This is a genomic window from Ferdinandcohnia sp. GQ5 (assembly GCF_059759275.1).
In genome coordinates this window covers 115,343-173,013 of record NZ_JCAXEW010000007.1, presented here as the reverse complement: position 1 = coordinate 173,013, position 57,671 = coordinate 115,343, and the positions used below count along the sequence as shown (strand labels likewise).

Annotated in this window: 62 protein-coding genes and 1 pseudogene (2 of these 63 running past the window's edge); 52 read left to right on the top strand and 11 right to left on the bottom strand. The window is 37.7% G+C overall.

The features are described 5' to 3' along the window. The 39 genes from metK to AC6CHV_RS10600 form a co-directional block, all read left to right on the top strand. On the top strand, positions 1–955 hold the 3' portion of the coding sequence (metK, locus tag AC6CHV_RS10790) for a methionine adenosyltransferase (protein WP_498078888.1). It extends 221 nt beyond the left edge of the window; only the last 955 of its 1,176 coding nucleotides appear in the window; the start codon falls outside the window, past its left edge; its stop codon occupies positions 953–955. After that, the gene (locus AC6CHV_RS10785; RefSeq protein ID WP_276105245.1) at positions 936–2,192 is read left to right on the top strand and encodes a site-specific DNA-methyltransferase; all 1,257 of its coding nucleotides are present in this window, start codon (positions 936–938) and stop codon (positions 2,190–2,192) included. The genes metK and AC6CHV_RS10785 overlap by 20 nt, the downstream gene beginning before the upstream one ends. A 100-nt stretch (positions 2,193–2,292) precedes the next feature. Next, the gene (locus tag AC6CHV_RS10780; RefSeq protein ID WP_498078887.1) at positions 2,293–2,481 is read left to right on the top strand and encodes a hypothetical protein; all 189 of its coding nucleotides are present in this window, start codon (positions 2,293–2,295) and stop codon (positions 2,479–2,481) included. Positions 2,482–2,579: 98 nt separating this feature from the next. Continuing rightward, positions 2,580–2,984 (top strand): hypothetical protein, encoded by a 405-nt coding sequence (locus AC6CHV_RS10775; protein WP_498078886.1) that lies wholly within the window; start codon positions 2,580–2,582, stop codon positions 2,982–2,984. After that, positions 2,981–3,208, top strand: coding sequence for a DUF4314 domain-containing protein (locus AC6CHV_RS10770; protein WP_498078885.1), 228 nt, complete (start codon positions 2,981–2,983; stop codon positions 3,206–3,208). Before AC6CHV_RS10775 ends, AC6CHV_RS10770 begins: the two co-directional genes overlap by 4 nt. A gap of 134 nt (positions 3,209–3,342) precedes the next feature. Continuing rightward, complete coding sequence (locus tag AC6CHV_RS10765; RefSeq protein ID WP_498078884.1) at positions 3,343–4,242, top strand: amidoligase family protein; 900 nt, start codon at positions 3,343–3,345, stop codon at positions 4,240–4,242. A gap of 38 nt (positions 4,243–4,280) precedes the next feature. Beyond that, entirely contained in the window at positions 4,281–4,739 is a 459-nt protein-coding gene (locus AC6CHV_RS10760; RefSeq protein WP_274338070.1) for a gamma-glutamylcyclotransferase family protein, read from the top strand. Next, positions 4,732–4,920 (top strand): DUF5049 domain-containing protein, encoded by a 189-nt coding sequence (locus AC6CHV_RS10755; protein WP_415537528.1) that lies wholly within the window; start codon positions 4,732–4,734, stop codon positions 4,918–4,920. The genes AC6CHV_RS10760 and AC6CHV_RS10755 overlap by 8 nt, the downstream gene beginning before the upstream one ends. 84 nt (positions 4,921–5,004) lie before the next feature. Beyond that, positions 5,005–6,609, top strand: coding sequence for a terminase TerL endonuclease subunit (locus AC6CHV_RS10750; protein ID WP_498078883.1), 1,605 nt, complete (start codon positions 5,005–5,007; stop codon positions 6,607–6,609). Positions 6,610–6,660: 51 nt separating this feature from the next. Continuing rightward, positions 6,661–7,905, top strand: coding sequence for a phage portal protein (locus AC6CHV_RS10745; protein ID WP_015926201.1), 1,245 nt, complete (start codon positions 6,661–6,663; stop codon positions 7,903–7,905). Next, positions 7,906–8,595 carry a head maturation protease, ClpP-related gene (locus AC6CHV_RS10740; protein WP_028988116.1) on the top strand — a complete coding sequence of 230 codons (690 nt, stop codon included), beginning with the start codon at positions 7,906–7,908 and terminating at the stop codon, positions 8,593–8,595. 19 nt (positions 8,596–8,614) lie between these two features. After that, positions 8,615–9,808, top strand: coding sequence for a phage major capsid protein (locus AC6CHV_RS10735; protein WP_028988115.1), 1,194 nt, complete (start codon positions 8,615–8,617; stop codon positions 9,806–9,808). Between the two features lie 12 nt (positions 9,809–9,820). Further along, positions 9,821–10,033, top strand: coding sequence for a head fiber protein (locus AC6CHV_RS10730; protein ID WP_028988114.1), 213 nt, complete (start codon positions 9,821–9,823; stop codon positions 10,031–10,033). 26 nt (positions 10,034–10,059) lie between these two features. Continuing rightward, a complete protein-coding gene (locus AC6CHV_RS10725; protein ID WP_028988113.1) occupies positions 10,060–10,380 on the top strand; it encodes a head-tail connector protein in 321 nt (106 codons plus the stop codon). 1 nt (position 10,381) lies between these two features. Further along, on the top strand, positions 10,382–10,717 hold the full coding sequence (locus AC6CHV_RS10720; RefSeq protein WP_019155112.1) for a head-tail adaptor protein: 336 nt from the start codon (positions 10,382–10,384) through the stop codon (positions 10,715–10,717). A gap of 5 nt (positions 10,718–10,722) precedes the next feature. Next, entirely contained in the window at positions 10,723–11,154 is a 432-nt protein-coding gene (locus AC6CHV_RS10715; RefSeq protein ID WP_136832100.1) for an HK97-gp10 family putative phage morphogenesis protein, read from the top strand. After that, positions 11,151–11,492 (top strand): hypothetical protein, encoded by a 342-nt coding sequence (locus tag AC6CHV_RS10710; protein ID WP_001022899.1) that lies wholly within the window; start codon positions 11,151–11,153, stop codon positions 11,490–11,492. Before AC6CHV_RS10715 ends, AC6CHV_RS10710 begins: the two co-directional genes overlap by 4 nt. 3 nt (positions 11,493–11,495) lie before the next feature. Further along, positions 11,496–12,086, top strand: coding sequence for a major tail protein (locus AC6CHV_RS10705; protein WP_018664396.1), 591 nt, complete (start codon positions 11,496–11,498; stop codon positions 12,084–12,086). A gap of 11 nt (positions 12,087–12,097) precedes the next feature. Then, positions 12,098–12,484: a hypothetical protein gene (locus AC6CHV_RS10700; RefSeq protein ID WP_018664397.1), complete on the top strand. Its 387-nt coding sequence runs from the start codon at positions 12,098–12,100 to the stop codon at positions 12,482–12,484. A gap of 47 nt (positions 12,485–12,531) precedes the next feature. Continuing rightward, entirely contained in the window at positions 12,532–12,672 is a 141-nt protein-coding gene (locus AC6CHV_RS10695) for a hypothetical protein (protein ID WP_018664398.1), read from the top strand. 14 nt (positions 12,673–12,686) lie between these two features. Continuing rightward, the gene (locus AC6CHV_RS10690; RefSeq protein WP_498078882.1) at positions 12,687–15,107 is read left to right on the top strand and encodes a phage tail protein; all 2,421 of its coding nucleotides are present in this window, start codon (positions 12,687–12,689) and stop codon (positions 15,105–15,107) included. Beyond that, positions 15,097–15,972 (top strand): phage tail domain-containing protein, encoded by an 876-nt coding sequence (locus AC6CHV_RS10685; RefSeq protein ID WP_498078881.1) that lies wholly within the window; start codon positions 15,097–15,099, stop codon positions 15,970–15,972. Before AC6CHV_RS10690 ends, AC6CHV_RS10685 begins: the two co-directional genes overlap by 11 nt. 2 nt (positions 15,973–15,974) lie before the next feature. Further along, positions 15,975–17,891, top strand: a complete 1,917-nt coding sequence (locus AC6CHV_RS10680) for a Gp37-like protein (protein ID WP_498078880.1) — start codon at positions 15,975–15,977, stop codon at positions 17,889–17,891. A 15-nt stretch (positions 17,892–17,906) separates the two neighbouring features. Further along, positions 17,907–18,410, top strand: a complete 504-nt coding sequence (locus AC6CHV_RS10675; protein ID WP_498078879.1) for a hypothetical protein — start codon at positions 17,907–17,909, stop codon at positions 18,408–18,410. A gap of 13 nt (positions 18,411–18,423) precedes the next feature. Beyond that, complete coding sequence (locus AC6CHV_RS10670; RefSeq protein WP_498078878.1) at positions 18,424–20,778, top strand: hypothetical protein; 2,355 nt, start codon at positions 18,424–18,426, stop codon at positions 20,776–20,778. Between the two features lie 75 nt (positions 20,779–20,853). Beyond that, positions 20,854–21,294 carry a phage holin family protein gene (locus tag AC6CHV_RS10665; protein WP_274338082.1) on the top strand — a complete coding sequence of 147 codons (441 nt, stop codon included), beginning with the start codon at positions 20,854–20,856 and terminating at the stop codon, positions 21,292–21,294. 31 nt (positions 21,295–21,325) lie between these two features. Continuing rightward, a complete protein-coding gene (locus tag AC6CHV_RS10660; protein ID WP_498078877.1) occupies positions 21,326–22,027 on the top strand; it encodes an N-acetylmuramoyl-L-alanine amidase in 702 nt (233 codons plus the stop codon). A 195-nt stretch (positions 22,028–22,222) separates the two neighbouring features. Then, positions 22,223–22,459 (top strand): SHOCT domain-containing protein, encoded by a 237-nt coding sequence (locus tag AC6CHV_RS10655; protein ID WP_124763839.1) that lies wholly within the window; start codon positions 22,223–22,225, stop codon positions 22,457–22,459. 61 nt (positions 22,460–22,520) lie between these two features. After that, positions 22,521–24,083 carry a recombinase family protein gene (locus AC6CHV_RS10650; RefSeq protein WP_124763840.1) on the top strand — a complete coding sequence of 521 codons (1,563 nt, stop codon included), beginning with the start codon at positions 22,521–22,523 and terminating at the stop codon, positions 24,081–24,083. Continuing rightward, positions 24,084–24,497, top strand: a complete 414-nt coding sequence (locus AC6CHV_RS10645; protein ID WP_124763841.1) for a recombinase family protein — start codon at positions 24,084–24,086, stop codon at positions 24,495–24,497. A gap of 3 nt (positions 24,498–24,500) precedes the next feature. Next, positions 24,501–26,072, top strand: a complete 1,572-nt coding sequence (locus AC6CHV_RS10640; RefSeq protein ID WP_147716709.1) for a recombinase family protein — start codon at positions 24,501–24,503, stop codon at positions 26,070–26,072. 430 nt (positions 26,073–26,502) lie between these two features. After that, positions 26,503–27,729: a macrolide efflux MFS transporter Mef(A) gene (gene mef(A), locus AC6CHV_RS10635; protein ID WP_042357457.1), complete on the top strand. Its 1,227-nt coding sequence runs from the start codon at positions 26,503–26,505 to the stop codon at positions 27,727–27,729. Positions 27,730–27,842: 113 nt separating this feature from the next. Next, the gene (gene msr(D) / locus AC6CHV_RS10630; protein ID WP_042357455.1) at positions 27,843–29,306 is read left to right on the top strand and encodes an ABC-F type ribosomal protection protein Msr(D); all 1,464 of its coding nucleotides are present in this window, start codon (positions 27,843–27,845) and stop codon (positions 29,304–29,306) included. A gap of 231 nt (positions 29,307–29,537) precedes the next feature. Then, on the top strand, positions 29,538–30,377 hold the full coding sequence (locus AC6CHV_RS10625) for a nucleotidyltransferase domain-containing protein (RefSeq protein WP_007750460.1): 840 nt from the start codon (positions 29,538–29,540) through the stop codon (positions 30,375–30,377). Beyond that, on the top strand, positions 30,374–31,015 hold the full coding sequence (locus tag AC6CHV_RS10620) for a Vat family streptogramin A O-acetyltransferase (protein WP_018664418.1): 642 nt from the start codon (positions 30,374–30,376) through the stop codon (positions 31,013–31,015). The genes AC6CHV_RS10625 and AC6CHV_RS10620 overlap by 4 nt, the downstream gene beginning before the upstream one ends. 104 nt (positions 31,016–31,119) lie before the next feature. After that, a complete protein-coding gene (locus AC6CHV_RS10615; protein WP_039236463.1) occupies positions 31,120–31,998 on the top strand; it encodes an AraC family transcriptional regulator in 879 nt (292 codons plus the stop codon). Positions 31,999–32,722: 724 nt separating this feature from the next. Beyond that, the gene (gene arr, locus AC6CHV_RS10610) at positions 32,723–33,136 is read left to right on the top strand and encodes an NAD(+)--rifampin ADP-ribosyltransferase (protein WP_069955805.1); all 414 of its coding nucleotides are present in this window, start codon (positions 32,723–32,725) and stop codon (positions 33,134–33,136) included. 770 nt (positions 33,137–33,906) lie between these two features. Then, a complete protein-coding gene (locus tag AC6CHV_RS10605) occupies positions 33,907–34,230 on the top strand; it encodes a hypothetical protein (RefSeq protein WP_498078876.1) in 324 nt (107 codons plus the stop codon). 99 nt (positions 34,231–34,329) lie between these two features. Then, positions 34,330–35,034 carry a toxin regulator gene (locus tag AC6CHV_RS10600; protein WP_498078875.1) on the top strand — a complete coding sequence of 235 codons (705 nt, stop codon included), beginning with the start codon at positions 34,330–34,332 and terminating at the stop codon, positions 35,032–35,034. 881 nt (positions 35,035–35,915) lie between these two features. Here the strand turns inward: AC6CHV_RS10600 and AC6CHV_RS10595 are convergent. After that, entirely contained in the window at positions 35,916–36,248 is a 333-nt protein-coding gene (locus tag AC6CHV_RS10595; RefSeq protein ID WP_498078874.1) for a hypothetical protein, read from the bottom strand. A gap of 82 nt (positions 36,249–36,330) precedes the next feature. After that, the gene (locus AC6CHV_RS10590) at positions 36,331–36,522 is read right to left on the bottom strand and encodes a DUF6366 family protein (RefSeq protein WP_498078873.1); all 192 of its coding nucleotides are present in this window, start codon (positions 36,520–36,522) and stop codon (positions 36,331–36,333) included. Between the two features lie 313 nt (positions 36,523–36,835). Between AC6CHV_RS10590 and AC6CHV_RS10585 the strand changes: the two genes are divergently transcribed. After that, on the top strand, positions 36,836–37,279 hold the full coding sequence (locus AC6CHV_RS10585; protein ID WP_498078872.1) for a hypothetical protein: 444 nt from the start codon (positions 36,836–36,838) through the stop codon (positions 37,277–37,279). 141 nt (positions 37,280–37,420) lie between these two features. On the opposite strand, the gene AC6CHV_RS10580 is transcribed toward AC6CHV_RS10585, so the two are convergent. Continuing rightward, positions 37,421–37,603 (bottom strand): hypothetical protein, encoded by a 183-nt coding sequence (locus AC6CHV_RS10580; protein ID WP_498078871.1) that lies wholly within the window; start codon positions 37,601–37,603, stop codon positions 37,421–37,423. A gap of 412 nt (positions 37,604–38,015) precedes the next feature. On the opposite strand from AC6CHV_RS10580, the gene AC6CHV_RS10575 reads away from it, so the two are divergent. From AC6CHV_RS10575 to AC6CHV_RS10565, 3 genes are all read left to right on the top strand, one after another. Continuing rightward, positions 38,016–38,411, top strand: a complete 396-nt coding sequence (locus AC6CHV_RS10575; RefSeq protein ID WP_498078870.1) for a DUF3888 domain-containing protein — start codon at positions 38,016–38,018, stop codon at positions 38,409–38,411. A 343-nt stretch (positions 38,412–38,754) separates the two neighbouring features. Then, positions 38,755–39,516, top strand: a complete 762-nt coding sequence (locus AC6CHV_RS10570) for a hypothetical protein (RefSeq protein WP_498078869.1) — start codon at positions 38,755–38,757, stop codon at positions 39,514–39,516. Positions 39,517–39,573: 57 nt separating this feature from the next. Beyond that, positions 39,574–39,864 (top strand): hypothetical protein, encoded by a 291-nt coding sequence (locus AC6CHV_RS10565; RefSeq protein WP_498078868.1) that lies wholly within the window; start codon positions 39,574–39,576, stop codon positions 39,862–39,864. A 241-nt stretch (positions 39,865–40,105) separates the two neighbouring features. Here the strand turns inward: AC6CHV_RS10565 and AC6CHV_RS10560 are convergent, their stop codons facing one another. From AC6CHV_RS10560 to AC6CHV_RS10540, 5 genes are all read right to left on the bottom strand, one after another. Continuing rightward, positions 40,106–41,089 (bottom strand): sigma-E factor regulatory protein RseB domain-containing protein, encoded by a 984-nt coding sequence (locus tag AC6CHV_RS10560; protein WP_498078867.1) that lies wholly within the window; start codon positions 41,087–41,089, stop codon positions 40,106–40,108. Further along, positions 41,079–41,636 (bottom strand): sigma-70 family RNA polymerase sigma factor, encoded by a 558-nt coding sequence (locus AC6CHV_RS10555; protein WP_498078866.1) that lies wholly within the window; start codon positions 41,634–41,636, stop codon positions 41,079–41,081. The genes AC6CHV_RS10560 and AC6CHV_RS10555 overlap by 11 nt, the downstream gene beginning before the upstream one ends. Positions 41,637–42,815: 1,179 nt before the next feature. Next, positions 42,816–45,515 carry an AAA family ATPase gene (locus tag AC6CHV_RS10550; protein ID WP_498078865.1) on the bottom strand — a complete coding sequence of 900 codons (2,700 nt, stop codon included), beginning with the start codon at positions 45,513–45,515 and terminating at the stop codon, positions 42,816–42,818. Beyond that, the gene (locus AC6CHV_RS10545; protein ID WP_498078864.1) at positions 45,505–46,044 is read right to left on the bottom strand and encodes an ABC-three component system middle component 1; all 540 of its coding nucleotides are present in this window, start codon (positions 46,042–46,044) and stop codon (positions 45,505–45,507) included. Before AC6CHV_RS10545 ends, AC6CHV_RS10550 begins: the two co-directional genes overlap by 11 nt. Before the next feature lie 15 nt (positions 46,045–46,059). Next, the gene (locus AC6CHV_RS10540) at positions 46,060–47,679 is read right to left on the bottom strand and encodes a dsDNA nuclease domain-containing protein (RefSeq protein WP_498078863.1); all 1,620 of its coding nucleotides are present in this window, start codon (positions 47,677–47,679) and stop codon (positions 46,060–46,062) included. A gap of 200 nt (positions 47,680–47,879) precedes the next feature. On the opposite strand from AC6CHV_RS10540, the gene AC6CHV_RS10535 reads away from it, so the two are divergent. After that, positions 47,880–48,044 (top strand): HAD-IA family hydrolase, encoded by a 165-nt coding sequence (locus AC6CHV_RS10535; protein ID WP_498078862.1) that lies wholly within the window; start codon positions 47,880–47,882, stop codon positions 48,042–48,044. 452 nt (positions 48,045–48,496) lie between these two features. On the opposite strand, the gene AC6CHV_RS10530 is transcribed toward AC6CHV_RS10535, so the two are convergent. Continuing rightward, positions 48,497–48,886, bottom strand: coding sequence for a TetR/AcrR family transcriptional regulator C-terminal domain-containing protein (locus tag AC6CHV_RS10530; RefSeq protein ID WP_498078919.1), 390 nt, complete (start codon positions 48,884–48,886; stop codon positions 48,497–48,499). 48 nt (positions 48,887–48,934) lie between these two features. Beyond that, a pseudogene (locus AC6CHV_RS10525) lies at positions 48,935–49,018 on the bottom strand (TetR/AcrR family transcriptional regulator); the annotation flags it as partial. A gap of 389 nt (positions 49,019–49,407) precedes the next feature. Between AC6CHV_RS10525 and AC6CHV_RS10520 the strand changes: the two are divergent. From AC6CHV_RS10520 to AC6CHV_RS10495, 6 genes are all read left to right on the top strand, one after another. Next, on the top strand, positions 49,408–50,274 hold the full coding sequence (locus AC6CHV_RS10520; RefSeq protein ID WP_498078861.1) for a hypothetical protein: 867 nt from the start codon (positions 49,408–49,410) through the stop codon (positions 50,272–50,274). A 314-nt stretch (positions 50,275–50,588) separates the two neighbouring features. Then, complete coding sequence (locus AC6CHV_RS10515; protein ID WP_498078860.1) at positions 50,589–51,506, top strand: alpha/beta fold hydrolase; 918 nt, start codon at positions 50,589–50,591, stop codon at positions 51,504–51,506. Between the two features lie 392 nt (positions 51,507–51,898). After that, positions 51,899–53,323, top strand: coding sequence for an ATP-binding protein (locus AC6CHV_RS10510; RefSeq protein ID WP_498078859.1), 1,425 nt, complete (start codon positions 51,899–51,901; stop codon positions 53,321–53,323). Beyond that, complete coding sequence (locus AC6CHV_RS10505) at positions 53,316–54,005, top strand: response regulator (protein ID WP_498078858.1); 690 nt, start codon at positions 53,316–53,318, stop codon at positions 54,003–54,005. Before AC6CHV_RS10510 ends, AC6CHV_RS10505 begins: the two co-directional genes overlap by 8 nt. Before the next feature lie 147 nt (positions 54,006–54,152). Next, complete coding sequence (locus AC6CHV_RS10500) at positions 54,153–54,656, top strand: hypothetical protein (RefSeq protein ID WP_498078857.1); 504 nt, start codon at positions 54,153–54,155, stop codon at positions 54,654–54,656. Between the two features lie 2 nt (positions 54,657–54,658). Then, positions 54,659–54,865 carry an SHOCT domain-containing protein gene (locus AC6CHV_RS10495; protein ID WP_498078856.1) on the top strand — a complete coding sequence of 69 codons (207 nt, stop codon included), beginning with the start codon at positions 54,659–54,661 and terminating at the stop codon, positions 54,863–54,865. A gap of 152 nt (positions 54,866–55,017) precedes the next feature. Here the strand turns inward: AC6CHV_RS10495 and AC6CHV_RS10490 are convergent, their stop codons facing one another. After that, positions 55,018–55,614 (bottom strand): TetR/AcrR family transcriptional regulator C-terminal domain-containing protein, encoded by a 597-nt coding sequence (locus tag AC6CHV_RS10490; RefSeq protein WP_498078855.1) that lies wholly within the window; start codon positions 55,612–55,614, stop codon positions 55,018–55,020. A 165-nt stretch (positions 55,615–55,779) separates the two neighbouring features. On the opposite strand from AC6CHV_RS10490, the gene AC6CHV_RS10485 reads away from it, so the two are divergent. Both AC6CHV_RS10485 and AC6CHV_RS10480 read left to right on the top strand, forming a co-directional pair. Further along, on the top strand, positions 55,780–56,733 hold the full coding sequence (locus tag AC6CHV_RS10485; protein WP_498078854.1) for a zinc-binding dehydrogenase: 954 nt from the start codon (positions 55,780–55,782) through the stop codon (positions 56,731–56,733). 300 nt (positions 56,734–57,033) lie between these two features. Continuing rightward, positions 57,034–57,671: the 5' portion of an SRPBCC domain-containing protein gene (locus AC6CHV_RS10480; RefSeq protein ID WP_498078853.1), read on the top strand. The gene runs 139 nt beyond the window's last position; only the first 638 of its 777 coding nucleotides appear in the window; its start codon is at positions 57,034–57,036; its stop codon lies off the right edge, out of view.

The window sequence follows — 57,671 nt, the reverse complement described above, 5'->3', positions numbered from 1 at the left end:
AGAGATTGGATACAACCCTCTAAAATTTTTGATTTATGTATATGTACATAGTCAAAGTGTAGATATTGCAGCTGGTGTGAATACCGCACTGGAAGTACGAAATGGAATAAACGAACAGTACGGTTCCATAGGTGCTGGAGACCAGGGAACTATGTATGGCTATGCTACAAAGGAAACAAGGGAAATGCTTCCCTTACCACTTGTACTATCCCACAGAATCGTAAAAAGACTGGATGATTGTCGCAAAGGAAAATTAATAAAAGGCATTCTTCCCGATGGTAAAGCACAGGTGACGGTGGAATATGATGATGACACTCCAGTAAGAATAAAGACAATCGTAATTTCGGTACAGCATGATAAGAATAAAACACAGGAAGAACTTGAGGCAGACATCCTTAACAATGTCTTATGGCAGTGTTTTGAGGACTTCCCTTTTGATGATGAAACAGAACTTCTCGTCAATCCATCTGGTCAGTTCGTTCTTGGTGGCCCCGCTGCCGATACGGGTTTGACCGGAAGAAAAATCATGGTCGACACCTATGGAGGGCTTGCATCTCATGGAGGTGGTGCTCTTTGTGGTAAAGACCCAACCAAAGTTGACCGAAGCGGTGCTTACATGGCTCGGTATATTGCCAAGCATATTGTTTGGTGTGGTTATGCAAAGAAGTGTGAAGTGAGTATTTCCTATGCCATTGGTAAGGCAAATCCGGTAGCCTTTACTGTAAATACCCTTGGAACTGGAACTGTTTCTGATGAAATATTAACTATTGCAGCTCAGGAGACTTTCAACTTAAGACCTGCAGCCATCATTGAAAAGCTCCGTCTCAGAAATGTGATTTACTCTGACACCGCGGCTTATGGTCACTTTAATAGTTGTCTGTTCCCGTGGGAGGATGTAAATAAATACAGTGAATTTAGAAAGGCGGTGGAAAAGTATGTTGATAGAGAAGATTAAAACGAAACAACTCAACCCCGCTGAGTATAACCCAAGGAAGGATTTGAAACCGGGTGATTCAGAATATGAGAAACTTAAACGTTCCCTTGAGGAGTTTGGGTATGTAGAACCCGTTATATGGAATAAGACTACAGGCAGAGTCATCGGAGGTCATCAGCGTTTGAAAGTCCTGCTGAGTATGGGTATGGATGAAATAGAATGCGTAGTAGTTGAAATGGATGAGCAAAAGGAAAAGGCTCTGAATATTGCACTAAATAAAATAAGTGGCGATTGGGATAAAGATAAATTGGCACTTCTTATCACAGACCTAAATGCTTCTGATTTTGATGTATCTCTAACAGGATTTGATCCAGGAGAGTTGGAGGATCTTTTCAAAGATTCCCTTAAGGATAATATAAAAGAAGATGATTTTGATGTAGACAGCGAGCTGAAAAAGCCCGCTGTTTCGCATTTAGGGGATGTTTGGATACTTGGACAGCATCGATTAGTCTGCGGAGACAGTACAAAGAAAGACACCTTTGATGTCTTAATGGATGGGAAAGCTGCCAATCTGGTAGTTACGGACCCTCCATATAACGTCAACTATGAAGGCACTGCTGGAAAAATCAAAAATGACAATATGGCGAATGAAGCGTTCTATGATTTCCTGCTTGCGGCATTTCAAAACACCGAGGCAGCGATGGCAAAGGACGCTTCTATTTATGTATTCCATGCTGATACGGAAGGACTCAATTTTAGAAGAGCATTCTCCGATGCAGGATTTTATCTTTCTGGTACTTGTATATGGAAAAAGCAGTCCCTTGTTCTCGGTCGCTCTCCTTATCAGTGGCAACATGAACCTGTACTCTTTGGATGGAAAAGGAAAGGCAAGCATCTCTGGTATTCAGACCGTAAGCAGACCACCATCTGGGAGTTTGAGAAACCGAAGAAAAACGGCGACCACCCAACCATGAAACCAGTGGCACTTGTGGCATACCCCATTATGAATTCGAGCCTTAGTAACTGTATCGTGCTTGATCCCTTTGGAGGTTCAGGAAGTACACTGATTGCCTGTGAGCAGACAGATAGAATTTGTTACACCATTGAACTGGATGAAAAGTACTGCGATGTCATCGTGAAAAGGTATATTGAGCAGGTGGGAAATTCTGATGGTGTGTTTCTTTTAAGAGATGGTTCAAAATTTAGATATGGTGACCTGCCAAATGTTGATTTATCTACACAAAATACCGCCGATTAATAGAACAGTATTTTCTACAGAAAGATGCTCTAAATGACTTGATAATAACAGCTTTTAGAGTGATATATGTACGTACCGAAAATAGAAAGGCGGTATGAAAATGAAGATTAACTATAATGTTACAGGACCAAAAAGAAAAGCACTGGTTAACGCGATCAGCCAAGAACTGAATGTTCCTGTTAAATACCTCGGTGCACCTACATTTGCATATGAGGTGGCTGACTACAATATTGACAAAAACGGAGTACTCAGTGGGCCAGATAATTCTGAACTGGTTGGTGACTACTGAGACTTCACGACTTCAGGTCAATTTCAGAAGAATTTGAGACACCATTTCAGAAAACAGAAGCTACTGAAACTGAAGAAGCTATCAATCTGGTAATTCAAATGCCACGGGCAGATTTTACTGACACGGCCCTTGAGAACTTAAAAGGATTGGTAGAGAGTAAAGAAGCTCTTATAAAGACAGCACTTGATACGGACTCCATTCCAATCAATGTAACTGAAGAATTTGTCGCCTTCCCTTGGTTTCAAGGTGAGTGCTCAGCAGAAGAAGTTAAGGCATACACCCATTTTATAACAGCACTTTGCGAAATGGCGAAAAAACAGACCCGCGTCAACTCCACCGAGAAATCAGTAGAGAATGAAAAGTACGCTTTCCGTTGCTTCCTTCTCAGGCTTGGCTTCATCGGCTCAGAATATAAAACGGAACGAAAGATTCTCCTCTCTAAGCTATCAGGTAGCTCTGCTTTCAAAAGCGGGGCAGCCAAGCAGGAGGTGAGTGAACAATGAATATCATTCACCCAGAAATGTTAAAGCAACTTAGAAGCTATTACACTCCAGGAACCCGTGTCATGCTACTTAGAATGAACGACCCATATACAAAACTTCAACCCGGAGATAAAGGTACGGTTACTAGTGTTGATGACATCGGAACGATTCACGTCAGTTGGGATTCCGGTGGTTCCCTTGGAGTGGCCTTTGGTGAGGATTTATGCAAGAAAATCGAAGAGTAACCATACACATTTTGAGCCAAATATGGCAGCAAATATGTAGATTTATATTGCGAAATTGTCTTGCTATAAAAGCCTTTTAGAGTGATATATGTACATGCCGAAAGGACACACACACTTTAGAAGGAGCAAGAAAAATGTTAAACGCAAAATTTGGAATCGAAATCGAGTTCACAGGAATCACAAGGGAAAGAGCAGCAAAGGTTGTTACTGAATTTCTACAAGGCAATTACAGTGAAGGCGGTACTTACTACGACACCAAGAAGGTAAAAACACCGGACGGTCGGGTATGGAAGTTCATGAGCGACGGGAGCATCCACTGCCAACGAAAAGAAGGCGGAAGAAAGGTAGCCGCTGGCAGAGAGTACAGCGTCGAGTTGGTCAGCCCCATCCTCACCTACCAAGAGGACATTGAAACATTACAAGAACTGGTGAGAAAGCTACGCAAAGCTGGAGCCTTTACAAATACATCTTGCGGCATTCACATTCATCTAGACGGTGCTAAGCATACACCGAGAAGTATTCGAAACTTTGTAAATATCATCGCAAGCAAGAACGACTTATTTTACAAAGCACTTCAAATTGCACCGCAGAGAATGAACTACTGCAAAAGGATGGACAGCATTCTGGTTGAGAAGATGAACCTCAGGAAGCCTAAAACTTTGAGAGAAATTGAGGATATTTGGTACGAGGGCTACAGCGAAAGTAGAAGCACCCACTATCATAATAGCCGCTACCACTTCCTCAACCTTCACAGCTTTTTTACTCGAAACCATACAGTTGAACTTCGAGGGTTTAACAGCGAGCTTCATGCTGGAAAGATAAGAAGCTACATTGTTCTGGCACTCGCCATTAACCACCAAGCCCTAACACAAAAGTGTGCATCGTCAAAGAAACCTCAGGTGGAGAACGAGAAATTTGCCATGAGAACTTACCTAAACCGTATTGGTTTTATCGGCGACGAATTTGCAAACTGCAGAGAGCATTTAACCGCAGCACTTTCGGGTTCAGCTGCATGGCGGTTTCGGGCGGCCTGAACTGCCCCTAACCCCCAAAGCTAAGAAGGAGGATGACAATGAACAGTAAATTATATCTTGCCTATGGCTCCAACCTTAATCTGGAGCAAATGGCCAACAGATGCCCCACAGCGAAGGTGGTTGGCGCAAGTCAAATCAATGACCATCGCTTGTTATTTAGAGGGGCACACGCGGGCGCTGTGGCGACCATCGAGCCTTGTAAGGGTGACAACGTACCCGTATTGGTGTGGGAAATCACACCCACTGATGAGGCGGCACTTGACCGCTACGAGGGATGGCCGTTCCTTTATCGCAAGGAAACTGTAAAAGTGAAATTAGACGGCAAAACCGTCAAAGCGATGGTCTACATCATGAATGATGGGAGACCGCTTGGACAGCCAAGCTGTTATTATTACAGTACAATTTTAGAAGGTTATAAGAGTGCGGGCTTCGATGTGGAAATCCTGCGCAAAGCGACAACCGATTCAGTAGAATCGGAGGAGGAAATCAATGAATGAGATAATCAAAGAACAAATCCTTTCCATCAGAGAAAGTGGAGTCACAAATATGTTTGATGTGAACCGAGTCCAATATGAAGCAAATGAACGAGGGTTTTATGAATTGGTCGTCTATTTAATAGACCATAAAGCGGAATATGCTCATTTCATACTGACGGGGGAAGTGGATGAAAATAAGTAAATAAAAACAGGATAAGTAGAAGGGCTTCATCTATAGGATTGAGGCTCTTTTCTTTTGTCCTTTTTCATAAAAGGGGCGGTGTTTATGCGGAAACTGAAGAAATATAAGCCGACCGCCTTTATAGCTGATGGGTCATATTACGATAAGGATGCTGCTGATTACGCTGTAGCTTTTATCGAAGCACTCTCCCATACGAAAGGTTTATGGGCAGGTAAGCCTTTTGAACTTATCGATTGGCAGGAACAAATAATCCGTGATTTATTCGGAATTTTAAAGCCAGATGGATATCGGCAGTTTAACACTGCTTATGTAGAGATACCTAAAAAGATGGGAAAAAGCGAACTTGCCGCAGCAATTGCACTTCTCCTCACTTGCGGTGATGGGGAAGAACGGGCAGAGGTGTACGGTTGTGCCGCTGACCGCCAGCAGGCATCAATTGTATTTGAGGTAGCAGCCGATATGGTGCGGATGTGTCCAGCACTGAATAAACGTGTAAAGTTGCTGGCTTCAACTAAGCGATTGGTGTACCTGCCGACCAACAGCTTCTATCAGGTATTGTCGGCTGAAGCCTACTCCAAACACGGCTTCAATATACATGGTGTTGTTTTCGATGAACTTCATACTCAGCCAAACCGGAAATTATTTGATGTTATGACGAAAGGATCTGGGGATGCAAGGACTCAACCGCTGTATTTTCTTATCACCACTGCGGGAACGGATACTCAAAGTATTTGCTACGAAACACACCAAAAAGCAGTTGATATTATTGAGGGCAGAAAATACGATCCTACCTTTTACCCCGTAATCTATGGTGCCAAAGAAGAGGATGATTGGACAGATCCAAAAGTGTGGAAGAAAGCAAATCCAAGCTTGGGAATTACGGTGGGGATTGACAAGGTAAGGGCTGCTTGTGAAAGTGCAAAGCAGAACCCAGCTGAAGAGAACAGCTTCAGGCAATTAAGATTGAATCAGTGGGTTAAACAATCTGTCCGTTGGATGCCAATGGCAAAATGGGATGCCTGTGCATTTCAAGTTATTCCAGAAAGTCTTGAAGGGCGGGTATGTTATGGAGGTCTTGACCTATCTTCTACAACAGACATTACAGCCTTTGTGTTGGTGTTCCCACCGGAGGATGAAACAGATAAATACATTGTTCTTCCGTATTTTTGGATGCCAGAGGACAATATTGACCTCCGAGTCCGAAGAGACCATGTGCAATACGATCTTTGGGAGAAGCAAGGGTATATTCTAACCACAGAAGGCAATGTAGTGCATTACGGCTACATTGAGCGGTTTATTGAGGAACTTGGAGAAAAGTATAACATTCGAGAAATAGCTTTTGACCGTTGGGGAGCTGTTCAAATGGTTCAGAACCTTGAAGGGTTAGGCTTTACTGTAGTTCCATTCGGTCAAGGCTTTAAGGATATGTCACCACCAACCAAAGAACTGATGAAATTGACATTAGAAGAAAAAATAGCACACGGTGGGCATCCAGTACTTCGATGGATGATGGACAACATCTTTATAAAAACTGATCCGGCGGGCAACGTGAAGCCGGATAAAGAAAAAAGTACAGAAAAAATAGATGGCACGGTGGCGACTATCATGGCACTTGACCGTGCCATCCGTTGCGGCTCAGGTAATAGTGGAGATTCTGTATATGATGAGAGAGGTTTAATAATCTTTTAAATTTAAATAGTTAACACAATATTGCCAGTTTTTTATTTGGAGGTGACGCCTATGAATCTAATAAAAGGACTGTTTCGGTCAAGAGACAAACCGCAAAACCGTGTGGGTAGTGCATTTTCCTTCCTATTCGGCGGTACATCATCTGGCAAAACAGTGAATGAGCGTACTGCAATGCAGGCAACAGCAGTGTATGCCTGCGTAAGGATACTGGCTGAAGCGATTGCAGGACTGCCACTACATGTATATAGATATCGTTCTGATGGAGGTAAAGAAAAGATTCCTTTCCACCCGCTGTATTACCTTCTTCATGATGAACCAAATCCAGAGATGACTTCGTTCGTGTTTCGAGAAACACTGATGAGTCATCTTTTGCTTTGGGGAAATGCCTATGCACAGGTTGTCAGAAACGGTCGTGGGCAGGCAGTTGCACTTTATCCCCTGCTCCCCAACAAAATGGAAGTTAGCCGAGCAACAAATGGTGAGCTGGTCTACACATATTACCGTGATACTGACGAAAGTGGCCTAAACCCAAAAGGTGGCTATGTCACACTCCGTAAAGATGAAGTTCTACACATACCTGGCTTAGGTTTTGATGGGCTCATTGGCTATAGCCCTATCGCTATGGCGAAAAATGCAATCGGTATGTCACTTGCTACTGAAGAGTACGGTGCGGCATTCTTTGCCAATGGTGCTAATCCGGGAGGTGTGCTGGAACACCCAGGAGTAATCAAAGATATACAGAGGGTCAAGGATAGTTGGAATAGCGCCTACCAAGGCACAGGAAATGCTCACAAAATTGCTGTGTTGGAAGAAGGCATGAAGTTTCAAGCCATTGGTATCCCGCCGGAACAGGCGCAATTTCTTGAAACACGGAAATTCCAAATTAATGAGATTGCGAGGATTTTCCGAGTACCGCCTCATATGGTGGGTGATCTTGAGAAGTCTAGTTTTTCCAATATTGAGCAGCAATCGTTGGAGTTTGTAAAATACACCCTCGATCCGTGGGTGGTGCGATGGGAACAAAGTCTCCAGCAATCGCTTATTTTGCCTTCTGAGAAAACTTCACTGTTTATCAAGTTCAATTTGGACGGTCTGCTTCGTGGTGATTACCAAAGTCGTATGAATGGCTACGCTACAGGTCGACAAAATGGCTGGATGTCAGCCAACGATATCCGTGAATTGGAGGATATGAACCGGATACCGGCTGAGGAAGGTGGCGATTTATATCTGGTTAACGGAAATATGACAAAACTGGCTGACGCAGGTGCGTTTGCCAAAACCGAAGGAGGTCAGTAAATGAGGAAGTTCTGGAACTGGGTGCGAGATTCAGATGAAGTACGTACCCTCTATTTAAATGGAGTGATATCCGAAGAAACGTGGTGGGGCGATGAGGTCACACCTAAGATGTTTAAGGATGAACTGCTGGCAGGCACTGGCGATATTACGGTGTGGATTAATTCCCCTGGTGGTGATGTGTTCGCAGCAGCTCAGATTTATAACATGCTGATGGAGTATACCGGAAAAGTCACTGTAAAGATTGATGGGCTTGCGGCAAGTGCGGCATCCGTTATTGCAATGGCTGGTGGAGATGTATATATGTCTCCTGTATCTATGCTTATGATTCATAACCCCTCAACAATTGCTATCGGTGACAGTGAGGAAATGTTGCGGGCAAAGGCTCTATTGGATGAGGTCAAGGAAAGCATTATTAATGCCTATGAGTTAAAAACGGGTCTTTCTCGAACAAAACTCTCCCATCTAATGGATGCAGAGTCATGGATGAATGCAAACAAAGCGATTGAACTTGGTTTTGCAGACAAAATCATGTTCATGGAAAGTGAAACACCGGATTTGACGGATAGTCTTATTTTTAGCAGGATGGCGGTTACTAACTCGCTCATCAGCAAACTGCCAAAACAACCAAAACAGAAAACAGGTACACCCATTGAGTCGCTGGATAAGCGGCTTTCTTTAATTTCGCACTAATTTAAAGGAGGAAATAACAATGAGTAAAATTCTTGAATTGCGTGAGAAACGCGCTAAAGCTTGGGACGCAGCAAAGGCATTCCTTGATTCAAAACGTGGCGGTGATGGACTGTTATCCGCTGAGGACACGACAACCTATGAAAAAATGGAAGCCGATGTGGTGGCTCTTGGCAAGGAAATTGAGCGTTTAGAACGTCAAGCATCTATCGACTTGGAACTGTCGAAAGCAACCAGTAACCCAATTACGAACGAACCTACTAGAACTGGAGAGGAAAAGACTGGTCGTGCAAGTGCTGAATACAAAAAAGCTTTCTGGAATGCGATGCGTGATAATGTCAGCTATGAAGTAAGGAACGCTTTAAAGATTGGCACTGATTCCGAAGGCGGATTCCTCGTGCCAGATGAGTTTGAGCGTACGCTTGTAGAAGCCCTAGAGGAAGAAAATATCTTCCGTAGGTTGGCCAATGTAATCACGACATCTTCTGGTGACCGCAAGATTCCTGTTGTTGCAAGCAAAGGCACTGCAAGCTGGATCGATGAAGAAGGAGCCATTCCCGAAAGTGATGACAGTTTCGGTCAAGTATCCATCGGTGCTTATAAACTAGCAACGATGATTAAAGTCTCTGAGGAATTGCTAAATGATTCCGTATTTAATCTCGAAAGCTACATCACAAGAGAATTCGCCCGTCGCATTGGTAACAAGGAAGAGGAAGCCTTCTTTGTAGGTGATGGCACAGGTAAGCCAACAGGGATTTTAAATGCCACAGGCGGTGGTCAAGTTGGTGTTACTGCGGCAAGTGCAACTGCCATCACTTTGGATGAGGTTTTAGATTTATTCTATAGCTTGAAAGCACCTTATCGAAACAAGGCAGTTTTCGTAATGAATGATGCAACTATAAAAGCTATCCGCAAATTAAAAGACGGTAATGGACAGTACCTATGGCAACCTTCCATCCAAGCGGGAACACCTGATACGATTCTTAACCGCCCGCTGTATACCTCATCCTATGTACCTACTGCTGAAGCAGGTGCAAAGACAGTGGTATTCGGTGATTTTAGTTATTACTGGGTGGCAGACCGTCAAGGACGAGTATTCAAACGACTAAATGAACTCTATGCTGTCACAGGTCAAGTAGGATTTATTGCGACTCAACGAGTTGACGGAAAGCTTATCTTACCGGAGGCCGTTAAGGTACTCCAACAGAAAGCCTAACGGAGGTGCTTTATGAGTTATAACACGAAGAATTATACCGAACAAGGCGGAGAAAAAACTGTCATCGGTGGTGTTTTAGAAATCAAAGAGGGGGCCTCGGTTACGGGGCTTCCTGTTCTTGAAAACCAAGAAGACAGCACAGCCACCGATGTTGCTGGTCTAGTTACGGACTTCAATGCTCTGCTTGCCAAACTAAAGGCAGCGGGGCTTATGGAGACTGACTAAGGTGGAATGTAAAGGAGGTTGGTGGTATGGCAGTGGCAGATAATCTCTTGCCAAAAGTTAAAGCGAACTTAATTTTAACGCATGATCAGGATGATGCCCTCCTAATTGGATTTATTACTGCTGCAATTTCATATGCACAGAGCTATCAACACGTTCCTGAAAACTATTATGAAACACATGCCATGCCTCCAACAACAGAACAAGCAGTGATTATGTTGTCGAGTCATTTCTATGAAAGCAGGGATGGCTCAACGGCAGGTTTCTTTGCTGATAGCGTACAGGCAGGGCAACAAGTATGGAATACAGTGAACTTGCTTTTACGACTTGATCGAGAGTGGGGTGTTTAGTGTGAGCTTTGGGAAGATGAACACCTTCATCGATATCATTTGCACGATACCCACAAAGGATAAGGAAGGCTTCGCCACAAAAGATGACAACATACTCGCAAGTGTACTTGCTTACAAGGAAGATCGGCATGGCAGTGAGCGATGGACGAATATGGCATCATTTTCATCTGCAACTTCCCTATTCAGGTTTAGAAAAATCTTCGGACTTAAGGTGACCAATGAAATGGTTATCGTCTGCGATGATGGCAGATATCAAATTTTAAGTGTTGAGGATGTAAGAAATCGAGGTATGTATGTCGAGGTTTTAGCCGAAAAGCTAGAACCAACTGTGAGGTGATTGATATGGCAAAAGCGAATATAAAGATGCCAGAAGAATTCCTTTTAAAGGTATCCCGATTAGCTGACCAAACCGATGTGATTCTTCCTAAGGTTTTAGAAGTTGGCGGTGAAGTGGTGCTAGATAAAGTCAAGGGAAATCTAAGTAAGGTGGTTGGCAAGGACACGAAATATCCATCCAAAAGTACTGGAGAATTGCTATCTTCACTGGGCCTTTCTGGTGCAAAGCAGGATAGAAACGGTAACTTCAATGTAAAAGTCGGCTTTGCAGAGCCACGTTCTGATGGTGAGAGCAATGCTAAACTTGCCAGCATCATTGAATATGGGAAGCATGGTCAGCCTGCAAAACCCTTCCTAAAGCCTGCGAGGAATGCATCTAGGAAACCCTGCATCAACGCAATGGTTGCCAAGCTGGAGGAGGAGATCGACAAAATATGAATATCTTAGAGGAACTTAATACACTTGTGACCGCCATACCGCTCCCCGTGGAAACCGGGGTTTTTTCAGGTTTGGCACCAGATGAGTATGTCGTGATTCTCCCACTTTCGGATATTTTTGAAGTTCATGCGGATAATCGTCCAGGCTTTGATGTGCAGGAAGCGAGGATATCACTGTTTTCAAAAAATAATTACCTAGAGCGGAAACGGCAGCTCACAACTGCTTTAATAAATGCGGATTTTACTGTGACTGAACGAAGATATATCGGTCACGAGGATGATACTGGATATCACCATTATGCCATCGATGTGGCGAAAAACTATAGATTGGAGGAATAACACATGGCGACTATCGGTCTTGATAGACTGTACTATTCAAAAATAACCGAGGACGCTAACGGTGAGGAAACTTATGCCCAACCTTCTGTACTTGCAAAAGCCATCACTGCTGAACTTTCGGTAGAACTAGTGGAAGCCATTCTGTACGCTGACGACGGTGCGGCGGAGGTTGTGAAAGACTTTAACAGTGGTACTCTCACCCTCGGTGTAGACGACATTGGTCCGACGGTCGCAGCGGATTTAACTGGCGCTTCTACTGATGACAACGGAGTACTAATCTCTGCTAGTGAAAACGTGGGTACACCCGTTGCAGTGGGGTTTCGTGCGCAAAGGGCTAATGGAACATACCGCTATTTTTGGCTGTATCGTGTTAAGTTTGGACTACCAGCTACCAACTTACAGACAAAGGCTGATTCCATTACCTTTTCTACACCCACCATTGAAGGAACCGTTATGCGCAGGAATAAGCTGGATGGATTGGGCAAGCACCCATGGAAAGCGGAAGTTACAGAAGGTGATCCTGGTGTTTCATCGACCACCATAACAGGCTGGTTCACTGAGGTTTATGAACCTGTCTATACACCTGAACCATAGGAGGAGAAATAATGGATAATGATAGAAGTGCCACAATCAACATAGGTGACAAAGAGTATGAACTGGTTTTAACTACACGAGCTACAAAGGCCATTGCCGGTCGTTACGGTGGTCTTGAAAACCTTGGAGAAAAACTGATGAAATCAGAAAACTTCGAGATGGCACTGGATGAGATTGTTTGGCTCATCACGCTGCTTGCAAACCAGTCCATTTTGATTCGAAATCTAAAGAATAAGAATGCACCAGAAGAATTACTGACAGAGGAAGAAGTAGAGCTTCTTACCTCACCGCTTGATTTATCGGCATATAAAACTGCAATTACCGAGGCGATGTTCAAAGGTACAAAGCGAAATGTAGAAAGTGAGGAGGAAACTCCAAAAAACGTGGAGGTCGGGTAACGGACGATGAGGTCTTTACCCGGCTTCTTTATTATGGAACAGTTCAGATGGGCATGGAGACAGAGGAATTCTGGCTTATGCCAATTGGGCTGTTTTTTGATTTATGGACTTGTCATAAACAATGGCATGGTATTGAAAAGCCAAAGAAAACACGGACCATTGACGATATTATCCCACCAGGTATTTAGGAGGAGGTGAAGGCATGGCAGACAATTTTGGTTTAAAAATAGGTGTTGAAGGCGAGCGTGAATTCAAGAACGCACTGCGAGAAATCAATCAATCATTTAAAGTATTGGGCAGTGAAATGGCCCTTGTAACGAGTCAGTTTGATAAAAACGATAAATCCATTCAGTCAGTTACCGCTCGTAATGCCGTTTTGAATAAAGAAATTGACGCACAGAAAGAAAAGATTTCTACCCTTAAGGCTGCCCTTGATAATGCCTCCTCCTCTTTTGGTGAAAATGACCGCCGCACTCAGAACTGGCAGATTCAGCTGAACAGGGCACAAGCAGAACTGAACGGTATGGAGCGTGAACTTGAGGAGTCCACAGTTGAAGCCGAGAATCTTGGTGAAGAGTTAGAGGATTCCGGTAAAAGTGCAGAAGACGCAGGTGGCAGGTTTGAAAAGCTTGGCGGTGTACTAAAGGGAAATGGTGTGGCTATGGGTGCAGTTGCCGTTGCAGCTGGAGCCGCTGCTATTAAGTTAGGTAAAGAAGTAGTCACACAATTTGGGGAGCTGGAACAAAACTTAGGTGGATCGGAGGCGGTTTTTGGAGCATACGCTGCATCGATTCAGAAAACCGGTGAGGAAGCCTATAAAAACCTCGGTATTTCCCAAAGTGAGTATCTTGCTACTGCCAATAAAATGGGTGCGTTGTTCCAAGGCTCTGGCATCCAGCAACAGAAAAGTCTTGAACTAACCGAAAAGGCCATGCAACGTGCAGCGGACATGGCATCTGTTATGGGTATAGATATGTCTTCTGCTATGGAAGCTGTCACAGGTGCAGCAAAGGGTAACTTCACCATGATGGATAACCTCGGTGTTGCCATGAATGCCACCAATATCGAAGCCTATGCACTTGCAAAGGGTCTGGATTTCACTTGGAATACCGCAACGCAAGCAGAAAAAGCCGAAGTCGCAATGCAGATGTTCTTTGAGAACACCGAGCAGTATGCTGGAAACTTTGCAAGAGAGTCAACCGAGACAATATCGGGTTCTATTGGATTGTTACAGGCCGCACTTGGTTCATTTACAGCTGGACTCGGTAATGCCAATGCCGATATGACAAATCTGACTGAGAATCTTGTGGATGCCTTCGAAGCGGTTGTCACTAATATCGTACCTGTTTTAGAAAATATCGTAGCCGCCTTACCAACAGCGACAGGCGCAATATTAGCGGCGGTTGCAGACTTGCTTCCAATGCTTCTTGAATTAGTTACAAATATATTCACGCAAGTACTGGAGACCATTTTAAATCTTTTACCTGAACTTATCCCGGCTGCGGTAAGTGCTTTAATGACGATTGTTGGAGCACTGATTGAAAACCTTCCCTTGCTCATAAATGCAGCAATCGAATTAGTAACAGCGCTTGTGGAGGGTATCGGCGTAGCTTTACCACAGCTTATCCCTGCGGCTGTTTCTGCTGTTACGCAGATTGTCAAAGGATTGATGGATAACCTACCACTTATTTTAGATGCCGCTTTGCAGTTGATTATAGGATTGGCAAAGGGATTGGTGGATGCAATACCTCAGCTTACTTCAGCCTTGCCTGTCATTATCAAAGCAATAGTGGATTTTATCATTGAATCCATTCCACAGATTATTGAAGCAGGTATTCAATTATTGACCTCACTGGTCACAGCTTTGCCTACTATAATTACAGCAGTTGTGGAAGCAATCCCACAGATCATCGACAGCATTATCAGTGCAGTCATTGGGTCGATTCCTTTGATTATTGATGCAGGTATCCGGCTTCTAGTTTCACTAATTCAGGCATTACCACAGATTATTACTACTGTTGTAGGTGCTATTCCTAAGATTGTTAGCTCTCTGGTCAATGCCATTATTGGTAACATCGATAAGATCATTTTAGCGGGTGTTCAACTGTTTGTTGCACTGATTGCATATCTGCCAAGGATAATCGTGGAGATCGTTAAAGCAGTACCACAGATTATATCTGGACTGGTCAAAGCCTTTACGGGTTATATCGGTCAAATGTCTCAGGTGGGTGGCAATCTGATTAAAGGGTTGTGGAAGGGGATCTCAGACGCTGGGGCATGGTTATGGAGTAAAATTTCTGGATTTTTTGGAAATGTTGTATCAAGGATTAAAGACTTCTTCGGTATTCGCTCCCCATCAACTCTATTTGCTGGAATTGGCCACAACATGGGTGAAGGTATAGGTGTAGGTTTTGAGGATGCAATGACAGCAGTTTCAAGGGATATGCAAAATGCAGTACCAACCAGCTTTGATTTTAATTATAGAGGTGTATCTGGGCAAGGTAATGCTACAGGTGCAAGTATCACTCAAAATATTTCAGTTGTGACACCTAAGGCTCTATCTGAAAAAGAACAAGCAAGGGAGTTTAAGAACCTATCCCGTAAACTGGCACTTGAATTGTAAGGGAGGTACGGCAATGGAACTAACATATACAAATAGAGATGGAGAGAGCATTACGCTTAAGCAAAGCCGACCGTACTTTCTAACGAAGGTAGACGGCACTGGCAATATGCGTCAAACCGTCAACACTTTCAAGGCGCCAGATCAGGATGGCGCTTTTTATATTTCTTCCACGCTAGATATGCGGAACATAACGATTGAAGGTACGGTTGTTGCTGATACTCCCGATGAGGCGTATAAAAGGAGACAACGCTTCCTTCAAATATTTAGTCCAAAGCTATTAGGGACGCTTCAATACCGCGAGCGACAGATATCCTGTGTTGTGGAGGAGGCAGGTTTTAGTGTTTCTAATCGGCAACGATTACCAAACTTCTTTGTCAGTCTACTCTGCCCGTCCCCTTTCTTCGAAACATTAAACGAGGTGCGGGAAGAACTAGCATCATGGATACCGCTATTTGAGTTTGAATTAGAAATCCCAATGAGCGGGATGGAGTTTGGAAGGCGTCAGCCCAGCCAGATCATTACGGTGGAAAATATCGGGGATGTATCTTGCGGATGTGAGATTGTGTTCCGAGCTTTAGGTACTGTGTCGAACGCTGAACTTTTAAATATAGACACAGGAGAATATATCAGGCTTCTCACTACAATGAACGCTGGGGATGAACTTCGTGTATATACCCATTTCGCTGGTAAGCGTGTAGTCCAGATTGATGGGTCAACGGTTACAAATGCATTTTCACTGTTAGATACGAATTCGGTGTTCTTTCAACTAGCGGCGGGTCTTAATACACTGCGTTACGATGCTTCTGTCAATATGGAACTGTTAGAGGTTAGTATTTACTTTCGTCCGCAGTTTCTGGGGGTGTGAAAATGGAACTGTATATCTACAATTCAAACCGAGAGCTTGCGGGCATTGTGGAATCTTTCGAGTACTTGCGCTGGACGAGACGCTACTCCCAGTGTGGCTCATTTGAGTTAAAGGCGATAGCAACTCCGAAGAATACAGAACTCTTAAAGGAAGGGAATATCATCTGGAAAAATGATGATGAGGAAGCCGGGATCATTGAGCATTTGGAACTTTCTCAAACCGAACATGAAATTATTACTGCAAGTGGTCGTTTTGCAACTTCCTTCCTCTCCCGCCGCATTGTTTGGCAAACGGAGAAACTGTCTGGTGATATCTCTGCCTGTGTGGAGCAGCTGATAAATAATAATCTTATCAATCCTTCTGATACAGCAAGGAAGATTGCGAACATATCCTTTTCCGCTCCAAAGTTAAATGCTTCCATCAGCACACAGGTATCGTATCGAAATTTGATGGATGCTGTGACAGGACTATGTGGTGCTTCAGATATTGGTATTAAGACTGTGTTCACTCCTGCGACAGGCTATTTTACCGTATCGTTGTATAGAGGAACGGAATCACAAGCAGTATTTTCTAAGGAATATGAAAACCTCACGGAACAGATTTATACAATAAGTGCTGGAGATTATGCCAACACTGCCCTTGTTGCTGGCGAAGGAGAAGGTACAGAGCGTACCTTTGTTGCCATTACAAGTGGCTCAGGTGAGACAAGACATGAGATTTTTGTGGATGCTAAGGACTTGCGGGCAGAAGACTTTGGTTCAGAATACATTGATACACTAATCTTTCGAGGTCAAAGTAAGCTGAGTGAGCAAGCCATACGATATTCATTTGATACATCTATCAATCCACACGGCAATTTAACATATAAAGTAGACTTCGATCTTGGGCAGACTGTCAAAGTCATTTCCAAAGCCTGGGGTGTATCCATGACGACGCGCATCACCGAAGTCGAAGAAACCTATGACGCAGATGGACAGAGCATCAGCGTAGTGTTCGGAAAAGCGGAGTTGACAATCGCCCAAAAAGTCCGCTCTGAGTTAAGTGAGGTAAAAACAGCAATATCCGCTCCAACGGGCATATCTGAAATTGCACAGGCTTTGGGAACTGTGGAAGAAACCTTGGGTGACTTGACGGAGGTAGATTCAGAGATTCAAGGAGACAACGTTGCATCTACTATTAACAATCTATATGGAAAATTACCTGCACTGGAGATTAATGTGGGCGGAGGTACTATATCGATTGGCCAATATGCGTTGTACCATATGAAGCCTGGAGATGCCTTTTATTTCACTTCATGGAGCGGGAATAAGTTTAGTGACCAGCCAAGTGACGATGGGCATGTCTTTTTGGTAAAGCATAACGGAGACGATACGGGAAATGGCTATCAGCGGGCAATGGGTTTCTTCATTTCTCGCAATACCATGACATTCTATGTGATTTCCGTTTTCGTATTTAATAACCCTTCTGGTCAAGCAAACTGGCTTAATATCAATAATGAACCCGTAACTACTGCAAGAATTGCAAATGGAGCAGTTACAGGTTTAAAAATTGCAGACCGTACAATTACAGCTTCTAAAATGGTTTCTTCCTTTAGCGACTATTCAACTACAGAACAAAACACAGGGCGACTGTGGATAGATGGCAAGACGATTTATCGTAAACAGATAAATCTCGGTTCCCTTACGGATACAATACCAAAACATGTGCCTCATGGTATAGCGAACCTCAGCACGGTTGTCAGTTTATCTGGTTTTGTCACGAACGGGAGTGTTTTCTTGCCACTTCCCCTTGCTCGGTACAATAATTTCGAATCGCAAATCGGACTCTTTGCGAATATGACGGACATTGTCGTCGAACCAGGCAATGATAGAACAGCATATACAGGCTATGTAGTTATCGAGTATACAAAAACGGTATAGAAGGAGGAGTGATTTATGGAGAAAAGTGGATTTTTCAACTCATCCGATGGAGATAGAGTCTATGATGCAACAGATTTCGCTGCATATTTTGGAAGTCTTGTCTCGAATGGAGTATTTTATTCTACACCAACAAACCTTTTGGTATCTCCTGGGATTGGATTGGCAGTAAGCATTGCGGCGGGAAGTGCATGGATTAATGGATATAGATATGAAAATACAGATGATTTAAACAAGCCTCTCGCTACAGCAGACGGAAGCAATCCTCGCATAGACCGGGTTGTGGTTCGTTTAAGCCAAATTAACAGAAGTATTCAGCTTGCGATTGTTTCTGGAACTCCAACAGCATCGCCCATAGCTCCAGAACTGATAAGAACAAGCGACGTCTATGAACTTGGTATTGCTGATGTTCTAGTACCTTCGGCTGCTACATCGATTTCAGCAAATAACATTATAGATACCCGGTTGAATACTAGTCTTTGTGGGTTGGTAAACTCGTTAGTTTCGGCGGTTTATGAATAGGAGGTGAATGTAAGTGGCGGATATTAACGGAATAACTCTGCAGGCGGGTTCTAGCCCAGCTGTTTATTACACGATTACCTATACTAAAAGCCGACTTAATAATAGCCAGATGAGATACAACTTCACGATATCAGCTGCGTTGGGTTCATCAGGTTCTTTTATCCATAGTGGTTATGCACTGCTTTGTACCATAACTGTAAATGGGTCTTCCTCGCAGGTACGCATTAAAGCAGCGGACGGTGATAACTGGGATGGGACTACACCAAGGCTTAGGTATGTTTCGGTGACCTGTGCTTCTACTACAGGTAATGCAACCCAGCCAGTCACATTCAAAGTGGTATCCGATGGACGTTTGCCACTATCCTCTGGGGTAATTACCAATTCGAGCTACACGGTATTAAGCGCTCCGTTGCTTACTACAGCTTGTGGAGCACCAACAGCTTGTACGGTTTCTCCGCTACTTGCGGAAGGCAGTGTGACCCTTTCTTGGAGTGGGGCTTCTGGAGGCATCAATAATACGATTTCCAGTTACGAAATTCAATATAGTGACTCTGCAGATAACGTCACATGGGGAGCATGGACTGCTCTGACCACAGTGACCACCACAGCGACAAGTGGTAGTGTATCGGTTGCATCACCTCCTACCCGAGGTAATTACCGTAGATTTCGGGTACGAACCCGTGGTACAGCAGGCGCTAGTTATTACTCTAGCTGGAAAGTGTCCACAAACAGCGTCCGTAGAAATACTGTGCCAAAGCCAGCAACGACAGCTGTTGCCTCCCCGGCAGCATATAGTGATGAGACGATCACACTTTCTTGGAGCGGGGCGTCAAGTGGTACGAGTCCAATTAAGGGATATCAAATTGCCAGCCGCACATCCACAGATAACAGCACATGGAGTATATGGAATGTGTTAACCATACTGACATTGGCGGCAAGCGGTGGTAGTTATAACCCAACTGTATCGAGGACTCCAGGAACATACACACAATTTGGTATTTGGACAATCGACACATTGGATGTTTATTCAATAGAGAAAGTCAGCAATAGTATCTATTGTAATGTCACAGCTTGTGCGGCACCGACCGTTTGTACGGTAAGCGCAACATTATCTGAAGGAAATGTTACTCTTTCTTGGAGCGGAGCATCTGGCGGCGCAGGCAATGCCATTACATCCTACGAAATACAATATAGTGATTCGCCTGATAATAGCAATTGGGGTGCCTGGTTGGCATTGGCGATAGTCAATACTTCTGCAACAAGCAGTATTTTAAATGTCAGTCCACCTGCTACACGTGGTCACTATCGTCGATTCCGAATAAGAACCCGTGGTACAGCTGGAGAGGATTTTTACTCAGGCTGGACTATTACCAGTAATACTGTTCGTAAAAACATACTACCAATACCGCCGACCTCTTTTACCGCAAACCCTCCTATCTATGAAGCAAATACAATAAACCTTTCGTGGAGTGGGACGGTACCTGGAACAAGCTCCATCAAGCAATATGTCATTCAACAGGCTACTTCGATAGATGGATTAAATTGGTCTGCATATGAAGCACTGACGACAGTTATTTCCAATGTGACTTCAGGCACTCTTCAGGTAAATGCCTCACAGGTTGCCGGTAGATATACTCGTTATCGAATCAGCGTCACAGATGCACTTGATGCAGTGTCTGCCTATGTTGTTAGTAACGCAGTAAAGAAAAACAGTCCGCCTGTAGCACCGATAGTGGACTGTCCAATGTCTGGCAATTTTACTTATAATGCTACACCACGTTTTATGATCACAACAGGAATTGAACCAGATGGACAAACACAAATAGTCGAGGTAAAGATTGACTCTGGTCCATGGCAAAACAGCGTAGACAATCCTGAGCGGTTTTCTGTAAGCGGCTATCTTGGTAATGGGGTCAAGACAATTTACCAAGCTGAGCCGCTTTCTGCAGGTAATCATACGGTTACCTTCCGTTGTCTTGACAGTGATATCGAATCAGCAAGTATAGAAGTTGTTCGTACTTTTACGATATTGGCATTACCTTTTGAAATCATCACTCCAAATGTGACGCATGTAAAGGCAGCACATATTCAGACGCTTCGAACTGCTATAAACAGGATTCGTAGCTATTACAATCTGTCCCCTGCAACTTGGAAAGAGGATATCATCGCAGGAAAGACAGCTGTTAAGAATTGGCCATTTCATATCGTTGAAATACGCAAAGCTATTGATGCGATTATTATAATGGTTAATAGTTTTGATTCCTCCCAGGCATTCGATATACCACCTGTCACATGGCTACCTATTGGTACAGGAAGACCAAGGGCAGATGTAATGCAACAAATTCATGACCTAATTCAAATAATATAAAGATAAAATTCAGCGCTCTTGCAATTTGCAGGGGTGCTTTTCTATATACAAATACTCGAAACGGAGGTGTTTTTAATGAAAGAGATTTGGAATTGGATACAGCTGACTTTTGCCGCTGCCGGTGGATTTTTCGGATGGTTTCTCGGCGGTTATGATGGATTTCTTTATGCACTGGTAGCCTTCGTGGTCATCGATTATCTGACAGGTGTCCTTTGTGCAATTGCGAATAAAAAACTGTGTAGCGAAATCGGTGCTAAGGGAATTTTCAAAAAGGTGCTCATCTTTATAATGGTAGGAATCGCTCATATTATCGATACACAAATTTTGGTTAGTATTGGAGAAAATAGTGGCATTTTACGAACTGCAGTAATCTTTTTCTACCTAAGTAATGAAGGAGTATCCATTTTGGAGAATGCTGGACATATTGGACTGCCTATCCCAGAAAACCTAAAATCGGTTCTACAGCAACTACATGGACGTGATAAGGAACCGCCTAAGCCTGGTGATGGAAGATGATTGAATTAATATTTGATTAGAGGTGATTTTAATGAAGTTACGCAAACTAATACTTACGAACAATGCCTGCTATAAAGCAGGTAAAACAATAAAACCGAAGGGTATCATGGTTCACTCGACTGGGGCCAACAACCCGTTGCTTAAGCGATATGTTGGACCAGATGACGGTTTGTTAGGAAAGAACCAGTACAACAACCATTGGAATCAAGATAAACCTGGGGGTCGTCAAGTTTGTGTTCATGCCTTTATTGGTAAATTAGCAGATGGCTCTATTGCTACCTATCAAACATTGCCTTGGAATCACCGGGGTTGGCATGCTGGAGGAGATGCGAATAACACGCATATAGGATTTGAGATTTGCGAGGACGGTCTAACCGATACCTCGTATTTTTCTGCTGTTTATAAGGAAGCAGTGGAGCTTTGTGTACATCTTTGCAAACTCTATGGACTTAGTGAGAAGGATATCATCTGTCATAGTGAAGGCTATAAGCAAGGTATAGCCAGTAACCATGCGGATGTGATGCACTGGTTTCCTAAGCATGGCAAGACCATGGATACCTTTAGAGCGGATGTTAAGAAACTTCTAAGCGAAGAAGAAAAATCAGCAGAACCAGTGAAAAAGAAATATTACCGTGTACAAATAGGTGCATACACTGTCAAAGCAAATGCTGAGGCAGAGCTTGCCAAAGCTAAAAAGGCAGGCTTTACGGATGCATTTATTAAGTATGATTAATCAAAAGGGCGAGTTTAAAACGGTGTTTCTTGATTTTCACAAAGTCTCTCAAATAAATTATTAAACAATTAATTTATCTAGCCTGTGGGGGTTCTTCCCTTGCAGGCTCTTTTTTTATGCTCTGATTCAAATTAATTCTTACAAATCCTCAACTTCGACCTGTTCCCACGGCTATTAGGTAGGAGGTGATTCCTAGTGAATCAGCACGAGGATAAAAAAATTACAAAGATTTCAGATGAGATTATAGACAAAAGCGTTGAATTAAAGAAAGTATCACAGGAACAGCTACAGCGTGAGTTTGATTATATCCAGGCAGAAAAGATGCTGAGAAAGATGCTCGGAAAAGGCTTAATAACTGAAATAGAATTCCACAAGATAGACGCACTAAATCGCCAAACTTTCTCCCCTTTTTTAGCAGAGATAATGCCCTGAAATCGTTGATATATAAGGGTTTCAGAGGTAATATGAGACCTACCAAGAAGGAGGTGAGAGGATGAAAAAGATAACGAAAATAGAAGGAAATCTAGCCAACTCTTTTATTAAGCCAAAAACACGAGTAGTTGCCTACTGCCGAGTTTCAACAGATAGTAATGAACAGCTAGTCAGCTTGCAAGCACAAAAGGCCCATTATGAGACCTACATAAAGGCGAATCCAGAATGGGTATATGCAGGCCTATATTATGATGAGGGAATCAGCGGTACGAAAAAGGAAAACCGCTCTGACCTGCTTAGGATGTTATCAGACTGTGAAACTGGGAGAATTGACTTAATCATTACAAAGTCCATCAGCCGATTTGCGAGAAATACTACAGACTGCTTGGAGATGGTTCGAAAACTGATCGACCTTGGGGTTCATATCTATTTTGAGAAGGAAAACATCAATACAGGTTCAATGGAAAGTGAATTGATGCTCTCCATTTTAAGTGGGCTTGCAGAAAGTGAGTCAATTTCCATTTCTGAAAATACTAAATGGGCAATTCAAAGACGATTTCAAAACGGGACCTTTAAAATTTCCTACCCACCATATGGGTATCAAAACATTGACGGTCAGATGATAGTAAACCTCAAGCAGGCTGAAGTTGTGAAGTATATTTTTGCAGAGGTATTATTGGGCAAAGGCACACAGAAAGTTGCAAATGATCTTAATCAAAAGGGTATCCCTTCAAAAAGAGGTGGTCGTTGGACAGCTACTACAATTCGAGGAATTCTGACCAATGAAAAATATACTGGCGATGTTATTTTGCAAAAGACTTATACTGACAGCCATTTTAACAGGCACACCAATTACGGTGAGAAAAATATGTACCTAGTAGAAAACCATCATGAGGCAATTATCAGCCATGAAGATTTTGAAGCTGTGGATGCCGTTCTCAATCAAAGAGCAAAGGAAAAAGGCATCGAAAAGCGCAACTGCAAATATCTAAACCGATATGCTTTCTCTAGCAAAATTATCTGCTCGGAATGTGGCAGTACCTTTAAAAGACGGATTCATTCATCTGGAAGAAAATACATCGCTTGGTGCTGTAGTAAGCATATAAGCAATATAACGGAATGTTCTATGCAGTTCATTCGAGATGAAGATATAAAGACTGCATTTGTCACGATGATGAATAAGCTCATTTTCGGTCAGAAATTCATATTAAGACCACTTTTGAATGGGTTACGTAACCAGAACAATGTAGCAAGTTTTCGCAGAATTGAAGAGTTGGAAACTAAGATTGAAAACAACATGGAGCAGAGTCAGATGCTGACGGGTTTAATGGCCAAAGGGTATCTGGAACCTGCTTTATTTAATAAAGAAAAGAATTCACTGGAAGCAGAAAGAGAAAATCTTCTTGCTGAAAAAGAGCAACTTACTTATTCCGTCAACGGCAATTTTGCAAAAGTTGAAGAAGTTGAGTGTTTGCTTAAGTTTGCCACTAAGTCCAAAATGCTCACAGCCTATGAGGATGAGTTGTTTGAAAGTTATGTAGAGAAGATTATTGTTTTTTCACGAGAGGAAGTTGGATTTGAATTAAAATGTGGCATCACATTGAAGGAAAGGTTGGTGAATTAGATGGGTCACACACCCTATGGATATAGAATTGAAGATGGAAAGGCTGTTGTAGATGATATAGCAGCGGAAAAAGTAAGGGAATTATTTTCAGGGTACTTGGCAGGACTTTCTTTGAAGGATGTTGCTAAAAAAGCTGGGATAGACTGCTACCACGCCACAGCAAGTAAGATGTTGCAAAACAAGCACTACCTTGGCGATGAATTCTACCCTCCAATTATTGATGAGGAGACATTTGAAAAAGCAAGAGTAGAAAAACGAAAACGAGCAGAAAAGCTAGGAAGGATATGGGAACCTAAAGATGAACCGGAAACGGATTATCCTATAAAGTTCAAAGCAAAACCTCTAGTGCAAAAATATGACGATCCATACAAGCAGGCGGAATATGCCTACAGTTTGATAGAAAGCGAGGTGTAAAAAGTGGCAGTGAGTAGGAATGTAACAGTCATTCCGGCAATTCAACGAATCGGAAATAATAAAAATGGTGAAAGCAAACCCAAAATACGAGTGGCTGCTTACTGCCGTGTTTCAACGGATAGTGAGGAGCAAGCTTCAAGTTATGACATTCAGATTGAACATTATACAAATTATATTAAGAAAAACAAGAAATGGGAATTGGCAGGGATTTTTGCGGATGATGGCATCACAGGTACAAATACCAAAAAGCGAGATGAATTCAACCGCATGATTGAAGAGTGTATGGCAGGCAATATCGATATGATCATCACAAAATCTATCAGCCGATTTGCCAGAAATACGTTAGACTGCCTTAAATACATCCGTCAGTTAAAGGATAAAAACATTGCTGTGTTCTTCGAGAAAGAGAATATCAACACCATGGATTCCAAGGGTGAAGTCTTGTTGACCATTATGGCATCCCTTGCCCAACAGGAAAGCCAATCCTTAAGCCAAAACGTAAAGCTAGGTATTCAGTATCGATATCAACAAGGTGAAGTTCAGGTCAACCACAAGCGTTTCCTTGGATACACCAAGGATGAAAACAAGCAGCTAGTGATTGATCCAGAGGGAGCTGAGGTGGTTAAACGGATTTATAGGGAGTACCTTGAGGGGGCGAGCCTTTTACAGATAGCAAGAGGACTAGAAGCAGACGATATTCTAACAGCGGCAGGTAAATCAAAATGGAGGCCAGAAACGCTGAAAAAAATACTACAAAATGAAAAGTACATCGGTGATGCCCTTCTACAAAAAACATATACGGTTGATTTCCTTTCTAAAAAGCGAGTCAAGAATAACGGCATCGTTCCCCAGTATTATGTAGAAAACAGCCATGAGCCTATCATTCCACGCGACCTTTTTATGCAGGTTCAAGAAGAGATGGTTCGAAGAGCAAATCTTCGGGGCGGCAAAGGCGGTAAAAAGAGAGTCTATAGCAGCAAGTATGCTTTATCGAGTATTGTTTACTGCGGTCATTGCGGCGATATTTACCGACGAGTACACTGGAATAACCGAGGTTACAAGTCTATTGTTTGGAGATGCGTCAGCCGTTTGGAGGAAAAAGGGTCTGAATGTACGGCCTCTACCATAAACGAGGAAATATTACAGACAGCAGTGGTCAAGGCTATTAACGAACTTTTGGCTAACAAAGAACCCTTCCTCTCAACGTTACAGAAAAATATAGCCACCGTACTTAATGAAGAAAATGATAATGCCACCGTTGATATTGATGGCAAATTGGAAGAATTGCAACAACAGCTTCTAATCCAAGCAAAGTCCAAGAATGACTATGAAGATGTGGCTGATGAAATTTATCGGCTTCGTGAATTGAAGCAAAATGCACTAGTTGAAAATGCAGAGCGAGAAGGAAAAAGGCAACGAATCGCTGAAATGACTGATTTCTTGAATGAACAATCCTGTGAGTTGGAGGAATATGATGAACAGTTAGTAAGGCGACTTATTGAGAAAGTAACGATATATGAAGATAAGCTCACCGTTGAATTCAAGTCTGGGATTGAGATTGACGAAGAGATATAGAATATTAACCGCCAATTAGGGGCTAGCACCCTTTGGCGGTTAATATTGGATTTTTTTAATTTTAAAGTTGCTTAAAACGACTTGTTGTGTTAAAATATACGCTGATACAAATAAGAATTTAGGAGGAACCGAAACTATGACAGCCTCAATGCGTTTAAGATAAGCTGGCAATAAAAAAAGCAGAATCTATCCCCGATGATAGGCTTTTTTGTTGTGCTTATTTATACGATATTGAGCATTCATTAGTTACGGTGAGGATATAGGTCATTTAACTATACCTTTATTTAACTATGTCTTTATTATGAATGTTTCCATATTGTATGTATGCAGACCAAAAGCCACATTGTGGATTTAGGCCTGCATTTTTTATTGCCTAGAATGCTATTCAAAATAGAAATTCAAGCAAAATAATATGCAGGAGATAATATAAATGGAAAAATACAACAATTGGAAACTTAAGTTTTATACAATATGGGCAGGGCAGGCAGTATCATTAATCACTAGTGCCATCCTGCAAATGGCGATTATTTTTTACCTTACAGAAAAAACAGGATCTGCGATGGTCTTGTCTATGGCTTCACTTGTAGGTTTTTTACCCTATGCGGTCTTTGGACCAGCCATTGGTGTATTAGTGGATCGTCATGATAGGAAGAAGATAATGATTGGTGCTGATTTAATTATCGCAGCAGCTGGGGCCGTGCTAGCTATTGTTGCATTGTATATGGAGTTACCTATCTGGATGGTTATGGTAGTATTGTTTATCCGTAGCATTGGAACAGCTTTTCATACCCCGGCTCTCAATGCGGTTACTCCACTTTTAGTACCAGAAGAACAGCTTACGAAATGTGCAGGCTATAGTCAGTCTTTGCAGTCTATAAGCTATATTGTTAGTCCGGCGGTTGCAGCATTGTTATATTCTGTTTGGGAATTAAATGCTATTATTGCCATCGATGTATTGGGTGCTGTGATTGCGTCTATTACGGTAGCAATTGTACGTATTCCTAAGCTTGGCGATCAAGTGCAAAGTTTAAAACCAAATTTCATAAAAGAAATGAAAGATGGAATTGTCGTACTGAAACAAAACAAAGGATTATTTGCCTTATTACTTTTAGGCACACTATATACATTTGTTTATATGCCAATTAATGCACTATACCCTTTATTCAGTATGGAATATTTTAATGGGACACCGATGCATATTTCTATCACCGAAATTGCGTTTGCCTCTGGTATGCTGGCAGGAGGCTTGATATTAGGAAGATTGGGAAGTTACGAAAAGCGTGTACTATTAATAACGGGTTCATTTTTTATGATGGGAGCTAGTTTAGCCATTGCAGGATTACTTCCTTCAAATGGATTTGTAATGTTTGTAGTCTGCTGTGCAATAATGGGGCTTTCGGTGCCATTTTATAGCGGTGTGCAAACAGCTCTTTTTCAGGAGAAAATTAAGCCTGAATATTTAGGACGTATATTTTCTTTGACCGGAAGTATTATGTCATTCGCTATGCCGCTTGGCTTAATCCTTTCTGGGTTTTTTGCTGATAGAATCGGTGTAAATCATTGGTTTTTACTATCAGGTATTTTAATTATTGGCGTTGCTATCGTTTGCCCGATGATGACCGAGATTAGAAAATTAGATTTAAAACAAAATTCATAGGAGGGACATATTTATGTATTTAATTTTCATGTAATTCTTCCTGCTTAAATCGTAGGGTTTTCCCTGCGTACAAGCAAATGAAAACATGCGATTATAGACAGGAGGAAAATGTTATGGAATTGATATTAAAAGCAAAAGACATTCGTGTGGAATTTAAAGGACGCGATGTTTTAGATATAGACGATTTAGAAGTATATGATTATGACCGTATTGGTTTAGTAGGAGCAAATGGTGCAGGAAAAAGCACTTTATTTAAGGTGATTTTAGGAGAATTAACTCCTCCAGGATGTAAAATGAATCGTCTAGGTGAACTTGCCTATATCCCTCAGTTGGACAAGGTAACCTTGCAAGAGGAAAAAGATTTTGGACTTGTAGGCAAGCTTGGTGTTAATCAATTAGATATTCAGACCATGAGCGGCGGTGAAGAAACAAGGCTTAAAATAGCACAAGCTTTATCGGCACAGGTTCATGGTATTTTAGCGGATGAACCTACCAGTCATTTAGACCGTGAAGGAATTGATTTTCTAATCGGACAGCTAAAATATTTTATAGGTGCACTGTTAGTTATTAGCCATGACCGCTATTTTCTTGATGAGGTAGTAGATAAAATATGGGAACTGAAAGATGGCAAAATCACTGAGTATTGGGGAAACTATTCTGATTATCTTCGCCAAAAAGAGGAAGAACGCAAGAGCCAGTCTGCAGAATACGAACAATTTATTGCGGAACGTGCCCGATTGGAAAGGGCTGCGGAGGAAAAGCGAAAGCAGGCCCGTAAAATAGAAAAAAAGGCAAAAGGTGCTTCAAAGAAAAAAAGTACTGAAGGCGGAGGGCGTTTAGCTCATCAAAAATCAATGGGAAGTAAGGAAAAAAAGATGCATAATGCCGCTAAGTCCCTAGAACATAGGATTGCGGCCTTAGGAAAAGTAGAAGCCCCAGAAGACATTCGTAGGATTCGTTTCAGGCAAAGTAAAGCATTGGAGCTCCACAATCCATATCCTATTGCTGGTACGGAAATTAATAAAATATTTGGAGATAAGGTATTGTTTGAAAATGTATCTTTTCAAATTCCGCTTGGAGCAAAAGTGGCATTAACTGGTAGTAATGGAACCGGAAAAACAACTTTAATCCAAATGATCTTAAACCATGAAGATGGAATTTCTATTTCACCTAAGGCAAAAATAGGTTACTTTGCACAAAATGGTTACAAGTACAACAGTAATCAGAATGTCCTAGAGTTTATGCAGGAGGATTGTGATTACAATGTATCGGAAATTCGTTCAGTGCTAGCATCCATGGGGGTGAAACAGAATGATATTGGAAAAAGCTTATCTGTTTTAAGCGGCGGAGAAATTATTAAATTATTGCTAGCTAAAATGCTTATGGGTAGATATAACATCTTACTAATGGATGAACCGAGCAACTTCCTTGACATACCAAGCTTAGAGGCTTTGGAAATACTAATGAAGGAGTATGCCGGAACTATAGTATTTATCACCCATGACAATCGGCTACTTGATAATGTGGCTAATGTGATTTATGAAATCAAAGATAAGAAATTAAACTTAGTCCGATAATTATTTTACTTTTCTTATTTGACAGATCGTAAGTAGGGCAGTGAAAAAGATTATGGATTTTATCTAAGCGCTAAGTAGTTTAGATCACTAATCAGGGAAAATAAGGCCTTCAAGATGAATTCTGAAGGCCCCCTTTCCATATAAATATACGTAAAGCATAAGGAACATATGGCAAAAAAGGTGTTTCTCAACATGAGATATAGCTTTTGATATTGAAAGGAGTGATTCAGTATGATAGATAATATTATTCAATCAGTGACAGAAAAATTATCCTCTTTGCCTTATATAGAAGGCATCGTATTAGGGGGTTCTCGTGCAAGAGGCACCCATACAGAGGATTCTGATATAGATTTCGGAATCTATTACAATTCAGAGTTATTTGACATTACAGTAATTAATCAACTTGCTACAGAGTTGGATGATGAGAATAGAAGCAACCTTATTGTACCTCCCGGAGCATGGGGTGATTGGATTAATGGCGGCGGATGGTTAGTCATAAACGGATATCATGTGGACTTAATTTTACGTGATATTAAACGGGTGGTACAAATAATCAAAGATACGGAGCAAGGAATTGCTACTGCTAATTATCAGACGGGGCATCCCCATGGATATATAAGTGCTATGTATCGAGGAGAATTAGCGATTAGCAAAATACTATATGCTAATGATGAAAACTTTTATGAGTTTAAAAAGCAAGCAGAACGTTATCCAACCGCTTTGCAGAAAGGATTAACTGAATTTTTTATGTTTGAGGCAGGTTTCTCTTTAATGTTTGCTGAGAACAATATAGATAAAGACGATGTATCCTATGTTTGCGGGCATTGCTTTCGAAGCATATCTTCCCTTAATCAAGTCTTATTTGCAGTAAATAAAGAATACTGTATAAATGAAAAAAAGGCTGTTAAGATGATCGAGGATTTTAAGATCAAGCCAAGCGATTACAAGGAAAGGGTCGATAAGGTTATTTCCTTAATATCAACTAATGTAGATTGTACAAGAAAAGGAATAGAGATTCTTCAAAGACTAGTAAATGAGGTTGAATACCTGAAAGGAGCCCATATTCAATGACGGGGCCAGATAAGAAAAAGCTTTATCCGAATGAAAATATAAAGACGGTTTGCTATATAAGTAATCTACCTAAAAGACCAAATGTTGAGATTGGTGAATACACTTATTACAGCGACAATAATAAATCTCCTGAGAAATTTTATGATAATATAGAGCACCACTACGAATTTCTTGGAGATAAACTCATTATAGGCAAGTTCTGTGCAATTGCAGCGGGTGTTAAGTTTATCATGAATGGTGCAAATCATAGAATGGATGGAATTACAACCTATCCCTTTAATATCTTTGGCTGTGGATGGGAAAAAGTGACTCCTACAATAGAACAACTTCCTTTTAAGGGTGACACAGTGATTGGCAATGATGTGTGGATAGGTCAAAATGTAACCATAATGCCAGGTGTTAAAATTGGAGATGGTGCGATTATTGCTGCTAACTCAACAGTAGTAAAAAGTGTTGAACCCTATTCAATATATGGTGGGAATCCAGCTAAGTTTATCAAAAAACGCTTTAGTGACGAAAAGATTGAATTCTTGCTAAAGCTTCAATGGTGGAATTGGAGCGAAGAGGAAATATTTAATAATCTTGAAATGTTAACATCCGAAGCAGGGTTAGAGCAATTAATGAATAAACAAATGTAAACTAAAGGGTTTCCCGAATAAGGTGAGTCGACTACATTGTGCACAGATTGTCGGATGGGTAAATGCATCCTCTGATAATATTGATGATGAAAGGAGGTTGTTTGATGGATTCTTTAAGAAGTATGAATAATGCATTGGCATATATTGAAGAGCACTTAACAGAGGAAATTGATTATAGTGAAGTATCTAAAATCGCTTATTGTTCAGAGTATCATTTCAAGCGGATGTTTTCTTTTTTAGCAGGCATAAGTTTATCAGAATATATTCGGAGAAGAAGACTGACGTTGGCTGCACTTGATCTGAAAGATAGGGATTTGAGAATAATTGATGTAGCCGTCAAATATGGCTATAATTCGGCTGATTCATTTTCCCGTGCTTTTCATTCCCTGCATGGCATTCTCCCTTCTGAGGCAAGGAGTGAGAATACACAATTAAAAGCTTATCCTCGAATGACCTTTCAATTATCAATTAAAGGAGGATGCGAAATGAACTATCGTATTGTTGAGAAAGGACCTTTTAAGTTAGTAGGATTTAAGAAGAGAGTTCCAATTATTTTTAAAGGTGTCAATCCAGAGATTGCAAAAATGACTGAACTTTTAACCACGGATGTTATTAAACAATTAAAAGCAATTTCAAATGTAGAACCAACAGGTATTATTAGTGCTTCCACTAATTTCTCGGAAGGAAGAATGGAAGAAAGAGGAGAACTAGATCATTACATCGGTGTAGCAACTTCAAGTGATGAAACAGCAGAATTTGATGTATTAAAAATTGATGCTAGTACTTGGGCTGTATTTGAATCGATTGGACCATTCCCGGAAACACTTCAAAATGTGTGGGGTAGGATATATTCAGAGTGGTTTCCATCATCAGGATACGAGGCGGTTGAAGGTCCTGAAATTTTATGGAGTGAGAGTCCAGACACTGGGAATCCTAAGTATAGAAGCGAAATTTGGATTCCAGTAAAGAAAAAAGACTATTAATTACATCAATGTTTACGAAAAGGGCGCTCCTATTAAGAGTGCCCTTTTCGTAAACGGTACGATTGGTGAATGTTTGGCGTAGCTAATTTCGGGTTGTGCTAGGCACCCCCGAAACAATAAAAGCTTAACTTCACTGATAATATACTCTTCCTCACTTTAATTATAACATATACAAAATTGCAAATATAGACTGTTCGTTCTGAATTTCAACTGCTATACTTCGATAGTATATTAGTGAGATTTGTTGGGGGATTTGGGATAGTGATTATTTTGGTCTGCTTCATTAATCGACGAATTGGCAAAAGGCAAGCCAATGGAGAAGATCTTGAGCAGTTGAAGTTCTGGATATACTCATCATAACATTCAATTAATTTGGAGGTAAGATTAGATGAATAAAAAATTTGATCCAAATAACGTTATTATTAAAATCTGCATGAGTGGGATGGGATTGGAGGACTGTGGAAACAGTGAGGGTGCGATTGCGATGTTTCATAAAGCATGGCACGAAGCAACGGATGACTATGAAAGATTTATCGCAGCTTATCATTTAGCTCGTATACAAGAAAATATTACAGATAAATTAAAATGGATGGAAACATCCTTACAGTGTGCACAAAATATAGATGATGATAACGTTAAGAGTGCTTACTCCACGTTGTATATAAACATTGCCAACTGTTATGAGGAGTTGGGTGATTCTGAACAGGCAACTAGAAATTATGAATTGGCCAAATCATATAATGGTGCACTAACAGATAAAGGCCCATTTTACCATGGGACAAAGGCAGATTTGAAAGTTGGTGATTTTCTGATAGCGGGTGGAAATTCAAATTACAAACCTGGGCTTAAAATGAACCATATTTATTTCACTGCTAATGTCAATGGGGCAGGTCTTGCAGCAGCATTAGCAAAAGGAAAAGGAAGAGAACGCGTTTATATAGTAGAACCTACAGGTGAATTTGAAAACGACCCAAATGTTACTGACAAAAAGTTCCCTGGTAACTTAACGCGTTCTTATCGCTCACAAGAACCTTTAAAAATTATTGGTGAAGAAACAGAGTGGACGAAACCGACAGCTACTAAGCGACGAGAATGGCATGAAAATTTAGCTAAAAACAAAGGCGATATTATTAACTAAACACATTTAATGGTGTGATAGTTGAAGGTCGATATGTTCCCGCCTACCGATAGTGCCAAAAACGTAGTGGATATGTTTCCGAGAACGGATACGCTCAAATGACATTCATTCTGTCCTCTCGAGCCACGTTGAAGCGGTCGCGCAGCTAATTTTAAAAGAAGGCAACTAACCCTTATGGGCGTTGCCTTTTTACGTTTCTCGTAAAGGACTGACGAAGTTGTACTTAATATGGACACTGCTATCATGAGTACATGTGATCTTCTCAACTAAAGAATGAAGTATCCGCGGTGTTAATTTTTTTAATGTAAGAACAACTTTTAATTTCTTTCCGATGTGTAGAGCGTAATTTTCGTCATTGCATTCCTGTACTTTTTCCTCTAATTGAGTTTTCTTAATTTATAGAGCTTTAATCTTGTTATCAGTTATTTCTCTGTAATCAACTAATTCTTCTTTTGTAATGACATTTTCGGTAAACAGATTGACGTAATCTAGTTTCTTATCTTGTAATGCCTCGATTTCCGTAAATTAGATTTGATCACCACAAAATTCACTACTGTCTCTATTTGCCTTTGTCATTTCCCGCAACTGTAGCATTTAGTAACAGCTTGACGAACTAAGAATTTTTCAAAAATTCAAGATGTATCACTTCCTTTCAAACTTTTTTAATACATTTAACGGTAATATTGCGCTGAATTTTTATAATATTGTAAATTATAAACTTTTTCAAATCACCCCTGTCCAATATAATTGCAAGGGGAGAGTGATAGTATATGAGATTTGAAGATGTAAAAGTAGGAGTGTTGGTAAAGTATTGGGACCATGAATACAAGAAGTTTTTTGTGGCTGAAGTCATTGATACAGGATGGGGAATCGGAGAGCATGATGAAGAATTCCCTTATGTGTTAATTGATGATCCGATGATACCCGGACATATCATTTCCATGGCTCCAGGACATTTTGAAGCCTATGAGACAAAAGTTCGGTTAACTCATTGCTGGAATTGCAAAATGAATTTGAGCTCAAAGTCCATGGAATTATGTGGGGATTGCAATGGGATCAAATGTCCACGCTGCAAAGCGTGTTTGTGCCATTAATATACAAATCTGTCATTTAATTTTCAGAACTAGGTGATTTTACCTAGTTCTATTTTCGTGTTATACTAAATCTAGTAAACTATAAAGAGGGGAAAAGGTATGAAAAAAGTAGTAGGGTTTGCAAAGAAACGATGGAAGTATATTTTAGTAGCGATTGTTGCTCTTATTCTTGGTTCTGCAGGGGGGCCATCACAAAGTGATGTAGACGCGGCTGTAGAAAAGAGTGATAAATTAAATAAGCAAGTAGAAGAACTTAAAACGAAAAACACGGAATCGGAAACAAAGATTGCCGAACTGGAAGCAAAAGTGAAAGAAGCTGAACCGTTCTTTAAATTGCAAGAGGAAGAACGCAAAGCTAAAGAAGCGGAAGCGAAAGCTGCTGAAGAACAGCGTTTAGCTGAAGAAAAAGCGAAAAAAGAAGCAGAGGAAGCAGCTAAAGCAAAAGCTGAAGCAGAAGAAAAAGCAAAAGCGGAAGCAAAAGAAAAACAAGGATATGAGACTGGTATTACCTATGACCAATTAGCAAGAACACCAGATGATTTTATGTTTGAAAAAGTAAAGTTTAAAGGTAAAGTGGTTCAAGTGATGGAAGGGGATGGAGTCACCCAAATTCGTTTAGCAGTAAATGATAATTACGATACGATTTTGTTTGGCGAATATGACTCTTCTGTTGTTAGTTCAAGAATATTGGAAGATGATATGATTACGATTTACGGTTCATCTACAGGATTAATCACTTATGAATCTACAATGGGTGGGAATATCTCCATCCCAGGTGTATTAATTGAAAAAATCGACCAATAAAAGTTTGAGACCAAGGTACTAACGGGCTTGGTCTTTTTTTGTGCGTATTTAATTGAGATTCGTTCTTTGCATTTTCGTATCAGATGGTTACTTTTCTAAAGAGTAAATTTTAGAGTAAGTAGCCTTATGCAATTTAAGATTCAATCCGAAGTATCGTATTAACTATCAAGGAATTTAAGTGGCCATCTATGTGCATTTCTGCGTTACCTAGTAGTGTTAACTAACATATGTAGGTTTCTTGACCGGGTGGGTATATAATTTTAGGTATTGTGGGTTATTGACTAAGTTCCCACCCCTGCCACTAGAATCGCAGGATTCTGGATAGAGGAAGTGGTATTTTATATCAAAGATTATATACTTTAGTGCAAAGCTGGGAACCGCTGATGCTGCTGTTTCATACCTGAATTACTTAAACCCGTCATTTGCTTAAATTAAAGGGCCTGACCCCCATCGTACTAAAGCGTTAGCGCACTGGGGGTCATGCCCAGCTTTTCCAGCTTTTCCATGAAATAATGCTTCACCACAGAAAATATTGAAAATATCGTTCTTACATGGTAGTTGAATAAACTAAGTCATTTCTTCTTATAAATATAACGATACCCAAGATATATAATCAATATAGCAATAAAAGTAACAATCAAGTTTTCCACATTAGCACAACCTATTATTTTGACACAGATTAAAGGTTCCTCTGGTTTATTAAGTATTGTTAAAAGCAAATATACTTACCTCCCTACAAAGGGATTTTTTACATATATATTCACCTAATCTCAATCCCATTCAATTTTGCATTATTTATCTACTCTGCTCCGATAATACAATTACTTCTAAAAAAAGGCACTTCTCCTCCTTTAAGGAAAGCACCCTTTAGCAAGGTTCCATTATTTCTCTATCAATACGATATTCTTTGCAAGTGGCATTGCCTTTCTCTCTTCTTCACTTGAATTCTCGCTAATTGGTGAATCCCAAATAGCAACCTTATTTCCAATTTCAAACTCACCATCAATATTTACATCATTTATTTGTACCCAAGAACCATTATCTTTTGTTGTACCATTTAAGGCTTCTTCCTTTGAGATATTTTCTACAACTTGAATAACATCTTTTTCTTCATTTATATCTGTTATATAACCGATTATTAAAGGTTCATATGAAACTATTTGTGTTTTTGGATAAGGTTTTGTACACCCTGAAACAAAAATAAAAGTCAACAAGATTAAAAAAATTTATTTTTTATTTTCATAATTATATCCCCCTGGAAAATTACATTTATTAAACTTAACCGTACCCGTTAGCTTAATTAGAACACCGAGATAGAATAAACAGTCCTATGGCAACAATGACTAAGGTAATAATCTTTGTTAGACACCCACCTTTTGTAATTGCACTTGGGTCACCAACCATTGAACGGTTAAAGGAATCAGATAAATTGCTCATCGGATTTCTTTTCCATTCTTTTTCTCGTAATTTTTCTCCGTCTTTCTCCAATTACTATCTCTCCCTGTAAATTGAAACTCTTATCCTACCAGACTTAAATGAACAAGATTTAATCACAGCAAAATGTTTTATACTTTAACTATCCTGTACGGTTAGTGTAATTAGCCTCTTTACTAATTTTACCATAAAGTAACTTGAAGAAAATCTAAAAGCAGAGCAATTCAAAACTGTATTCGCACTACTATATATAGAGGATGTCAAAGTTTTTTGAGATTGTTTTTATACGCCATACAGATAAAAAATTAAAATTGTGGAATATTACATAATAAACATGAAAAGGCGTGATGTGTAAATGAGGTTATCTTTGGTTGCGATTGTAGCAACTTTCTTTGTATTAACGGGTTTTTCCCATCAAGAGGATTTAGAGATTGTCAAAGTGAATACTACTATTAATGAGGCACAAAAGATCATTACCTACGACTTTAAAATTCGTAACAATGGGAAAAGTAATATTGGTGATGGTTTTGATTATCCAGGCTACCATTTTGGAGGAATGGAAGTGGTTGTTGTTCCAGATAAGGAATTAGAAGGGCTTATGAAAATGTTGACAAACACAAAGTATAAGAAAATGGAGAGTGCAGGTTTTGGTGGACAAGGCTCTATCTACCCAAATCAGGTAGCAGATTTTCACGCATCTTATTATTATAGGAATACAACAGACAGTAAACTGTTAAAAAAGAAAGCGTTGAATGGAAAAGTAATTATCTTAGAAGGAACAAATGTTATTGCAGAACTACCATTAAATTAATTCCAAATGGCTATTACCCATAAAGTAATAGCCATTATTATTTCAGATTAAATAATCTGTTAATACAATACCGTTCATATAAATATGAATACTCCTTCTTACAATATCGACCCATTACAATAAGAGTATTGAGTATTGAAGCTATTGCCCACCATTAGTGTATCTATTATCTCCCATCAAATAGTTTGAACTATCCCCAGGCTTAGCATTGGGATTGGTAGGGATATGAGGGTTGTTATTGTTTTTCTTTCGCATGAAATCGATTATTAAAGAAAGTCCCAAAATACCGAGAATAAAGGCAATAAAAAACCAAATTATATTCAATTAAAAACACCCCCTCACTTAAATTTTATTCAGTTAAATCCATTTGTAACTATTGTTTAGAATGGTGGTGGGGGAGGAGGATTATTTCTATGATCATATGGATTTTCTTTAATATCTTTCCGTATTTTTTTTGAGGTAGATGAAGAAAGATTGAACAATATGATGGGGATTACAATGAAAATAAGCAATACTACCCAACTATCAAGAAGCCAATTTAACAATTTGACACCCCCTTTTTATAGGGTATGTCGAAATACAAACGATATTTCCAATTATTGTTATGAATAATAATGATTCCTCACTTTGGAAGCATTGCACTCAAAAGTTCAAGAACATACAGAACCCTAATTGCATTAACTATTTCATTATTGATTAAAATAAGAGAAAAATATGAGGTTGGTGAGATTCTTATATGAAAAAACTCATTTTTATCGTTATGGCATGTTTGCTTCTTGTGCCATATACACCAGTTAAAGCAGAAACCGTAAATACCAATGAAATACAATTGCGTGACGATCTTATTTTCATTTTGCTTTATCCCTTAATTCAGGAAGAATTGAAGAAACAATATGGTGAAATCAAACAAAATGATTGTGCAAATATAACCCAAATTAAGAAGTCAAGGCAAGGTAGTTACATGTTTGAAGTAACAGTACAAGTTATCACTTTTGAGGGTGCTCACAATCCACCAAATGATTTAGTGACCATTACATTTACCAATAGTGATTATCAAGGTTGGCAAGTTATTGAATTCAAGAGTAAAAGATTAAAGAAAAATGAAAAGCATGAGTGTAAACAACCTTTGTAAATAGGTTGTTTTTTTGATGGCTATTCTTCTACAAAATTGTCTTTGGTTAAACGACAATTATTAAAATGAAGAATTTAAGAAAAGCTGACTGTGTAAAGAATTCTGTTGCGAGCGGTTTAGGGGAGGGAATAAATCAATGTAGCATTATATCACCACTGTTTTATAATATATATATTAGGTATTAAAATATTTATTTATACAATATATAGGGTTTAGTCAGTGATTAGGTTTATAAAGTACAACAGACCTTCTGATAGAATAGATTGATTAACAGGTTGGGAAATGCCTGTCAGAATAGAAATGTGTATAGGATGTGGAAATAAGAAACGAATGGAGAAGAATGGTGAAAAGAAAGGCTTATAGTTTAACAGAAATCGGTAAATTAACTACTAAAGAAATTATTTCATTTATTATAATCTTTTTGGCGGGGCCAATATTACTATTTCTTTCGAATAATATTATTCGCTTTATATCATTTGGACTGCTAATAACAGGAGTTCTTTATTTAATTTTCAGTTTTAAAAAATATAGGGTAATTAGAAATTATCCATATAATTATTCGACTTTACTCTCACTACTTCTTTTTTCCTTTGTAATAATTTGTTTACTCTCATTCATAAACAGGCCTGTTATTTTTAGTTATGGACTGATTATTGCACTGTATGCTTATTTGTATATTAGTGGATTATTATTTTACTATCTTTTAAATTTTATTTTCATTATTGGTTTAAAGAGAATGTTTCCCGAAGAAGGAAAAGTGGAAGTAGATAAAGCAGATGTAATAAGTCTCAGGAAATTGTCTAAATATATAGATCTTGATAAGCAAAAATTATATTTTAGTTTGGTAATTATAAATGTAATGGTTTACCTATTAATAGTTCTGTTTGGAATGTTGTTTTTAATTAAACACGTTGAAACTGAAGGTATCGGATTATTTGATGTATTCTCTTCTTGGGTAAGACAACAAGATTTTGTTACTCTTTTTAACGGGATAAGTTTACTTTCATTAATGATTGCAGTCTATACAATTACTTTCCCTGTACAAAGAAGGATTATAAATGAAGCAAAAAACAAGTACAAAGAAAGGTATAAAGAATTTTTATAAATTTGTTAAATTCTCCTTTATGTTAATAAGTAAAAAATCTGATTGGAGTTGAATGTCATGAAACTGGAACAAGCAAGGCAAACAATTGAGAAACTACAACATTTCGTAGAGTTAACCGAAGGTTATGTAGCTGATACTTTTGAAACTAAATGTATTAAAGAATATGCCATCCATGGTAATGTATCAACTGTAGCAAAAATAATGAACGATTTAGGTTATAAAATTGGTAACAGAAAAGTTGACTCTAATGATGTTTCAACGGTAATAAAGAGTAAACCGTCAGATCAGTTACATGAAATTGTCCAAAAGTTTTTCAAACAAAATGTAAAAAGGAATCCTTATTTATAAGCGATTTTATATATATGTAATGGTGAAAAGGAGCCTTTTCACCATTATATAGTTTACTCTGGTTTGTCTTTCCTAAATTCACAACAGTTACGTATAAACAAACAAGCCTATCAAATTCCTTTTATAGTTTGATAGGCTTGTTTCCTTCGTAATTTTTCTCGTTCACCTTACAAAATAAAAGTGATAATAGAAAAGCATTCGCTTTGTTATAGGAAAACATACTAAATTTATTGCAATTTTTTTACGGGATATCTCTTTTTTCGTATCCATCTAATTTAGGTGTAAATAGTTTGGTATCAATTGGTATATTAATATGGAGTTCTTTTGTGTGTAAATAATTTACTACCTCATTATTGTTATTATACGTCTCGTATTTTAAGAGAATTCCAGTATCTTTATCTATCCAGAATCGAAAAGTATTTGAACTTTGTTTCTCCGAAGCATATTCGTTTAAAACGCCTTTTATTACAATAGTATTATGATTAAGGACTTCTTCGTTTTGGTTTTCAATTTCCCAGTTTGAAAATTCTTTTAAATAATTCAATGTAATTTCTCTTGGAAACAAAGAACTTCGAGCAATTGGTGGTGAACCCTTATATTTAATCTCTCTATATGTTTTAGAAATAGAGTCTAAATTCCACATCTTATCTTCTTTATAGTAGGTTGTATTAACCACTTCAGAATTATCTTCGACAAATGATTCTATGGCATAGCCACCAACAATTGAATCACCACTTAATGCATATTGAATATTAAAAGTTTGTGCTTCTCCATTGGCATATTCATAGTGTTCATTAAATTCACCCTTGGCGGTTTCAAATTTATTTGAACTTAAGAGTTTTTTGTATATATCATCTTTTGTCATTTCCTTATAGTTCTCTTCTTGGGGAGAAGGAGAAATAACTGTATTTTGTGGAAATTCTTTCGTACTTGGATTTATTTGTTTTGAACTGTGGTTATCATTTAAAGGCTTTACTTCACCCTTATTTAGTAGATCATCAATACCAGAAATATAGTAAGTGCCAATTAAAAGAATAGACGTAATAAAAGCAGTTGCAAAAAGGTGAATTCTTTTATTAATTTTATTTGTAGCCTTTGACCTTAAAGTATTAGTATGAATGGTATTCAGCACAGACTTTTTGTGATCATCAGTAAAACGAATATCTTTTTCTATAATAATGGTCTCATTTAAAATGTTTTTCAAATCATTTAATTTATCTTCCATCCCAATCACCTCCTATGTGCGTTTTTCTCAGTTGAATCCTTGCTCGATGTAATCTTGTTTTTATTGTATTTTCATTACACTCTATTAAATTTGATATCTCCTCGATACTAAGATCTTCATAATAAAATAGGATAATAACTTCTCTTAATTTTATTGGAAGTGACATGACACTTTCAGAAAGTAGCTCATTCTCTTCTTTTTCTATACTCTTTAATTCTGGTGAGTTTTTAGGATTATCCTTTTTGTAAAATATAAAATCAGTAAAAATAAGGTGTTTAAATGACCAACTCCTTAATACATCCTTACATTTATTAATTGTTATACGATAAATCCATGTCTTATATGAAGATTCGTTTCTGAACGTATCCAATCTTTCATAACATTTTATAAATACCTCCTGAGCAATATCTTCTGCAACTTCCTTTTGTTTAACATATGTATAAGCGAGGGCAATAACTTGTTGACCATAGTTATCCATTAGCCAATTAATCTTAGTATCATTGTCCATATATTCAATTGTTTCATGTTTCCTTTCCTTTTCAATCATAAGTTCCATTCCCTTTTTTATTATTTAGACGATACAGTGTATCTTTAGGTTCTGTGAAGAACGAAAAAAATTATCTCGATCTAATACAATTGAATTCTGATAAAAAATAAGTATTTCAAAATAGTAGTAAACTACTTCAAGTAGGTGTAGGGATATTCCTATATATAGTTATCTATTGGGTACAATTGAATTTTGATAATTAGGAACCTTTATCTAATTAATTTGCTCTTTATGATAATCTTATCTAATCTTTAAAGTTTCTGAAATTTATTAAATTAAATTTAATATTCCGTTAATTGGGTTATAATGGAATTAAGATTTATTTTGCCGAATTGAAGGTGGTTGGTATGAAAAGGTTATCAGTAGTAAGTGCATATCTTAATGTCCTTTAAAATCATAGTATAGATACGGAAAATTAAATTGAAAATTAATAGAATGGAAAAACAGAAAAATTAACAATAGTTAATTGTATAGGTGGAGCAAAGAAGAAAATGGGTGGATGATTTTGAGAAATTAAACCATTCATTGATTTACCATATCGCATAAGGTAAGGGGGATCAATATGAGTAGTCCCAAGGCATATGGCACTTTTATAAAAAGGGGAAGAAATTATTACAGAACTTCAGCCTTTATTCAGTGGGGAGATTCAGAAAAGTCCATTGGTGCTTGTCTATTGCTAGGCCAGTGGGCCTGACCCCCATCATACTAAAGCGTTAGCGGATTGGGGGTCAGGCCCTTCTTTTTGATATATTAGTTGAACCGTACCACAAATAGGTGCGGTTTTTTGCTGCAATTATTAAAATAATCATTGTAAGAATCGTTTCAAAAAAGAAATGAACTTAATATAATGAAATAACAATAGCCCAACTAGTAATAATCTGTACTAATTAGGCTATTTTTGCAAACATCGATTTCAAACAAACTTTTGTTTAACAGTCTATCTATACCAAATACTTTTCAATTCAATCAATCGTTTGATTGAATTAATTCCGAGATACAAAGAGGATTATTTTCTAAACTGTTATTTTATTGATTAAAGCATAAGTTTGGTAAATTCCTTTATTAACTGGCAATTTTCTTAATTTGGATAGTGATGTCATTATCGTAAATATTTGCTAGTTTAGTCAAAAGGCGATGGAAGGAAAACAAAATATTCAAATTTGTTCTCCTTATAAATAATTAAGTTAAGACTAGTTCATTAACGTTTTCAACAGTAAAATTATCGCTTTCTAGAATAAAAACTTTAATATCTTTTCTTCTATGTTCATTTTTCTTAATAAAAAGTTTAAGAAATTCAAAATCATGTGTGGAGAATAATAATTGTTTATTAATATCGGAAAGAACATCACAAATTGAAAATTGATTAACATCATCCATATTTTGAATAGGGTCGTCAATTGCCACAAAATCTAATTTACTAATCATTTGTGCTTGGTTTACAGCAAGGAAAATTGATATAGCTAATACATTTAATTGTCCTGAACTCATTGAATATTGAACATTTGACAGTTTTAAATTTTTACCACTTCTATCATCATATGACATGATGATCTCTAGCTCTTCCTGTTGTTTAGATTCAAAGATAACTTTGTTTGTTAACGGCATTGGATTTAAGTAACTAAAGTATTTTTGAATGCTTGAATTAGGTTTATTTAGAAAATAAGTAGCTTTTTCTCCAAGTCTTTCATAACTCCCAGTTCGTATTCTTTCTAAACTATCTAGTTTATCTGTTAAAATTTTTATTTTATCTTGTAGTTCTTCTTTTTTTATTTCGTTTAGTTTAACTTTTTTACTAATTTTTTCATTTTCTGAGATTTTCTTTGCAAAGCTGGTAGCGCTTCTTACTTTTTCATATAGCAATTTCAAACTGTCTATTGAATTTTTAACATCTTTGTAATGCTCATCTATTTTTAAATTACTAGTTGTCCCTTCTGTTAAATCCTGCCAAAGCTGTTGCTGTTTAATATAATCTTCATAGAGAAGCTCAGTTTTTTTAATTTCATCATTATTATTATCTATAAATAATTTTAGTCTTCTTATATAGCGATTATAATAATTTAATTTCTTTTTTAGATGTTGTTCTAACTCTTTTTCATATGAATCTATACCAAGGGAGGAAAATTCAGCCTGTTTCTTTATTAGCTTTTCTTGTTCAATTAAGGTATTTTTGAGCCCCATGTATAAATCAATTGCATTAGAACATCGGTCATTTAAAGATAATAACTTTCCCTTATCCAATCTAAATAAGTAATTTGAGAAATAGGAGGATTTCCTTATATTTGAAATTTGTTTTTTGACTCTTTCTAAGTTGCGTTTAATATTATTTATTTCATTTTTGAAAATATCTCGTCTTTTCTCAAGGGTCTCCTTGCTTTTTTGAAAGCGATCTTTTTTCTTAACATAATTTGAAATAGTTTGCGATTGTTGAGAAATTAATTCTAAATTGGCTTGTATATTATTATATACTTTGCTATTTAGTGAATCGTTTTTACTTGAACATACCGGACACTCATTTTTATTATTATCAATAATATACCTGTAAATTGCTTCAATGCTTTTATTTAAATTTAACAAAGAGTGGTCTTCGTCTTTTATAGTTAGATAATCTTCTAAGTGATTAATAATTTTCTCTCTTTTTTTGATTTTATGATTAATCTGTTCTAATTTTTCTTCTTTTAATAAAATATCTTTTGGAAATTTTTCAACATTTAATAAAAGATTGTTATATTCTTCGGATGTTCTGTTTATATAGTCCAATTTTAATTGAAGATTTTGTCGTTTTGATAAAATATGGTTAATGTAGGAAACAGAGCGTTTTTCATCCGAAAGATACAGTGATAAATATTTCTCGTTTTTATATATTAAATCATTCAGAGTTTTCATTTCTTGAATCGATTGCTTTTCAATATTTAATTTATCCATCTTTTTTTGAGTTTCCGTTTTATTAAGTTCAAATTGTTCGATGGAGTTTTTGGCCTTTCCGAATATAGTTTTTAAGTAATTTATTTCTTGTTTGATGGCCTCAGTTTTTGAAACTAAATCTGAATAAAATGTATTCTTCTGAGGTAAAAGTTTTAAGATTAACTTATACTTTCTTTCTAATTCAAATTTCTCTTTCTTTAATGATTCTGATAGCATTTGTAATTGTTTCTCAATATCGCCTGAACCGACTTCTATGTTTAATTCAAGAAATAATTTATTGACATTTAGAATGTCAACTTCTTGGTAATCATTACTATCATTTGAAATTAATTTATCGTAATATTCAATATCTTTTTCATGTCGAGTTATTTCTTTATTTAATGCTTCAGAAAATTGTTTGATATTTTCTAAAAAATATATCATTTGTTTAAATCCCATAATATCTGCTAACGATTTAAAACGATCTTTAGGATTATCACGAAGAATAAAATCTGTAATTTGGTCCTGAGATAAAATATGCGATTGTTTAATTAAACGATTTGTATATTCTGATGTGTTTCCAGTATGTTTTCTCTTGAGGTAATTTTCTACGTTTGTCTGTCCACGGACTATAATTTCATCTGATTCATTCTGTATTGTAACATTTTCATTTTTAAATTCGTTATTTTCTTTTCTGAAATATCTACATAGTTTTTTGCTACCAAACGATAAAGTTACTGAGCAAGTCGAATCTTCTTCAAGTAGGTGATTATATATAATACTTTTATCAATCTTAGAAGAATCATTTTTGGAAAAACGACTGATATTTCCTGTCATGCACCACTCAATTGCATCAAAAAATGAGCTTTTACCAAAGCCATTTTCTCCATAAATAATACAGATACTATTATTTAAATTAAAACTGTGTTTACCTTTATAATTTCTAAAATTTTCAATCTCAAGATTTTCAATCCGCATTGGATATATCCTCCAATCCTAAGTAATCTATCATACCTAACCTAACTTCTTCTTTTTTCAACTTTCTAATTGTGCCGTCGTTTTTCATTAAAAATTTGATAAGGTCACCAATCTCTTCATTTTCATTTTCTAAAAGCTGCAAAGCTATATGAAAGGGATCATCGATCCCTTCAATTTTTCTTGTATCAGTATAGGGAATCCTCTCAAGGTCCGTTAAGTCCTGAATAACATACTTTCTTAGGCCGCGGGAATCTCTTTCTATTGTATATGGAGAACTACCTTTGAATTCTGTGCCAAGACACACTAAAAAATATGTATTCCAGATATTACGATTTAATTTTTTAATTTTATTGCGTACTTCAACAGCATCAAGAATAATTTGTTCTTGCGAAACATCCCCATTATATTCCTTTAATATAAATCCTACTGGTTCTTTATAGCAGTAAACCAAATTGGGATGAAATATATCAGAAAATAGAACATCGAACCCAATTGAAACTAACTTGTCTAATGTTTTAGCATACGTCATTACATGCACCTTCTATCATGATAGGATTGTTTTCCACTTTGACTTAATTTGACTTTTATATTCTTCATATTCTTTTATTCTTCTTATTCCTCGGTAATCTTTTGTTAATTCCTTTCCTGGAACTATGGACCAGTTTGCGTCTACTTCGTTGTGTGATGTTTCTCTATTAAGACCAGTAACAACAGGTTTAAAGTATTCATTGAAATCTAATCTTTCAATTTCCTCAAAATCATCTTCAAAATAATCACCTTGAAATATTGTATAATGAGATTGAAATAACATTTGAATTTTTTCTTCTTCTGTTGCGCTTAAAATAATTCCCATAAGTTTTTCTATACCTTCTTCTTTACTTTGGTCAAATTCCAGTCCAAGAGTAGATATATGAGCGTTTTCTACTTCTTTAACAAAGAGTGTTTTATAATTCGGTGAAATAAAAATCTTTTTCTCATAAATAATCTTTAGCATGAATAAAGTTTTCAAAATGTCTATAAGTATATCTTTTTTTAGGTGAGTTGACATTTTTCTAACGTTACTAGAATATTCTCTTCCTTCCATATAGCGGTTTATAATTTCTATCATAGAAATACCATTAGAAGCCCATTCTTTTAATTCAATGCCAAATGTATCTAATTCATCGCATACTTTTTGTTTTATAGGAGTAGGTAATCTATTAAAATCTTCGGTAATACGCTCTATAGACTCTTCAATCAATTGATTGCTATTAAAATCTCTATAGAAAGGATCAAGTTCATTTGCTGCCCGTTCAGTTAAAATTTTTCTGTATAGTTCACCATCATCGTATGTAATGAAAAGTATCGAACTATCATTAGAATGGTTACACCTTGAACTGAGTTCTCCAATTAAATAATCAATTGTTTCTCGAGAGACACCAACTGCTTTGCCTATTACTCTTCCTAGTTTAGATGAGATTAAATCAATAAAATCCTCTAGTTTTTGGGGATTTATAGTAATAGGGTTAATAGAGAATCGGGAAAGTAAATCTTTTTCTGATTCACCATAAGTATCTAAAAAATTTATCTCTACTTTATTAATAAGAGTTTTGTTTTCGGTGATTTTTTCCAATAAATGGTCGTCCTCATTAATTGTGCGATTAAAGGACTCATTATATAAATAATGTTCCATTTTTACTGTGGGAGAGTTTTTTATATAAAAGTTTGTAACTAATTCAAACTGAGTATTTATGTTGCTGTGCTTTGGAAAGAATTTGGCCATATAAAAAAGTTTCTGTATCCAATCTGAATATAAGTTGGTTTTAGTTACTTCTATAGAAGATTCTCTGTCCTGTAAGACTTTTGATTTTACTTGTACAAATCTAATATCGGTTGAATTACCTACTATAAGATCTTGATGTAATTCAATAGCAACGAAATTCCATTTACCCTCAAGCAAATCAACCAAATAATATAGTGTAACAAGTAGCTGGAAATAGAAACCGGTCATGGCATTAAGTCCTCCCGTGTCAGCTGGAGGTTCACTGTTTAATTTGCGTATAATTTCTGCAATTTCTTCTGCATTTTTATCTTTAATATAGTCGTTGATAAATATCTGTTTGTCTTCGTCTGTATTTAATTTCCGTCCTTCTATCAAGGCATTAGTAATCTCTGGTTCATTCATGCGATATCCCCTCATATAATATTTAAATAGATTATTTTTTCTCGTAGAAAAATTTAGTGAACTTTAATAGATTCTTCAAATCTATTATAAATCTAATAGTTAAAAAGAACAAAATGATTAAGAGGGGATTATTGGGGACAGAGTGCAGGTCCATCGTCCAGGTTCATTCCTTGAGAGAACGAGGGTGGTTTTCGGGAAAGATGACGTTTATTTCTGGTACGATTGGGCATGCAAAACCAAAAAGAGAAGTATTTGATTTTATTGAACAAAAACTGGACCTTGTTCTAGCCAAAACCGTGTATAACGGGGATAATTTTGAAAAAGATATTATCGGAGCAAAACAAGCAGGCTGGCAAGCAACCTGAATGAATCATCGTAAGAAAGATTTACCGACTAATGCTGCCTATAAGCTAGATCGAGAAGTACATATTGCCAAGGAATTATTAGAACTTTTTGCGAAAAGGGCTTAGGGCGTTATGGTAGGAATCAGGGGTTGTCATCCTGGTTCCTATTAAGGTTTCATTGGAAATGAACTTTCTAACCGTCTGAAAAAGGACAAAGAATATTAAAGTGGTAAATTTCAAAGGTAAACACGACAACATCAATATGTCTGCGTTAACACTCAAGCCACGTCGAGTGCATAACTTAAATCATACGATCTGTGTATCCATAAATAACATTCGCCAGTTAAAATAAAGTCTTGTTTTACAGACCCTGATATTTGTTTGCAAAACTGAGGCCCAATCCAAACAAGGATTGGGCTTATTGCTTATCACCTATGCGTGGAACTATTTGTGAAACAAGAATTTTCGGGGCGTCACTGTGACGTATTCTTGGTGTCAATTTCTTTTATAACAAATCCTCTTTCAAAGGTATTTAAAATACGTATAAGACGATCTGTCATTTCACCGGGTGTCACATCAAAATCCTGCGCAATCCAGTCTGTAATTAACCCCGCCGTACCATATGCCATATAACGCTTTTGGTGGTAATCATCAACAGAAGACACATCGTAAAGAATATCAAATTTATTTTTCAATAAATTAAAGATTGCTTCAGGCAATTGCTGGTGAATGTGTGGCAAGGTATCTTCTAAAAGTAATAATGTGAAGTAATCACGGTGATCGTAGATATAATACAACAAGTCGAAGGAGTTTGTTGTTAGCTCTTCTACTTTTACCCGACTATCACTTTGGTATTTAGACATGCTGTAATACTGAATGGCTTCAAACATTTCCTCCATTAACTCTTCGACAAGATCATATATGTTTTGATAATACACATAATAGGTTGTCCGATTATATTGCGCATGGTCAACGATGTCCTTCACCGTAACAGCACTAAATCCCTTTTAAATAAAGGGCCTGCCCCCCAGCGTACTAAAGTGTTAGCGCACTGGGGGTTTAGGTCATTGGCCTTGGTGGAATCACGACTAGTAACTGGGAGATTAAATTATGTTTGAAGTATTCAAATGCCGAAGTGTAGATATGCCCAATCAAATTTAATGGGTGACATAACAATATTATACGAGTGAAGATCAAAACCAGCAATTTACTCTTGAAGTATAGTAATGGTGACAATTAAAGGAACCGACCTCAGTGTGTGAATCGGATACTTAGGGGAAGTTCCTTATATTTTTTTAGAAATTTTCCACAAAAACTCTCAAAACGGATGCCCTCTTTTGACCACCGCCTCTCTATAACAATGGTGAAAGGGTGGTGCATTCGTGTGAGTTTAAAATCCGGCACAATTAATCAGTTTGAAGACTATTCAAATTTTAGTGATTTACAGGAATTCAATAGACATATAGAGATGTGGATGCTTCAATACAAGGATGATTTTTCAAAAGGGGAGCTTGTTGGATTAAAACGGATTGTGCGTTATTCTGCAAAAATTCCTGGGGTTTGCAATGCAAAGATTGGTACGATGCTGAAGTCCATACATGAGGAATACAATGGAAATGGCATATCTCGTTCTACATTTAAACGGATGATTCAAAAAGCTGTGGCTTTAGGTATTTTTACAGTTTATGAAACCGAGCGGAAGAACGGCTCACAATCTAGCAATCTTTATGTGTTTAATCGTTACCCTAAAATGACTTCAACCCATCATGAACCACCTAAAAAGGATATTTTGAACCACCATAATGAAACTAGTAATCCTTTTAAAACTAATCAAAATATAAAAGAACGTAAAGACGCTCCTCTAGATTTTACATTTACAAGTGATCGAGTTCCCGTATCCTTTGTGAATGCAGTAAAACCATTTTTTCCTGAAGCAAAAATAATCGAGGAGTATTGGAAAATGGCAACCATTGCAGCTAGTAAAAACAATCGTGACGGGGATTGTGAAGATATGATTGAGCTATCGATCAAAGCGTTCAAACAAATGATTATTAAGCTAAAGAGAAATACGGTTCATAATCATTTTGCCTATTATTATGGAGTATTAACTAGAAAATTGGAAGAGTTATACTATCAGGAATTGGAAGAATCAGAGGAATATTTCGCGGATAGAATAAGCAAGCAGCGAAAAGAAGCATCCAAAAAATCTGAGCTATTTTTGTTGCTTCAGGAAGTTTTACCGCTTGCTTAGTCGACAAAAAGGTTAAATTTTTGGTGTTGGTACTTAGTTATAATACAGCCCAATCAAACAAAGATAGGGTTTATTGCTTATAAGCGGTTAGAGGAAATTGACTGTATGAACTTTTAATGTTGAAATGATAATATCTATAGAAATCCATTAACTGATCCATTGGAATACGCCATTTAGATTTAACAATACTCTCTGCTACTTTAATTATAATACAGTAAAAAAATTTATTATAGACTATTTATTTAAAAGCATACTCGTATAATATACTTACAGATTACTGATTTAATTAATACTAGTACAGGGAGGATATAATCATGGATAAAAATAATGTTCAAATTCATGGTGAAGAAAGTGCTCAAAATGTTGGACCATCAAAAATTAAAATGGTTTATCAGCGTTTTGGTAATCCTGCTTCTTCGCCTGTCTTACTGATTATGGGTGCTGGTGCACAAATGATTAACTGGCCTGAAGGATTTTGCTTAGAACTCGCTAGTCATGATCTGCATCCAATTCGATTCGATAATAGAGATGCTGGACTTACAACTCACTTTTCAGATGCTCCTGTACCAGATTTTCCAGCGATACAATCAGGTGATTTCTCTACAGTAACTTATTCTCTTTCTGACATGGCAGCAGACACGATAGGTCTCATGGATGCGCTTGGTTATGATAGTGTGCACTTGGTAGGTGCATCAATGGGTGGAATGATAGCTCAAACAATAGCTATAGAGTATCCTCATAGGGTTCGGTCACTGACCTCTATAATGTCAACTACTGGGGATCATTCAGTTGGACAGCCTGACTATTCAGTGTTTGCAAATCTGGGTTCGCCTCCTTATAATGACCGTCAAGCCTACATCGAGTGGCAAATTCAATCACGTAAAGCAATTGGTTCTCCCAAATACCCTTTAGACGAAAAATCAACTGCTCAAATCGCAGGTCTTGCCTGGGATCGGGATCATGATCCACTGGGCATGATGCGACAAGCTGTTGCAGTAATAAAATCCGGTGATAGAACAGAACAACTTCGTTCTATTAGGATACCAACTCTAGTTATCCACGGTGAAAATGATAAAATGATTAATATAAGTGGAGGACGTGCCGTTGCGGCCGCTATTCCAGGTGCTGAACTTGCCACATTTGAAGGTATGGGGCATGATCTCCCAAAGCCCTTAGGGTCAGTGTTTGCAAAGAAGATAGCAAATCTGATACATAGAGCAGAGTCCTCGTGATATATTTTCAGCTTCTAACTACGAGTTGTATTGATGGAGTTGGCTTGGTATTAATAGGTTTAGTGTTTTTTAACTAAATATTAAAGTGTGTTTGATGTTTCCCCGGACGAATGGTTCGGGGATTTTTTGATCCCCGGGGTCTTACTTATACGAGGAATAGACAATAGAGGTAATGATTGAAGTTTTATAAAGTTGTTTAATAAATATGTAATGCCAAAGGAGCCTGTTGTTTTTTTGTCTTTGGTACAGTCACTAGGACAAGGAAATTATGTGGAAATACACACCTAGATACTATGAGTTTAGAAAAATTTTATATTTCGTTTAGAATATGTTCTTTATTATTTTTTACAATAAGGTTATAGAGTTAAGTACCTTATTTGAAGGAGTTTACTATGTCTATTCGTAAACAGTTTATGTTATCACATGCTGCAATGATAATGACACCTATTGTTATCATTATACTCATTATGCTCTTGTTAAAAGTAGTGTTAGTGGGTAATACAGATTGGAACTTTGGGCAACAAGGCTATGATCAACAAGATGATAGCGTTGAGATATTTCAACGTTTAATCAAAACAGCATCATTAAATCAAGAGAAACTAATGGATACCGAGTATTTAAATACACTTCAATCAAATGACAATCTTATTGTTCGTAAAAGTAATGAACTATTGTACACATCAAAAGAAATGGATAGTAATAAGCTACCAGCCTTTGGTTCTGTTTCTAACAAATTTAACCCAAAAGGAATATGGATAAATGAAGAACATTATTCTGTGATGCAGTACGACTTTTACTTTAAGGATGGCACGGAAGGTACTGTTTTTCTTTTAAACCAAGCATCATCTTTTGCTAATAATGCGAGAGTTTTATTCCCAGTGCTATTTCTTACACTTATTTTCGCGCTTATTCTAACTAATTTATTATTGTCGTATTTTATGTCACGAAATATTTTACGCCCAATAAAAAAATTATCAGCTGGTGCAGAACATATTCGTAATGGAAATTTTGATTTCGAAATGAAGCCAAACGGTAAAAATGAACTGAATAAACTAATTCAAACATTCGATACGATGCGCGCTCAATTGAAAGAGACATTTGAACTGCGGGAAAAGTATGAGACCAATCGTAAGGAATTAATCGCCAATATTTCACATGATTTAAAAACACCAATTACGTCGATCTTAGGGTATGTGGAAGGACTTGAAAAAGGCATCGCGAAAACACCTGAAAAGGAAAAACAATATCTTGAAACGATTCATTCAAAGGCTTCGTATATGAATCAATTAATTGAGGAACTCGCTCTATTCTCTAAGCTAGATGTAAATAGAGAGCCATTTCATTTTGAATCAGTTAACATTCATAAATTTGTAAGTGATTATTTAGAGGAGATGGAAGACGATTTACATGACAAACACATTCAATGGACATTAAATGATGAAAACATGAATGTATATGTTCTTATAGATAGAAATAAATTAATTCGAGTTTTGGAAAATATTATCTATAATAGTGTGAAGTACATGAATAATGTCGCTGGTCAACTTAATATTTCCCTGACCAATCAAGAAAAAAACGTACTTATCACCATTAGTGACAATGGCCTGGGTGTGCCTGAAGAGGAGCTTTCAGCTATATTTTCTCGTTTCTACCGTGTTGATTCTTCTAGAAGTCAAGGTGGTAGTGGTCTAGGGCTAGCTATAGCAAAACAAATTATTGAAGCACATGGTGGTACCATTTGGGCAGAAAACAATCCAATCGGTGGCCTAATAGTACACTTTACATTGAAAAAGTCAGAGGATGATAGGAATGAGTAAATCAATTTTAATTATTGAAGATGATCAGAGTATTGCAGAAATAGAAAAGGACTTTTTGGAAATAGACGGATTTCAAGTTGAAATAGCAAATGAGGGTGAAATAGGCTTGGAATTAGCACTAAGTAATCAGTATGACCTTATCCTACTTGATCTTATGCTTCCTAATATAGATGGTTTCCAAATCTGCAAAAGGATACGTCAAGAAAAGGACATTCCGATTTTGATGGTCACTGCAAAATACGAGGATCATGATAAAGTACGTGGTTTTGGATTAGGTGCGAATGATTATATTGTTAAGCCTTTTAGCCCAACCGAATTAGTAGCTAGAGTAAAGGCCCATCTTGCAATGTATGATCGACTGATTCAAAAGGAAAAACCAAAAGGAGAAATAGCGATACGCGGTCTCCATATTCATCTTCTCTCTAGGCAAGTTTACTTACATGGACAAGAAATAGAGATGACCAATAAGGAATTTGATTTACTTGCTTTTCTGGCGTCTCATCCAAATCAAGTATTCTCTAAAGAACAATTATTTGAAGGAATTTGGGGACTAGATTCAATGGGAGACACTGCAACCGTTACCGTTCATATAAAACGGATACGTAAAAAGATTGAAAAGGACCCGACGAACTTTCAATATATCCAAACTGTATGGGGATCGGGATACAGGTTTAATGGATAAGTACTTAACCACCACTCATTTAATACAATTGGGTGGTGGTTTTTGCATTTTCACCATTGTTTATTGATCGTTTATAAAAAGTTTATATATGTGTAAGAGCCTGTTTATTTATACCTGATATAGTGAAAAAGGTAAGGAGGTGACATATTGAAGTTAACGAAAACAGCTAGAAAATGGATATTAATCCCTCATATCCTGTTTTCTGCAATAATGGTAGGCAATATGGCTACATTTGTAATTTTAAATATAACCGTCCTAACAACATCTGATCCTTTTCTGATAACAAGCTGTTATAAGATTATGAACATCCTTTCTGATACTTCAATCAAAGCCTCTACTATCGGGGCAACAGTAACCGGAATTATTCTTTCTGTCGGTACCCATTATGGCTTATTCAAATATTGGTGGATTATTGTAAAGGAAATTCTAACCGTACTGCTCATTGGAATAAACCTCTGGGGGATGTATTCTTGGACACTAGAAGCTTTAGAAAATATGGTTGAGGGAGGGCTAGAAACGCAATCCACTTTAGCCAATCTCGATTTATGGACAGGTATAGTTTTACAAATTATTACGTTAGTTTTTCTATTTGTCATTTCAAAATTCAAACCATGGGGAAATCGTAAAAAATACAATAAAGGGAGTAGGTAGTTATGCATTTTGTTGGTTTTATTATCTTTAAATTATTATTTATTGCCTTCATCATTACAGTTTTTGTTATATTTATGCGTAAAAGAAGATCTTTTCAATACGGTGCTACAGATCCAATCACTATTCTAGAAACTCGATTTGTTCACGGTGAAATCACGAGTGAGGAGTTTAAAAGAATTAAAGAAGAATTAATACAAAGTCGGAAATAAAGAACCAATTATTAAAAACGGTATCGAAAAAAGCAGAAAAACCATCCCCTAGTTGTTCGGGCGATGGTTTTTTTATAATGTCCTCATTAAGAATACATTTAATTATAATTACCTATTTACGCAACATTAGAAATATATATTTCTAAAGTTATTTAAGTGTCGATTTCTTTTATTACAAACCCTCTTGCAAAGGTATTTAAAATACGTATGAGACGCTCTGTCATTTCACCGGGTGTCACATCAAAATCCTGCGCAATCCAGTCCATAATTAACCCTGCTGTACCATATGCCATATAACGCTTTTGGTGGTAATCATCAACAGAAGACACATCGTATAGAATATCAAATTTATTTTTCAATAAATTAAAGATCGCTTCAGGCAGTTGCTGGTGAATGTGTGGCAAGGTATCTTCTAAAAGTAATAATGTGAAGTAATCACGGTGATCGTAGATATAATACAACAAGTCGAAGGAGTTTGTTGTTAGCTCTTCTACTTTAACCCGACTATCGCTTTGGTATTTAGACATGCTGTAATACTGAATGGCTTCAAACATTTCATCCATTAACTCTTCGACAAGATCATATATGTTTTGATAATACACATAATAGGTTGTTCGATTATATTGCGCATGATCAACGATGTCCTTCACCGTAACGGCACTAAATCCCTTTTTATGTACCATTTCAATAAATGCCTTTTTTAAGAAATTTTTTGTCCGCATCGCCTGGTTGGAATTGGATTTCATCATATTCCTCTCCTATTAGACAGATTTGATGAAAGTGTTGGTTTCCTCAACATTATAGCAAACATTAAGGATGGTTTATAGCAAGAGAAACCTAGTAAACTATATATGTAGCAAGAATTATTAGGGGAATTACAAAAAATAAGATTTGAACAATTTGGAGGAGATAGTATGAGAGGTTGGCTATTTTCAGGTACAAATAAACCACTAGAATTGATTGAAAAAGAAGATCCGAAAGCGATTCCTGGTCACGTTGTAATAGACGTGAAAGCTGCTGGTCTATGCCATTCAGACGTTGCAGCATTACAAGATCCAGGTTGGATGCCACTTTTCCCAAATGGTCCTGTTATTATGGGGCATGAGTTTGCTGGGGTTGTTATTGAAGTGGGTGAAGGTGTAGAAGGGTTTAAAGTTGGAGACCGTGTTGGGGCTAACCCAATGAATAGAGAAACAAAAGTAACTGCCGGGTATAACTATGACGGCGGGTATGCAGAAAAAGTACGTGTTCCTGCAGATCAATGCGTAATCATTCCTGAAGGCGTTTCCTATGTAGAAGGAGCAGCTTCAACAGATGCAGGGATCACAGCGTATCGCGCTCTTTTCAGTATTGGACAAGCTAAAGAAGGTACAAAACTAGGAATCATCGGTATCGGTGGTCTTGGTCAATTTGCTCTACAAATGGCATTGATTAAAGGTTGCGAAGTATACGCAACAGATGTATCTCCAGAAGCTCGAAAACTTGCTGAAGAACTAGGAGCTAATAAAGTTTACGATACTGTTTTAGATATGAAAGAAGCAGAATGTGATGTTATTGTTGACTTTGCTGGTTTTGGACAAACAACTTCTGACGCACTGGAAGCTGTAAGACCAAAAGGAACAGTTGTTATTGTTGGTATGGGTAAATTAGAATCTACTATCAATACGTACCTAATGATTACAAAAGAAATTAAGCTATTAGGAAGCAATGGTGGATCAGTAGAAGACTTAAAAGGTGTATATGATTGCTTTGCTACTGGAAAAATGAGTCCAGCTCTTATCACAATCCCGTTTGAAGAAGTCGACAAAGGGATTGAAAAACTCAAAAATCATGAGGTAAAAGGGCGCTTAGTAGCTGTATTTGAATAAATGTAAGTTATCTCTATAAAGGTAGAGGTTGGGATAAAACAATCTTCTATAATGAAAAAGCCTGTGAAATTTTGTCTTTAAATTCACAGGCTTTTATATTTTAGACAAAAATCTAAAAATTCACGGACTACTTTTGTAACTTTTCAAAGAAGAGGACAAACTATGCTTTGTTCTCTTTTTTGATTTTTTATAGGTATTCTTGACCAGGGATGATCGACATGTTACCATTAGGTCACATTATCAATATGTTACCTTTTTGTCACATGTGAAATAAATTTATAGAAAGAAAGGGTCGATGTAATGAGTGAAGAACTATCAACCATATTCAAAGCATTGGGACATCCGATCCGAAGGAAAATTCTCGATCTTTTAAAGGTATCTCCAAAAACTACTGGAGAACTAGATGACCACTTTCCTGAAGTCACTAGATATGCCATTATGAAACATTTAAAGATATTAGAGGAAGGGAATTTGGTAGTAGTAAGACGTGAAGGAAAATATAAAAGGAACTTTCTTAATACTGTTCCTCTTCAAGAAATGCATAACCGCTGGGTTGAAAAATACATGGAATCTACTGCTAACTCGCTATTAAATTTACGGACGGCAGTACAAGAAAAAGGAGGAACTGGAAGAATGGAAACCTCAAGGGATTTTCGTATTGAACAGGAGTTATTTATTAATGCACCTCGAGAAAAGGTATTTACTGCATTAACTGAAAAGGTAGAAGATTGGTGGGAATTTCGTTTAGCTCCAAAGGGTGTAACTTCCCACTTTACATTTAATCCTGTCCCAGGTGGACAATTTATTGAAAAATGGGGTGAAAAAGAAGGTGCGATTTGGGGGAACGTGTATTATGTAAATGCTCCAGAAGAAATTCGATTACATGGACATCTCGGTATGCAAGGTGCGGTAAATAGTGCTTATACGTATCGTCTGCT

Coding starts and splice junctions, on each gene's coding strand:
- AC6CHV_RS10735 (WP_028988115.1), top strand. CDS start 8,615: ATGAGTAAAATTCTTGAATTGCGTGAGAAACGCGCTAAAGCTTGGGAC.
- AC6CHV_RS10700 (WP_018664397.1), top strand. CDS start 12,098: ATGGATAATGATAGAAGTGCCACAATCAACATAGGTGACAAAGAGTAT.
- AC6CHV_RS10540 (WP_498078863.1), bottom strand. CDS start 47,679: ATGAATGAACCAGAGATTACTAATGCCTTGATAGAAGGACGGAAATTA.
- AC6CHV_RS10555 (WP_498078866.1), bottom strand. CDS start 41,636: ATGATTGAAAAGGAAAGGAAACATGAAACAATTGAATATATGGACAAT.
- AC6CHV_RS10745 (WP_015926201.1), top strand. CDS start 6,661: ATGAATCTAATAAAAGGACTGTTTCGGTCAAGAGACAAACCGCAAAAC.
- AC6CHV_RS10680 (WP_498078880.1), top strand. CDS start 15,975: ATGGAACTGTATATCTACAATTCAAACCGAGAGCTTGCGGGCATTGTG.
- AC6CHV_RS10730 (WP_028988114.1), top strand. CDS start 9,821: ATGAGTTATAACACGAAGAATTATACCGAACAAGGCGGAGAAAAAACT.
- AC6CHV_RS10615 (WP_039236463.1), top strand. CDS start 31,120: ATGGATTCTTTAAGAAGTATGAATAATGCATTGGCATATATTGAAGAG.
- AC6CHV_RS10565 (WP_498078868.1), top strand. CDS start 39,574: ATGAAACTGGAACAAGCAAGGCAAACAATTGAGAAACTACAACATTTC.
- AC6CHV_RS10530 (WP_498078919.1), bottom strand. CDS start 48,886: ATGTCTAAATACCAAAGTGATAGTCGGGTAAAAGTAGAAGAGCTAACA.
- AC6CHV_RS10505 (WP_498078858.1), top strand. CDS start 53,316: ATGAGTAAATCAATTTTAATTATTGAAGATGATCAGAGTATTGCAGAA.
- AC6CHV_RS10620 (WP_018664418.1), top strand. CDS start 30,374: ATGACGGGGCCAGATAAGAAAAAGCTTTATCCGAATGAAAATATAAAG.
- AC6CHV_RS10725 (WP_028988113.1), top strand. CDS start 10,060: ATGGCAGTGGCAGATAATCTCTTGCCAAAAGTTAAAGCGAACTTAATT.
- AC6CHV_RS10550 (WP_498078865.1), bottom strand. CDS start 45,515: ATGCGGATTGAAAATCTTGAGATTGAAAATTTTAGAAATTATAAAGGT.
- AC6CHV_RS10665 (WP_274338082.1), top strand. CDS start 20,854: ATGAAAGAGATTTGGAATTGGATACAGCTGACTTTTGCCGCTGCCGGT.
- AC6CHV_RS10510 (WP_498078859.1), top strand. CDS start 51,899: ATGTCTATTCGTAAACAGTTTATGTTATCACATGCTGCAATGATAATG.
- AC6CHV_RS10660 (WP_498078877.1), top strand. CDS start 21,326: ATGAAGTTACGCAAACTAATACTTACGAACAATGCCTGCTATAAAGCA.
- AC6CHV_RS10560 (WP_498078867.1), bottom strand. CDS start 41,089: ATGGAAGATAAATTAAATGATTTGAAAAACATTTTAAATGAGACCATT.
- AC6CHV_RS10575 (WP_498078870.1), top strand. CDS start 38,016: ATGAAAAAACTCATTTTTATCGTTATGGCATGTTTGCTTCTTGTGCCA.
- AC6CHV_RS10675 (WP_498078879.1), top strand. CDS start 17,907: ATGGAGAAAAGTGGATTTTTCAACTCATCCGATGGAGATAGAGTCTAT.
- AC6CHV_RS10775 (WP_498078886.1), top strand. CDS start 2,580: ATGCCACGGGCAGATTTTACTGACACGGCCCTTGAGAACTTAAAAGGA.
- AC6CHV_RS10770 (WP_498078885.1), top strand. CDS start 2,981: ATGAATATCATTCACCCAGAAATGTTAAAGCAACTTAGAAGCTATTAC.
- AC6CHV_RS10645 (WP_124763841.1), top strand. CDS start 24,084: ATGGGTCACACACCCTATGGATATAGAATTGAAGATGGAAAGGCTGTT.
- AC6CHV_RS10760 (WP_274338070.1), top strand. CDS start 4,281: ATGAACAGTAAATTATATCTTGCCTATGGCTCCAACCTTAATCTGGAG.
- AC6CHV_RS10495 (WP_498078856.1), top strand. CDS start 54,659: ATGCATTTTGTTGGTTTTATTATCTTTAAATTATTATTTATTGCCTTC.
- AC6CHV_RS10485 (WP_498078854.1), top strand. CDS start 55,780: ATGAGAGGTTGGCTATTTTCAGGTACAAATAAACCACTAGAATTGATT.
- AC6CHV_RS10605 (WP_498078876.1), top strand. CDS start 33,907: ATGAGATTTGAAGATGTAAAAGTAGGAGTGTTGGTAAAGTATTGGGAC.
- AC6CHV_RS10740 (WP_028988116.1), top strand. CDS start 7,906: ATGAGGAAGTTCTGGAACTGGGTGCGAGATTCAGATGAAGTACGTACC.
- AC6CHV_RS10750 (WP_498078883.1), top strand. CDS start 5,005: ATGCGGAAACTGAAGAAATATAAGCCGACCGCCTTTATAGCTGATGGG.
- AC6CHV_RS10515 (WP_498078860.1), top strand. CDS start 50,589: ATGGATAAAAATAATGTTCAAATTCATGGTGAAGAAAGTGCTCAAAAT.
- AC6CHV_RS10625 (WP_007750460.1), top strand. CDS start 29,538: ATGATAGATAATATTATTCAATCAGTGACAGAAAAATTATCCTCTTTG.
- AC6CHV_RS10785 (WP_276105245.1), top strand. CDS start 936: ATGTTGATAGAGAAGATTAAAACGAAACAACTCAACCCCGCTGAGTAT.
- AC6CHV_RS10705 (WP_018664396.1), top strand. CDS start 11,496: ATGGCGACTATCGGTCTTGATAGACTGTACTATTCAAAAATAACCGAG.
- AC6CHV_RS10765 (WP_498078884.1), top strand. CDS start 3,343: ATGTTAAACGCAAAATTTGGAATCGAAATCGAGTTCACAGGAATCACA.
- AC6CHV_RS10695 (WP_018664398.1), top strand. CDS start 12,532: ATGGGCATGGAGACAGAGGAATTCTGGCTTATGCCAATTGGGCTGTTT.
- AC6CHV_RS10545 (WP_498078864.1), bottom strand. CDS start 46,044: ATGACGTATGCTAAAACATTAGACAAGTTAGTTTCAATTGGGTTCGAT.
- AC6CHV_RS10780 (WP_498078887.1), top strand. CDS start 2,293: ATGAAGATTAACTATAATGTTACAGGACCAAAAAGAAAAGCACTGGTT.
- AC6CHV_RS10535 (WP_498078862.1), top strand. CDS start 47,880: ATGACGTTTATTTCTGGTACGATTGGGCATGCAAAACCAAAAAGAGAA.
- AC6CHV_RS10490 (WP_498078855.1), bottom strand. CDS start 55,614: ATGATGAAATCCAATTCCAACCAGGCGATGCGGACAAAAAATTTCTTA.
- AC6CHV_RS10755 (WP_415537528.1), top strand. CDS start 4,732: ATGAATGAGATAATCAAAGAACAAATCCTTTCCATCAGAGAAAGTGGA.
- AC6CHV_RS10715 (WP_136832100.1), top strand. CDS start 10,723: ATGGCAAAAGCGAATATAAAGATGCCAGAAGAATTCCTTTTAAAGGTA.
- AC6CHV_RS10690 (WP_498078882.1), top strand. CDS start 12,687: ATGGCAGACAATTTTGGTTTAAAAATAGGTGTTGAAGGCGAGCGTGAA.
- AC6CHV_RS10600 (WP_498078875.1), top strand. CDS start 34,330: ATGAAAAAAGTAGTAGGGTTTGCAAAGAAACGATGGAAGTATATTTTA.
- AC6CHV_RS10650 (WP_124763840.1), top strand. CDS start 22,521: ATGAAAAAGATAACGAAAATAGAAGGAAATCTAGCCAACTCTTTTATT.
- AC6CHV_RS10710 (WP_001022899.1), top strand. CDS start 11,151: ATGAATATCTTAGAGGAACTTAATACACTTGTGACCGCCATACCGCTC.